This window comes from Parasaccharibacter sp. TMW2.1882 (genome assembly GCF_023337635.1).
GTDB classification, from domain to species: domain Bacteria; phylum Pseudomonadota; class Alphaproteobacteria; order Acetobacterales; family Acetobacteraceae; genus Bombella; species Bombella apis.
In genome coordinates, this window is the sequence record NZ_NWUT01000001.1 from 513,546 (window position 1) to 571,216 (window position 57,671).

Here is a 57,671-nt window from a genome sequence, read left to right on the forward strand (position 1 = left end):
GTGTCGTCCTTTTCTGTTTTCTGACCCTGCGTACTGGCATACACCCGATTTTGGCCTCACTTGCCAAGATCGGCCTCAGCGGGTTCATCCTGCTGATCCTCAGCCAGCTGGCCGTCAACATTCTCCTCGGCGTCGCCTGGAAAAGCAGCATCGCCAGCATCAGCTTCCTCCGCCTGACCTTTTCCCGGTTTGTCCGGGATGCTGCAGCAGCGTGCCTGCCTTTTTCCCAGCTTGGCGGAATGCTCATCGGCATACGGGCCACCACGGCGGGCCACCCCCGCCACACGACGGATGGACAGCCCATCAGCTGGACAGAGGGAGTTGCCGCCAACATTGTTGACATCACAACGGAAGTTCTGGGGCAGCTCGCTTTCATCATCATCGCCCTGCTCTGCCTTGTCGGCCAGGCCGATGCCGGGCGATTTGTCTGGCCGCTGGCCATTGGCATCGTTCTGCTGAGCATCGGCATGGCGGGTTTCATCTGGACACAGCAGCGCAGCGGCAATGCCCTCCAGACGCTGGCCCGTTTTCTTTCCAAGCACATCTCTGCCGACTGGCATGATGCGCTGGCTGAAAACAGCGAAAATTTCCAGAGCTATATTGAAAGCCTCTGGGACCAACCGGTCCGCATCGGCCTGGGGGCAGCGCTGCATCTGCTCTGCTGGATTGGTAGCGCCCTGCTGACATGGCTGTCCCTTATCCTGCTGGGCGCACACTGTTCTTTTCTCAATGCACTGGCCATTGAAGGGGCCGTCTGTGGTATCATGTCCGCCGGTTTTCTGGTGCCCGGTGCCTTGGGGGTGCAGGAAGCAGGTTATGTGGCTCTGGGGCATCTGTTCGGCATCAGTGCCGACATTTCCATCAGCATCTCCCTGCTGCGACGGGGACGGGACATCGTCATCGGCGTGCCTGTCCTGTTGCTCTGGCAGCTCTATGAGTTCCGCCAGCTGCGCCGGTCCTGAACAACACACTGGCCCACATGCGCTTTACAGGATGAAACGGATATCTCCATGGCTGATGCCCCCCTCTTTGACACCCTGACCATCATCGGCCCGGGGCTGATCGGCTCTTCCATCCTCCGCCGTGCCCGACAGACAGGCACCCTTGCCCGCCGCCTCATCACAGCCGACAGCGCCCCGGCTGTTCTCCAGCGGGCAAGAGAGCTGGACCTGGCGGATGAAGTCACAGCCTCCCTGACAGAGGCAGCCGCAAAATCCGATGCTGTCATCCTCTGCATTCCCACGGGGGCCATCCGGCCGGTCGCTGCAGCCATCCTTCCCCACATGAGGCCCGGGAGCATCCTCAGTGACGTCGCCTCCGTCCGCAGCACATTGGGGCCGGACATCAGCGCTCTGCTGCCAGAAGATGTCAGCTATGTTCCGGCTCACCCCATGGCTGGTACGGAATATTCCGGCCCAGATGCCGGGTTCGCCACCCTGTTCGAGAATCGCTGGACCCTGCTCGTCCCCCCTGCGGGAACACCCTCTGAAGCCATCACCACAATGGAAACTTTCTGGCAGCGCTGTGGGGCCCGCACCCGACAGATTACCGACCAGTATCATGACCAGATATGCGCCATGGTCAGCCATCTCCCGCATCTTCTGGCCTTCACCATATGCGATACTGCGGACCGTCTTTCCGCCGACCTCCGGGCCGATGTGCTGGAATATGCCGCTTCGGGCTTTCGGGACTTCACCCGCATTGCTGCGTCCGACCCGACCATGTGGCGGGACATCTTCCTGACGAACAGGGACGTCCTGCTCGCCACGTTCGAGCGTTTCGAGAAGGATGCCCACCTCATGGTCGAGGCCATACGTAATGGCGATTCCGAGGCCATCACGGAGCGCATCAGGCGTGGACGCCGTATCCGGCGGGGGTTGATCGAGAACAAGCAGGCCTGACCGTTTCTTCTTCAACCCCATGCAAAAAAAGCCCGGCAGGTGATCAGTCTGCCGGGCTTCTTCTTTTCTCCCTGCGTCCCTGAAGACCGAAGCCTCCAGGGATGCAGACAACGCATCAGCGAAGGATCAGACCTTGACGATGCGCAGGTTCTTGGAGCTGTCGAGCAGGACGACATGCTCACCACCCTTGGCGAACTCGCCAACGGCCTTCACATCATCCTTGCTGGAAACAACCTTCGGGAACACGCCCCAGACCACGCACAGGCGGCGGGAGGTCGTCTCGTTCGTCAGGGCCACGACCGGCTCATGCGGACGCTCCCGGGAAACCAGCACGGCACTGCGGCCATTCTCCGTATGCACGGCCAGAGCGGCTGCACGGGCGTTGCGGGCCACATCGAAGGCTGACTTGGCCTGTGCACCCTGGATCGTGTGCTCGGAGGCCGGGCGCATGCGGTCCATGCGGGCACGCCATTCCGGGTCCTGTTCCACACGGGCGGTGACACGGGCCATCGTGGCCACGGCTTCCGGCCCGAAGGAACCGGCAGCACTCTCAGCGGAGAGCATGACAGCATCAGCACCGTCGTAAACAGCATTGGCCACGTCGGAAACTTCCGCACGGGTCGCCACCGGGCTGCTGATCATGCTTTCCATCATCTGCGTTGCCACGATGACCGGACGTCCCTGACGACGGGCCTCGGTGATGGCACGCTTCTGGATGACCGGAACATCCTCGGCCGGCAGCTCGACACCCAGGTCGCCACGGGCCACCATCAGCGCATCGGAGAGACGGATGATCTCATCGAGGCACTCAACAGCCTGCGGCTTCTCCAGCTTGGTGACGATCCATGCACGGCCCTTGACGATGTCACGGGCTTCCTGAATGTCTTCCGGACGCTGGACGAAGGACAGGGCGATCAGATCCACACCAATGGAGAGGGCGAACTGGAGATCCTTGTGGTCCTTCTCTGTCAGGGCCGGGATCGGCAGGGCAACGTCAGGAACGTTCACACCTTTGCGCTCGGAGAGCTTGCCCCCCACGAGAACTTCCGTCTCCAGCGCTTCCTTGTGCTTCTTCGTGACGCGCAGAGCCAGCTTGCCGTCATCCAGCAGGAGGCGGTGGCCGACATCAACAGCGGCGATGATCTCCGGGTGCGGCAGGTTGACACGGTTGGCATCGCCGGGGGTCTTGTCCAGATCCAGCGTGAATTTCTGGCCGACCTTCAGCTGGACCGGGCCATCCTTGAACACGCCAACACGCAGCTTCGGCCCCTGGAAGTCGGCCAGGACGGCCAGAGGGCGGCCCAGCTTGGCTTCGGCCTCACGCACGGCCTTGTGACGGGCGGCGTGCTCATCATGGGCACCGTGGGAGAAGTTCAGGCGGAAAACATTCACACCGGTCTTGGCAAGATGGAGAATCTGCTCAGCGGTTTCTGATGCCGGCCCGAGGGTCGCAACAATCCGAGTGCGGCGATGATGGATGTTGGCTGTCATAACATTCCTCGACTTTTCATTTGTTCAGTCAGGCTGAATGATTTCACCGGGTTGCACCCCCCATAACAGGCGGCGTTCGATCCACCCGTCATAGCCCCTGACTGTGACATGACACCATGATGAGCCCTGTGGACAGGCCTTGATCTTTCCGATCGCCCCCGGCTCCAGCAGGGCGACGACGGTCCGGTCCGGCTTGTCCGAACTCATCAGAGGGACGTCATGATTCTGGCCCCGTGCCACCTCCCCCGCCGGCACGTATGCCACAATGCGGGAATCAGCATGACCCGTGGTCGAAACTTTAGACGCATCCCCATCATAGGACACGGAACCGGGTATGATAAAGGAACGGCTGCCATGCAGCGTCACCTGATGTACCCAGCCCTTCTGGCCATCCTGATCCTCCACAAGACGCCAGACCCCGAATTCCCGCTCGATCAACACCGGATATCCACGGCGATGATAGACCCAGTCGATCGGATACCGCTCACCGGGGCCACGCCGCATATAAACACGGTCCGCCCGCATGGCGGCATAGCGGGGCAGTGGCAGCTTTGTCTCCGTACCGACATTATCGGGAACAGGAGGCGGAGCTGGCTGCGTCGTCGGAGCCGCAGGAGCGACCTTGTGAGGGGTGGTGCGCCCATGGTGGACACGCCCATGCGCTTTTGCCGCATGGGCTGGCTCATGCACGGCGGCGTGGTGCTTTTCATGCCGCTTACCATGATGATGGGAAGCATGAGACATAGCCTGCTCTCCCTCCGCCCCACGGGCGGGACAAGCTGCAAACAGGGCCATCACCATAATCGGTAACGCCCCCTGCACGGGCAGCCTACAGGAAAATGAAACAGGTACTCTCATCCCTTTATCCCTGCCAAGGGACAGCCATTTGGGCAAGCCGTATTCCCCCTCTCATGTCCAAAAAATCCGCTCATGTACAGCAACCCTGCCCTGCCAGAAAAGCGTGGCATGGTCACGCCACGCTTCTGTCCGCCCATGCGAACCAGAACACACTCATACCACAAATCAGGACCAACAATGAGGCATCAGGGAGTCCTGATCATGCCCCAGACCACCAGAGGCCGCCTCATGATCCTGTTTCTGGGGCAGCTGCTTTTCACGGCTTCATTCTCAGTCGATCTGACCCTGACAGGGATTGTCGGCTATCAGCTGACGCCTGACAAGACGCTGGCCACTCTCCCTTACTCCCTCATCACGCTCGTGGCCTGCCTGACAACTTTTGGAGCTTCGATCCTCATGGGCAGACTAGGGCGAAGAATCGGCTTCATGCTGGGAGCAATGGCTGGAACATCCTCTTTGTTTCCGGTTCAACTCTGCTTGTGAAAGCCATCCCTTACCCGGACTGAACACCACTCCTCCCAGGAAAGGAGGGAAATGCAATAAAATCCAACCGCCTGGCAGTCTCTATTCACTCATCTTTTCCCTCATAGGACATGCTTTCATATCTCATGACCTTTCTGTACAGACTGACATCTTCCTGACCATCATCAGGGCACAAAAAAGGCCTGCATTCCTGCAGGCCTTCCCCATCATTCCCCATAATGTTCTGCAGTCTCTCCCACTCAATTATTAATTGATAAGATTTTCCATTATAAATCAGTAACTTAAAAATTGCCAATGCGTGGATACCATGGAAAATACCATTTTATCTACGATGCACCTCTTGAAACTCAATTTTGAGCGTCCGGACTCATAGGGCCTCTCCCTACGGCGTGTCGTCAGTTAAGCAGGGTTATAACTGATGCGAATTGAACGGCTGTAAGGAAGGTGGTTTCAGTTTGTCGTAGCGGGCGGCTCTGTTGCACCTGTCCCTACGCTGGAGCTGTCACATTACTAAGGTGTAATACGTAGCGTTAACGTGACAGCGCCTGTGGCGGCTTCCCCCTTCGCTCCCCAGTTCTAGGAGGCCGCCCGTTTGGGCCGGGTAATAGCCCGAGGAGACTTGTATTTCAAAAATCAACGGGATAGTCTCCCGACTTTAATCATTTAGTAGGACCTTAGCCAGATGGTGTGGACACCACATAAAATTTTGCTGACCACGGCGCTGTTGGAAGCAGCTCAGGTTAGGGCCGACGCCCTACCCATTTTTCAAAACTCGCATCGGAAAAAGCAGGCAAATATCGTTGGATGCATCGGTGAAATTGCATTCGAATCCTTCCTCTTGCAGAACAACATTCCTTTCGAAGACTGTCGAGATACCACAACACACGATTATTTAATTGGAGAAAAGAGATTTTCTCTGGACCTCAAAACGAAGGATCGAACTGTAAAACCAGAGCCGTTTCACGACAACTCTGTCCCACTCTACAACCATGAACACCAAAGGCCGAGCTATTATTTTTTCGTATCTCTTTATCGGGACCGGAAAAGTGCCATCGAAGATATCCGACGCTTCGAAGCGGCCTATCTAGTCGGAGGAATTGACATCGATACCTTGGACCGTGAGGGAAGGCGTTGGAATGCGGGAGATGTTGATCCTGACAACAGGACTAAGTTCTGGACAGCATGCCTTAACGTGAACATGGAGAAGCTGCTCACCTGTGAACAAATGCTAAAAATTTTCCGCGGAGATGCTGTCACGTAAGCTTTTTCGCCGATGACCACTGCCCCCTGTAGTGAGCACCTGGACCTCTGGCACAAGATATGCTAATGGTTTCGATAGGCAGCATCTAGGCGGATAAAAACAATATGAGTGAAGTGGTTAAAGAGAATTTCCACCAGGAATCTGCAAGCGGAGATCGCCCTCGGAATCTGGATGGTTCCGGCTTATATACCATGGTTGACCTCTTTGCTGGATGTGGCGGTCTGTCCATGGGGTTCGAAAACGCCAAGTTCACACCGCTGTTTGTCAGTGAGTTGAACACAGATGCGCTGCAAACCTACCTCAAGAACCGCCACCACAAGCTCGGGGGCGAGATGTTCTCTAAAAACCCTGCGTTGCGCTGCCATGATGCGCATGAGCTTCAGGGGAAGCGCCTTGAGCAAATGGTTTCGGACCTCAGCACTATGCCCGAAGCCGACTTTCGCTTTGACACGGGCAGTCCAGAAAGTGGTAGCGGCAGTTCCCTAGACGTCTTGGCTGGAGGCCCCCCCTGCCAAGGGTATTCTGGCATCGGCATCCGTCGGTCCTATGCTGTTGACCGCAAGGAAATCCCGTCGAATGTGCTGTACGGTCGTATGGCAAAAATCATTTACCGCCTGCGTCCGAGAATTTTCTTGTTTGAGAACGTTCGCGGGCTGTTGAACGCAAAGTGGACACGGGAAGGTGAAGAGCCGATCTGGCCTGACGTCAAGGCTGCATTTCGGCAGATCCCTGGGTATGAAGTCCGCTGGTCTCTGGTATTTGCCAAGGATTATGGTGTCCCCCAGAACCGTCCACGAGTTCTACTCGTCGGGATCCGTAAAGACATCTTGGGGGCCTGCCCTTCACTCAAGCCTGAGGCTGATGAAGAAGATGCGGTCAAATGCGGGTTCCTTCCTGCCGGTGAACCAGGGTCGTTCCCAGACCTGCAAGACTTGCTTGGTGATCTAGTAGACGAAAGCGTTACGGAGACGCTGCGGTCTGGTCAGTTCGCGTCTGGCGCCTTCGAGACAACAAGCTATCCGCGTCCGGCACGCACACCTATCCAGAAGCACCTGCGGACGCCTCCCCTGTGGGAGCCGAATGGTCGGGTGCGGCTTACCGAGCAAGAGTACTCTAAGCACAAGTCGGCAGTAGTTGATAAGTTCGAACATATGCTTGCAAATAATGGTGAGATTCCAGTCCATTACCGGACCCGAAAGTTCTCGCAGAGGGTTCTGCCACCGGTCTGGGGAAATAAAGAGCCGAATATGACCGCGACTTCCCTGCCTGACGACTACGTGCATTACTGCCAACCTCGCATTCTAACCGTGCGTGAATGGGCCAGACTGCAATTATTCCCTGACTGGTACCGTTTTGCAGGTAAGCGCACAACCGGCGGTATCCGTCGCGCAGGAAATCCGCTCGAAGGAATTTTCGACCGGGAGGTGCCCAAGTATACTCAAATTGGAAACGCCGTTCCTGTGGGATTAGCGCAAAAAGTGGGCGAACACTTCAGAGGAATTCTGGATCAGGCGTTGGGCGCGAGATAGGCCATGCCCCTTCGTCAGCTCACCGCGATCGAGCGGCAACGGATGAAGCGTCTTACGGCCGAGTCCGTTGATATTACCTTGTTACAGCCCACATGGACCGCCTTGGATAAGGGCTACATGGACGCCACGGCTCCCGTTCGAAACTACCTCAAGGAGAACGGGTTGCACGACTTCGGACTCCAAGGTCGCGGCGCACGTGAGAACGGGGTGAAGATCGAGGCCCTTCTTGTCAGCGAACAGGAGCAAATCAATGCTCCAGCATCCCTCTATAAACCGAAGGCTAAGCCGGGCAAGGACGGCGATCCGCGCATCTGGTTTTCTAAGCTGCATCATCATGCCAATCCGGATGACATACTTGCCATCACGGAGCACAACGATCAGCTCGTAGTTATCAACCTCTCTCAGGTTGATGTCGCCCATGTGCTGGATGTCCAAAGAAGCGGTCCCTTATGGGATATTCTTCAGGATATCAGTGCCGAGGCGACTAGCATCGCGGACGAGCTCTTGGGTAAGCTCCGTATCATTGCAGCAGGCGGCTATATTCCTTCAATCATGGTCGAACGAGCGGATACAGCCATCGGGCGCACCCTTGAGGCCGCGCTTGGTATTGCCATGAACGCGCGACGTGAGCCCGATTACAAGGGTATTGAGCTGAAGTCGTACCGACAAAAGCCCAAGTCCCGGGAGAACCGAAAGCAACTGTTCACCAAGGTTCCCAACTGGGAAATCAGCAAATTCAACAGCATGACGGAGGTGCTCGACACCTTCGGATATTTCCGAAATGGCCGCGACCGTCTAAACTGTACGGTCAGCGCAGTTAACGTCAACTCGCAGGGACTCACGTTCAAGATCGATGATAAAAACGGCATATTGAACGAGGTTTCAACCACCGCGGAACATGGCGCATTCGCGTCGTGGTATTTGTCAGAGCTGCGTGCCGACCTTGAGAAAAAACACGCCGAAACATTCTGGATTGGGGCAAAGGTCCATTGCATTGATGGCCACGAGCACTTTGAATTCATAGACGTGATACACACTCGGAAACCGATAGGCTCGCAGTTCGACATTCTTGTCGAGCAGGGTGTAATCACGATGGACCATATGATGAAACGGCTGGATTCAGGGCGTGCCCATGAACGCGGGCCATCGTTCAAAATCGAGGCCGGTTCGCTCGACTTATTGTTCCCGCCAAGTAAGACCTATGCCCTCGCATGACGAGGGAAGAGGCATCCGCCTGCGTGGCAAAAAACAAAAAAAATCGGGCGAACGATGCCATATTTCCCCGTCTTTTCATAGGCTCAGGACCCATTGATTTTTGTGGGGAATTTTGATTCAGGCTCTGTGAGGAGACTGAAGATGAGCGACCTGTTTTGGCTGACGGACGAACAAATGGGGCGTCTTCGGCCGTTCTTTCCCAAGAGCCACGGCAAACCTCGCGTTGATGACCGCCGAGTGTTGAGCGGGATCATTTTTGTGAACCGCAATGGGATGCGCTGGCGTGATGCGCCCCGGGAATACGGCCCCCACAAGACGCTCTACAACCGTTGGAAGCGTTGGAGCGACATGGGGATCTTTTCCCGGATGATGGACGGTCTGGCTGCCGGAAGGACAGAGCCCCAGACGATTATGATTGATGCGACCTATCTCAAGGCGCACCGCACGGCTTCGAGCCTGCGGCTAAAAAAGGGGATCCAGGCCGCCTGATCGGTCGCACCAAAGGCGGTATGAATACCAAGCTCCATGCGGTCACCGATCAGAACGGACGACCGCTGAGCTTTTTCATGACGGCAGGGCAGATCAGCGATTATACCGGTGCCGCTGCCCTGCTGGACAGTCTGCCTGCAGCACAATGGATGCTGGGAGATCGAGGTTATGATGCTGACTGGTTCAGAGACGCCCTGGAAGAGAAAGGGATAAAGCCCTGCATTCCAGGACGGAAATCTCGCGGAAAACCAGTCAAATACGACAAGCGAAAATACAAAAGACGCAACCGCATCGAGATCATGTTCGGAAGGCTCAAGGACTGGCGGCGGATCGCAACACGCTATGACAGGTCTCCGACAGTCTTTTTCTCAGCCGTCTGCCTCGCCGCAACCATCATGTTCTGGTTATGAGTCCTGAACCTAAAAACCATCAAAATAACCGGATAAAATCCTTATTATTCATATGGTTATTAAATATCGATACCATGACACCCATAGAATTCCTGACATGGTATCAACAAAAATCATGGCATCAGACTCAGTCAGTGCCACGCACTATGCCATAAAAAATAACTGCTTGGCGATACCGTCAGACGCCAGACAATGCCGGACCAAAAAACAAAAAAGCCCGCATTTCTGCGGGCTTTAAGGCACTTCCATGCCGGGTGGTGCCATCCTATGCCAGACGCGGGATCATTCCCACTCGATCGTGCCCGGTGGCTTGGAGGTGATGTCGTAGGTGACACGGTTGATGCCACGCACCTCGTTCACGATGCGGCCGGCAACACGGTTGAGGAACTCGAAAGTGAAGGGATAGACCTCGGCGGTCATGCCGTCCGTGCTGGTGACGGCACGCAGGGCGCAGGCCTGATCGTAGGTACGGTCATCACCCATCACGCCCACTGTGCGGACAGGCAGGAGAACCGCAAAAGCCTGCCAGATTTCATCATACAGGCCAGCCTTGCGGATTTCCTCCAGATAGATGCTGTCCACCTTCCGCAGGAGGTCCAGCTTCTCCCGTGTGATGTCACCGGGAATACGGATGGCCAGCCCCGGCCCCGGGAATGGATGCCGCCCGACAATATGCTCCGGCACGCCAATCTCACGACCCAGCGCACGGACCTCATCCTTGAAGAGCTCACGCAGCGGCTCGACCAGCTCCATGTTCATCCGTTCTGGCAGACCGCCCACATTGTGATGGGACTTGATGGTCACGGACGGCCCGCCATTGAAGCTGACACTCTCGATCACATCCGGATACAGCGTGCCCTGCGCCAGGAACTGCGCCCCGCCCAGCTTGGCGGCTTCCTGTTCAAAGACTTCAATGAAGAGACGACCAATGGTCTTGCGCTTCACCTCCGGGTCCGTCACTCCGGCCAGCTCGCCAAGGAACAGGTCGGAGGCATCACGATGGACCAGACGGATGTTGAAACGGTCACGGAAGGTCTTCACCACCTCATCAGCCTCACCGGCACGCAGGATGCCCGGATCGACAAAGATGCAGGTCAGCTGGTCCCCGATGGCATCATGGATCAGCTTGGCTGCCACGGAGCTGTCCACACCACCGGAGAGACCGCAGATCACCTTGCCATCACCCACCTGCTTGCGGATACGGGCAATTTCCAGATCACGGAAACCGGCCATCGTCCACGTGCCGGAGCAGCCTGCCACACCATGCGTGAAGTTGCGGATCAGCTCCGCCCCATGTGGCGTATGCACCACCTCCGGGTGGAACTGCACGCCATAGATGCGGCGTTCTTCATTGGCGATGATGGCAAACGGTGCCCCCTCGGAATAGGCCACGGCCCTGAAGCCCGGCGGCAGGGCCGCCACACGGTCACCGTGGCTCATCCAGACCTGCTCACGCCCACCCTGTGCCCAGAGACCGTGGAACAGCGCACATTCCTCGGCGACATCAATATAGGCACGGCCAAATTCACGGTGGTCATGGGTTTCCACACGCCCGCCCAGCGTATGGCAGAGAACCTGCTGGCCGTAGCAGATACCCAGAATGGGGCGCTTCAGCTCCAGCAGCCCTTCCGGCAGGGTCGGCGCATTGTCGTCATGCACGCTGGCCGGGCTGCCGGACAGGATGATGCCCCGCGGGTTGAACTCACGGATTTTCTCCAGCGGGGAAGTGAACGGCCAGATCTCGCAATACACCCCGCTTTCTCGCACACGGCGGGCGATCAGCTGGGTCACCTGGCTGCCGAAATCCAGAATCAGGATACGGTCTTCATGGAGGGTTTCATCAAGCTGCTGAAGGGTGTCTGCGTTTTTCTGCGTCAAGTTCCGGGCCTCGCCTGCTGGATATGGCACAATGCTCAATTCGTGCTAGTCTCTATAGGACGATCGACCGCCAACGTCATCCTTATTCTCCACCGGTTTTTACCTTCCGGCAAAGATTTCCGCGGCGGCTCACATTACTCGAACATGCTTTTCAGGAACTGCGCAATGCGTCCCGCTTTTCTCACCTGTCTGGTCAGCCTCTGCACTCTGGGGGCCTGCTCCTCCCTTCCCGACCCGGCTTCCGACCCCTATGGCCTGTGGACAGGCAAGCTCGTTACCGAACAGGGAATCTGCCCGACCGGGGACATATCCTCCCTTCGCATCCGTGGGCATGAGGTCGTTTTCAACCCCGGCATGAATACATCCACCCTCCGGGGCACCTATGAAAAAGGCCAGCAGCACTACCTGGCCGAACTGACCGACAAGGGAATGAACGATACCCCCTACAGGCAGACATTCAACGGCTATCCGGTTGGTACGGCCATCGGTGGGACCTACACGTCACCACGCTGCCGTGCCCATGTTTCGCTGATTCGCCGCTGAAAAACGCCGGGAACATCCCACTGGAAAATATTTAAAAAAACTTCTCCAGTGGGGTTGCACCACTGCCCCAGACCGGATAGAAGCCTCCTCAACACGGCGCACCCGTAGCTCAATTGGATAGAGCACCAGACTACGAATCTGGGGGTTAGAGGTTCGAGTCCTCTCGGGTGCACCATGTCATCATATACTCGGGTCTTCCGAGGTCTGCACCCGTAGCTCAATTGGATAGAGCACCAGACTACGAATCTGGGGGTTAGAGGTTCGAGTCCTCTCGGGTGCACCACATATCTCCTCATCCAGAATACATGATTGAAGCGCTTCCATAGCTGCTTGGGAAGAGCGTCAGGGTGTTCCGTACTGTCTGCGGCTGCGCCCCTGTTTCCTGCGGGTTACACCTTCCCATTTTGGCTGCTGGTCTGTAATCATGCGGTCATGACTTCGACACATCCCGACCCGACATTCCAGACCCTCCTGAACAACCACCCCAACCTGTCCTACGAAGGTAGACAGGGGCTGGTCATGGATGGCACCTCTCTCACGGATATTGCCAGAGAGCACGGAACACCCTGCTGGGTCATCAGCGCTGATACGCTACGCCAGCGTGCTCATGCCCTTCAGGATGCATTCAGGGCCCGCAATCTGCCCATCCATTGCCACTTTGCCGTCAAGGCACAGGATCATCAGGCCTGCCTGACCGTTCTGGCACATTGTGGCTTCGGGGCTGATGTCGTCAGCGGTGGAGAACTGCGTCGGGCTCTTGCGGCGGGCATCAGGGCCCGTGACATCGTCTTCTCAGGAATCGGCAAGACGGATGACGAGCTGGAGCTGGCGATTCATCATCAGATCGGTCAGATCAATGTCGAAAGTGTGGAAGAACTGCACCGGATCAACGCTCTGACACAAAACATGCAGCAGCGGGCCCGCATCGCCTTCCGGGTCAATCCCGATATTGACGCCCAGACACACAGCAAGATCACGACAGGGCGTGCCGAAGACAAATTCGGCATTGACCATGACGCCATCCCGGCCCTCTACCGGAAGGCACAGACAGACATGCACGGTGTGGAGCTGGTCGGTCTTGCCGTTCATCTCGGCAGCCAGATGGTGACGGCAGCTCCCTTCCGCAAAGGCTATGAGCGAATTGCCGCACTCGTCCGCACCCTGCGGGAAGATGGGCTGCATGTCAGCGACATTGACTGCGGCGGCGGCCTTGGTATCGCCTACCGGAACGAGCAGGCACCTCCCCCCGCCATGCTGGCTGATGTCATTGCCGAGACGCTGGGAGACCTGGATGTGCAGCTGCATGTCGAGCCCGGCCGCTGGCTGGCGGCACCCGCCGGGGTTCTTCTGGCCCGTGTGATCGACGTGAAGGACGCTGCCCGCCGTTTCGTCATCATTGATGCTGGCATGAATGACCTCGTCCGCCCAGCCATGTATGATTCCTGGCATGGCATCCTCCCCCTGAGCGAACCGGACACCACCACCGAAGAGTGCGTAGATGTGGTCGGTCCCATCTGTGAGAGCAGCGACATCTTTGCCCGCCAGCGTTCCCTGCCCCCTTTGAAGAAAGGAGATCTGGTTGCTCTGCTGGATGCCGGAGCCTATGGCACAGTCATGAGCTCCACCTACAATTCACGCCCCCTTGCTGCGCAGGTCATGATTGAAGGCGGCCGGAAAGCCATCATCCGCAGACGCCAGACACTTGAAGAGCTGCTGGCACAGGAAGCCGTCCCCGACTGGCTGGCCCGCCCCTGACCCCCGTGAAGCCCACACCCCTCCCTCCCCGGTTTGCCCACATCCAGCGGCAGGCCTACCGCCGGCTCCGGCTGGAACAGTGCTGGCATCATGCCCGCTGGCCCCTGCTGCTTGCTGGCCTGTGGGGCTGTGCGGCCCTGCTTCATCTCCCACAATCCCTGCCTGACAGCCTGCACCTCCTGCTGGAAGTCTCCTCCTTCGGAAGTGTGCTGTTCTTGGCAGCCCGGCGCCTCCACCGCCTGCCCCGTCCCTCCGCTGCACAGGTGGATCAGCGTATCGCCAGCGATTCCGGGCTTGCCTTTCCGCCCTTGGCAGCCCTGACAGACCGCCCCGCTCTGCCTGAAGGCCTCTCCGAGGAAGACATACGCCGGGAAGGGCAGCTCTGGACCATCCACCGGCAACGGCTTCTGGAGTCGTTCGACTCTCTCCGCCTGCGTCTTCCACGGCTCTTTCCACACTGGGCAGGCAGGCTGACAACCGCTCTTGTCATGCTCTGCCTGTTCGTCCTTGGGGGGCTGGCGGGACCACAGGCCGGGCTGAGACTGAAGGCTGGCTTCATCCCCGGCATGGATGATGACGCCGCACCGCTCCCTGCCATGCAGGCATGGATCGACCAGCCCGCCTATTCACCCGGCCCACCCATCTTCCTGACGGCACACAGTCCCGCCCTCTCACTACCGGAAGGAGCACGGCTCCACGCCGTGCTGGACGCCACATCAGGACGCCCCGCCCTGCATGGTACTGTCGAGCACAGCCAGACATCCCGGGAGAAAGGAAGCTGGCAGATTGAAGGAACCCTGCGAAAGAGCGGCACCATAAGTCTTTCTGTCCGGGGCCGCAGGCTGGGGCGCTGGCAGCTTCATGTCAGTGCCGACACACCGCCAGACATTCAATGGACCGCCAAAGCCGGTGCCATATCGCAGGACTGGTATACCAGCTTTCCATGGTCAGTCAGCCAGCCCCATGGCGTCGCTTCCCTGGAGGCCAGACTGCACCCCATCATTCCACCAGCGCACACGCCGGACCCTGCTCATGGTCTGACCATTCCCCTGCCGCTGGAAAAACAGCCGACCAAAGCCACGGGCACCACCCGGCTCGACCTCTCCGACAGCCCCTTCGCCGGGCTGGAAGTTGCCGGGCAGCTCTGCGCCCGCAGCAGCTCTGGCAAAGAACGCTGCTCCAAACTCCAGACCTTCCGCCTGGGGCACCGTTCCTTTCACGATCCACTGAGCCGCGCACTGCTGGACCTGCGATTGGCTCTTGTTCTCGAGCGCACAACAGAAGCACAGGCAGCCCACCTGCTGGCCCTTCTGACAGACCTGCCTCTTCCGGCTGATCTCAGCCTGCCACTCGCCCTGCTACAGCGGCAGGCAACGACAGGCCTGCCCCTCCAGACCCTGACTGAACAGCTCTGGTTCACAGCCCTTTATGCGGAAGACCGTTCACAATCCGGGCAGGCCATTGCGGCCTCCATGCTTCATGTACGGACCTTGCAGAACGGGATACGCCTGCATCTTCTCGCTCTCGGGCAGCATCCCGCTCCCCCGCCTCCAGCTGAACAGCAGGCGCTGCATGACGAACTGGAAAGCCTGAAAACTGCTCTGGACGGCCACATGGCCTTCATTTTCCAGAAGGCCAGCCAAAGCGGCCTCGTCATGCCCATGCCCGGTGGCCGGGGAATGCCCTGGATCCGCCTTGCCGGGCAGGTCCAGTCTGATGCGTTGGCCGGACGGACAGAACAGGCTCTGGAGCACCTGCGCAATATGGTGGAACCTGCCGAACAGCTCCGGCAGGCGACCCTGCCAGACATGCAGTCGCTGGCCGCCTCCATGCAGGCGCAGGCTGAAGCCCGTACCCAGCGCCTCGCCCTGCGGGATCTGATACGGCAGGAAACCGACCTTCTGAACCACGCCCAGAAACGTCTTGCCTCAGAGCGCCCCAAAACGGATGATCAGGACACCCGGCACAAGGATGTCTCCCAGATGTCCACAGCCGAACTGCTCAGCCAGCTTGGCATGGTTTCCGCCTCAACAGACAGTTCTTCCACAACATCACAGTTGGATCAGGAGGCCGTTCTCCTCCATGCTGATGAACGGCAAAAGGACCATGCAACCCAATATGCCCTGCGCCTTCTGGCCGGCACGCTCAACCATCGTGGGGAAACCCTGACAAAGAAAAAAATGTCCAATCTGCTAAAAGCGGAAAAAGATATGGGAGCTGTCCTGAAGAGCCTCGCCAACCGTCAGGACGAAGAAAGCGTGAAGAACATCCAGACCGTCCTGAATGATCTGTCACAGTCCCGTCATGAGATGAGCCGGAACCAGTCTGCATCCAGTCAGGAAAGCAAGGGGCATCTTGGCTTCATTCCTCCTCCTTCTGCCTCCTCATCGCCAGATGAGCAGAACGGCACCCCCTCTGCCTCCCCCAATGACGACCCGAACAGCGGGCAGGATGAGGACACACATGATGATGAGGAAAAACAGCCGGAGAATCAGGACCCGCTGGGCCGGAAACTGGATGACAGTCCGGACTCTGATGCCCACATCCCGGACCATGAGCGCAACCGTGCCCATGACATCGAGCGTGAACTGCAACGTCGTGCCTCTGACCGCACCCGCCCCCAGAGTGAGCTGGATTATCTCAACCGGCTTCTTGCCCCCCTCCGTCAGTCGCACTGACCCTGTCAGATGGCGGGAGCCAGCCGGCAGAAACCCGTCATATCGGGTGGAATGGAGAAAAAGCTGAACCGTCTGACATGCCCCCTGAAGGACGACAAAACGTCTGGGAATAGGACCAGGCCCGCAAGATCATGTCAGATTAAAAAAAGAGCCAGCCATCCTATCGGGGATGCTGGCTCTTTGTACAGAAAACAGCCGCCTGTCAGCGCAGGGACGGTTTCATCCCCAGTGCCTCGGCCAGGCGTTCCAGCTGACGGGAAATGGCGCTGCCACCAGAACGCAGTCGACTGCCATGCAGGCTGAGCACCAGCTTGTCATCCTTCATGGCCAGGTGTGTTCTTTCCAGAAGAACCTCTGTCCCAGCACATAATGTATAGACCAGACGCAGCACCAGCCCGAGCTGCACGGCCGCCTCGTAGCGTCCCTTGCTCAGCAGACGGCGGGACGGCTCCAGAACGGGATCATCCCTGTTGATCTCGTACCGCACGGCCAGCACGAGGGCCAGAAAGGCCCGCGATTCATGGGAAAAACCAACACCATGACAGTACAGGACCCGTCGATAGGTCTGCTCTGCCCGATATTGCGGATGGTCATATGACCCGATATCGGAGATGGTACAGGCCAGCCGGAGCTGTGCTGCCAGAAAAGAATCTTCTACCCAGTCCAGTCCGGTCAGGAAGACAGGAGACACCCATGTGATAAGAGGCTCGGCCAAGGAGGCATTACGGCCAAGCCGCCCTGCCATCTCCCGAGCCAGAGCCTCCATAGGGTCTTCCTCAGCGACAGAGGAGGCAACCTCACGCATGTACCAGCCTTCCCGCAGACCCTCCGCACTGAAAACGACCTCCTGCGCATCCGTCTGGGCCAGCAGGGCGAGCAGAACCTGGGCTGCAAATGGCGCATCCACCATCCGCTTGCGTGGGACATTGCCGATCTTTTCCATCTGCTTGCGGCTGGCCCCGATGACCCAGCCTGCCATTTCCTCTGCCTCTGACCGGCTGAGCCGGAAGAGATGGACCATGTTCAGAGGATACTCCATACGGGCCACATGCAGGCGGGCCAGCGCTCGGAAGGCCCCACCCACCAGATAAAGCGGCTTGCCGGCCGCCGTTTCCAGCCATGAGACATCTGCCAGCGTCTTTCTGGCAATCTTGCTGGCCTCTCCCAGGTCCTCCTGCGAACGCTCCCGCAACCGGATCACTCCAAGCGGTGTCGTCCCAGCCTCGAAATAGGCCCCGTTCCTGACACGGATCAGCTCCAGCGAGCCCCCTCCAATATCGGCCACCACACCATCAGCATCCGGCAGGGCACACAGCACCCCTGCGGCGGAATAATCCGCTTCTTCCTCTCCATTCAGCACACGGAAGCGGGCTTCCGGCATGCGGGCTTTGGCCGCTTTCACAAAGTCAGCCCCATTATGGGCATCCCTCACGGCAGCCGTGGCGAGAACATCGAACGGTTCCACCTTCATGGCCTGACCAATGGCCTGATAACGGGCAAGGACCTCCAACGCGCGGTTGATGCCTTCCTCGCTCAGCATCCCTGTGGCCTCCAGCCCTGCGCCAAGACGCAGAGTGGCCTTTTCGTTGAAGATGGGAACGGGATTGCGGGCAACCCCCTCATAGACCACCATCCGCACGGAGTTGGAGCCCAGGTCCACGATTGCAGCCCGGCGGGACTCCCGTCCCCCCCACTGCGCTGCCGTATACACCATTCTTACGCCTCCTTCGCAGGCCCTTCCCCATCCTCGGAGTCCAGCCGGGGATTCGCTGGAGTGTCTGCTTCTTTAGCCGACGCAGAGGCTTTTTCCATAAAATACTCATGCGCGGAAAGGGGAGATTCGCCGGGTTCGACACGTTTCCAGCGGCCATCAGGCAGCATCACCCAGCTCTGCAACGTATCATGAACATTCACCACCATGATCTCGCCCAGGATGCGGTCATGAGACTCCGTATCCGTAATGGGCACCATGGCCTCAATGCGGCGGTCCATGTTCCGTTTCATCCAGTCAGCCGATGCAATGTACAGCTTTGCCTGGCGGGAAGGCAGCTCACACCCGTTGCCAAAGGCAAAGACACGGGCATGCTCCAGATACCGCCCCACGATGGACCGTACCTCAATCCCTTCAGAAAGGCCCGGCACACCCGGCCGCAGGCTGCACATCCCCCTCACCACAATGGTGATCTTCACACCGGCCTGTGATGCCTCGTAGAGAAGCTCGATCAGCTTCCTGTCCACAAGGCTGTTCATCTTCAGCCATATCTGCCCGGGCCGTCCGGCGCTGACATGCTCCATCTCTTCCCGCACCAACTTTTCCAGCGTCGGGCGAATGGTAAGAGGCGAAAAAGCCACCGCATGAAGCTCCGGCACCGCAGCGCCGGTAATACAGTTGAAGAGCCGGGCACAGTCATCAACCAGGACGGGATTACAGGTAAAATAGGAAATGTCCGTATAGATCTTAGCTGTATTGGGATGATAGTTGCCCGTCCCGTAATGGGCATAGGACTGGAGGTGGTCGCCTTCACGCCGTACCACTAGGATCATCTTGGCATGGGTCTTGTAAGCCGCCAGACCATACACGACCTGCACGCCTCTGGTCTCCAGTGCCCGGGCAAGACGGATATTGGCTTCTTCGTCAAACCTGGCCCGCAGCTCCACCTCTACCGTAACGGATTTACCCGCCTCAACAGCCTCGATCAGCGCATCCACGATCGGGCTGTCATGCGATGTCCGGTAGATGGACTGCTTGATGGACAGGACATCCGGATCCCGTGCTGCCTGCTGGAGGAAATGAACAACCGTATCAAAACTCTCATACGGATGATGGACGACAAGGTCAGCCTCCCGGATCGTGGCAAAATAATCGCCGTCATGCTTCAGGACACGCTGCGGAATACTGGGATGATACGGTCTGAAAAGAAGCTCCGGCCGGTCGGACACGATGAGCTGCTTGACATCGCCCACACCGACCATGGTCGGCAGATGGACAACATCATCCTTGGCCACGCCCAGCTTGCGGATAAGATGCCCGGGCAGGCGACCATCCACCTCCAGATGGATGCAGGCCCCACGCCGCCGTTCCTTCACAGCCTTCTCGAAGCTGTTCAGCAGGTCTTCAGCATCTTCTTCCAGCTCCACATCCAGGTCACGCACAAGGCGCAACATGCCTGAACGGCTGGCATGAAGCCCCGGATACAGACGTTTGGCAAAGCGGAAGATCACATCCTCCAGCAATACGAAGCGGATCGTGTCATCCTGGTCCGGCAGACGGATGAAACGAGGCAGCTGCTCTGGCAGGACAACCATGCCATCCATCATGTGATGATCCGTCTTCGGGTCCTTGAGACAGAGCACCAGCGCCTGCCCGCCACTGAAGATGAACGGCAGGGGATGGGTGGGATTCAGGGTCAGCGGCGTCAGTACAGGAAAAAGCTGGCTGTCAAAATATTTGGAAAGCCACTCCTGATCGTGATGATGGAGCTTCTCAACATTCCTGATGAGAATATTCTCGTCCCGCAGCTCCTTCAGCATGTCACCCCAGATGCGCTGCTGCTCTCCCTGGAGATGCCATGCCTGGTGCCGTACCGTTTCAAGCTGCTGGGCCGAGGTCAGCCCGTCGGGGCTTTTCTTGCCGGAACCATCCTTCAGCTGGTGCACCAGCCCAGCGACACGGACGGCGTAGAATTCATCCATGTTGCCCGCACTGATGGAGAGAAAGCGCAGCCGCTCCAGCAGGGGCGCTGCCGGATTTTCAGCTTCATCCAGAACACGCTGGTTGAAATCCAGCCAGCCAAGCTCACGATTGATGAAACGGGTCTGATGTTTCTTTGTCATGGCTTCACTCGCCATGTTTGTCTCAACAAACGCCATATTCCCTATGTTGGACATGACAGTCTCCTCACCTGGCTGGTCAGCAGGCACAATCCCGCTTCTTTATTGCTTCAATAAGACAGAGGTTCCGTCAATATGACAATTATTAAGATAGTATTTCAGCCTTGCAGGTAACAAATGCAATTGGGGCTGGACAGTTCCTGATCTGGCAGAAAACCGTCTCTTATTTCTTCCCCTGGACCATGCAAGGCTCCATCAGTCTTCTTCTTTGAGAAGATCGGCCAGCACCTCCATGGCCAGAGCACGGCTGATGGCGCTGCCCCGTTTCATGGCAGCATCATCCAGTCTGTTCACCGCCCGGACCAGTGCCTCCCCTGTCCGGGGCAGCTGACGCCAGAGCCAGTCCGTGACGGACTGTGGCACGACAAGCTGCCGCTCAGCCATGAGAGACAGCAGCAGGGTTGCCCGCAACTCATCCTCTGGCTCTTCCAGCCCCGCTGTCATGGTCGCCCTGAGCCGACTCGCAAGGTCTGGCAGATGGAAAAAACGGCGTGCCGGTGGGTGCCGGGATGCCATGAGCACCCGCCTGCCCGCCGCATGAGCACGGTTGAGCAGATGCAGCAGCGCCACTTCCTGTTTCTGCTCCAGCCCTTCCAGATGGTCGATCACGAACGGGGTCACGCCCGGCTCCAGCTTCTGCCCCGCCACCAGCAGGGCCCCATCTGCATCACAGGACAGTGCCGCAGCCTCGAACTGCACAGCCCCATTCTGCTGCGCCCAGACATGCAGCAGATGGCTTTTGCCTGTACCCGCAGGCCCCCACAGCCAGAGCCTCCCTTCCGGCCAGCGGGCCCGTGCCAGCCATGCACGCGCCGACGCATTGGACGAACCAGCAATGAACCGTTCCGCCGAGAAAGGACGGTCCTGCTGAAGATCCAACACCAGCTGTACCCGTGCGTCTGTCATCCCCGCTTCATCCGCCCCCTTGCCTCAGCCTGCCTGCCCCTGTCATCGGGGAGCAGAAGGTTTCCCATTCTTTCACAAAACCGAAATGATTTGACAGTCCTGCACATTCCGTCTTCACGCAGGATGCTCTATAAAGGCACCAGCATCAACCAGCAGGGACATCATACCCCCATGACCAAGACATCCTCCTCCCCCAGTGCCAGTTACGCCGCAGCCGGTGTGGACATCGAAGCCGGAGATGCCTTGGTCGATGCCATCAAGCCGGCGGCCAAGGCCACGACACGCCCCGGTGTCATGGGCGGGCTTGGAGGGTTCGGTGCCCTGTTCGACCCCAAGGCAGCGGGCCTGAAAGACCCCGTGCTCGTCAGCTGCACGGATGGTGTAGGCACGAAGCTCCTGCTCGCCATCGAAAGCGGCCTGCATGATGAGATCGGCATCGACCTCGTGGCCATGTGCGTCAATGACCTGATCGTGCAGGGTGCCCAGCCGCTCTTCTTCCTCGACTACATGGCAACGGGCAGCCTTTCCGTCGCCGTGGCGGAACGGATCATCAAGGGCATTGCCAACGCCTGCAAGGAAAGCGGCTGCGCCCTGGTGGGGGGTGAAACGGCTGAAATGCCGGGACTCTATGGCAAGGGCCATTACGACCTTGCAGGCTTCAGCGTTGGTGCCGTGGAACGTGATGCCATGCTGCCCGCCACCATCCATGAAGGCGACAGCCTGATCGCCCTGCCATCCTCCGGTGTCCATTCCAACGGCTTCTCCCTCGTCCGCCACATCGTGGGAGCCTCCGGCCTGAGCTGGAACGACCCTGCCCCCTTCTCCCCGAAGCAGACGCTGGCCGAAGCCTTTCTGACGCCCACACGCCTCTATGTCAGCACCGTTCTTGCCCTGCATGAGAAGAAGCTGATCAATGGCTGCGCCCATATCACCGGTGGCGGCCTGCCCGGGAACCTGCCCCGTGTCCTGCCTGAAGGGCTGGGTGTGGAAGTGGACGGGCAGAGCTGGCCGATCCCCGGCATCTTCTCATGGCTTGCCGAACAGGGACCTGTCAGCGAGGATGAAATGCTGAAGGTCTTCAACTGCGGCATCGGCATGGTGCTGGTCACCAGCGAGCCGGAGAAGGTCATGGCAGAGCTGGAACAGCGTGATGAAGAAGCCATGCTGATTGGCCGTGTCGTCCGCAGCAGCACGCCGTTCCGCCTCACCTCCCCGCTGAATCTGGGCTGAGGAACCAATGGTGAAGAAGACCCCCATCGCCGTTTTCATCAGCGGTCGTGGCAGCAACATGGTCGCCCTGATGGAAGCCTGTGCCCGGCCAGACTTTCCTGCCGAGATCGTTCTTGTCCTCAGCAACCGGGCCGATGCGGCCGGGCTGGAAACGGCCAGCAGGGCTGGAATAAAAACACTCTGCATTCCCCACAAGGAATACGGCAAGGATCGTGAAGCTCATGAGCGGGCACTGGACGAGGCCGTCCGGGCCTCTGGTGCGAAGCTGATCTGCCTTGCAGGCTACATGCGGGTGCTGACCCCCTGGCTTGTCCAGCAGTGGCAGGGCCGCATGATCAACATCCATCCCAGCCTGCTGCCCGCCTTCCCCGGCCTACATACGCATGAGGCCGCCCTTAAGGCAGGAGCCAAGGAGCATGGCTGCACCATCCATCTCGTAACAGATGGTGTGGATGAAGGCCCCATTCTGGCCCAGGCCCATGTCCCCGTCCTGCCCGGCGATGATGCTGACACTCTGGCAGCCCGTGTTCTGGAGCAGGAACACCGCCTCTACCCGGAAACACTGCGCCGGTTCATCGAGGGACGGCAGATTTCCTGAACAGGATCCACCAACTGGATACAGAAAAGGGAGCCGTCTCCGGCTCCCTTTCTTATAGGGGCCGATGCCCCATGCCGCTCTCCATTCAGAGAGGGATCAGGGCAGGATTTCCGTCTCGGCAAAGAAGAAAGAAATCTCACGCTTTGCATTCTCGAGGCTGTCAGAGCCATGAACGGAATTCTCGCCAATGCTCTGGGCATAAAGCTTGCGGACGGTTCCCTCTGCGGCTTCGGCCGGGTTGGTGGCACCCATCACGTCACGATGGTGGGCAACAGCATTCTCGCCCTCCAGAACCTGCACGACCACCGGAGCGGAGCACATGAAGGACACCAGCTCACCAAAGAAGGGGCGGTCCTTGTGGACTTCGTAGAAAGCACCAGCCTGCTTCTCTGTCAGCTGGATGCGCTTCTGGGCCACGATGCGCAGGCCTGCATTCTCGAATACAGTATTCACCTTGCCGGTCAGGTTGCGACGTGTGGCATCAGGCTTGATGATGGACAGTGTACGTTCCAGAGCCATAAGACCCTCCTCAGTAATAGACGTCTATAGTCAGCCTCCCCTAGAGGAAAAAACCTGTTTCTGGTAGTGTTCGGGGCATCTTTTTTCATATTTTCATCGTCCGAGGGCCTGCGTGAGTCTGCTTTCCATTACCGATCTTACCTTGCGCATCGCAGGCCGTACCCTGCTCGATCAGGCCTCCCTCACCATCGAACCCGGGCGGCGCATCGGGCTGATCGGTCATAACGGGGCAGGAAAATCCACCCTTCTGGCCGCCATTGCCGGGGACATCTCTCCCGATGGCGGCAGCATCACCCTTTCCGGCCGTGCCACGATGGGCCGGGTGAAGCAGGAAACACCCTCCGGCCACCTCTCTCTTCTGGACACGGTCCTGAACAGCCATGAGGAACGCACCCGCCTTCTGGCAGAGGCCGACAGCACGACAGACCCGACCCGTCTGGCGGACGTGCATGAACGCCTGCTCGCCATCGATGCCCACAGTGCGCCAGCCCGGGCCAGCACCATTCTTGCGGGTCTGGGGTTCGATCAGGCGGCACAGCAGCGTCCCGTCAATGATTTCTCGGGCGGATGGCGGATGCGTGTGGCCCTGGCCAGTGCGCTCTTTCTGGCCCCCGACCTCCTGCTGCTGGACGAGCCGACGAACCATCTGGACATCGAGGCCACGCTCTGGCTGGAGAACTGGCTGGCCCGCTTCCCCGGTGCGGCCCTGATCGTCAGCCATGACCGTGCGCTGCTGGACAACAGCGTGCAGGCCATTGCCCATCTGGACCAGAAAAAACTCTCTCTCACCCCCGGCGGCTATGAACGCTTCGTGCAGATACGCACGGAACAGAGGCTCCAGCAGAACCGGCAGGCCGAAAAGCTGGCGGACCAGCGGGCGAAGATGGAGGCCTTCGTGGCCCGCTTCCGGGCCAAGGCCACGAAAGCCAAGCAGGCCCAGTCCCGCCTGAAGGCTCTGGCCCGCCTCCCGCAGATTGATGCGGTGGTGGAAGACACCCCCACCCATTTCTCCTTCCCGGCCCCCGGTGCCCTGCCCCCCCCCATGCTGAAACTGGATGACGTGTCCGTCGGCTATGGTGAGACGGCCATCCTGCGCCGCCTCTCCCTCCGGCTGGACAGTGAGGACAGGATAGCCCTGCTGGGGCGCAACGGGCACGGCAAATCCACCTTCGCCAAACTTCTGGCAGGGCAGCTGTCTCCCATGTCCGGCGAGGTGCAGGCCTCCTCCCGCCTGCGGGTCGGCTATTTTGCCCAGCATCAGACGGATGAGCTGGTTCTGGATGAAACCCCCGTCCAGCACATGGCCCGTACGCTGAAGGAGGCCACCCCGCCACAGGTCCGTGCCCAGCTGGCCCGTTTCGGGCTGGATGCAGAACGGGCGGAAACCCCTGTCAGCAGCCTCTCCGGTGGCGAGAAGGCTCGCCTGCTTCTGGCTCTGGCCACCCGCCACGCTCCCCATCTGCTGCTGCTGGACGAACCGACCAACCATCTGGACCTTGATGCCCGCGATGCGCTCATCCGTGCCCTCGGTGAGTTTGAAGGGGCCGTCATTCTCATCAGCCATGACAGCCATCTGGTGGAATCCGTCGCTGACCAGCTCTGGATTGCCGAAAACGGAACGATCACGCCTTTTGACGGCGACATGGACGATTACCGCACATGGCTGGACGAACGGGCCAGACAGGCCACGCAGGAAAACCAGCGTCAGGCAGCCCGGTCCCGGAAAGACACGGATGACGACATCCCGCAGCCGGACAGGAACCAGCAGCGTGCCCAGCGCAAGGAGCAGACCCGCCAGCTCGCTCCACTCCGCCGCAAGATCCGTGATCTGGAAACACGGCTGGAACGTCTGGAAAAAGCCAAAGCCCAGCTGGAAGCCAAACTGGCCGACCCAGACCTTTATCAGTCCAGCCGTGCAGAAGATATTGCCACGCTGAACAGCGATCTCGCCCTCGTCAGCCAGAAACAGGACGAAACAGAAATGCACTGGCTGGAAGCGCAGGATGAACTTGAAAAAGCCACAAATTGACCTGCCGTGAAATAAGCCACATTATCTCTTTCGTCATCTTCGCCGCCCCTCACAGGAACTGCCCCGCCCGATGTCTTTTTTCTTCAACCGCCCTCCCATTCCTGCGGCACAGCAGACTCCCGCCAATGCGCTGGACCGTATCTACGGCATCATTCGCCTGACGTTATGGCTTTCCCTCATCATGCTGGCCATCTGGCTCATGGGCGAGGTACTGGCGGTCCTGTTTGCTGCCACACTGATGGCCATTGTTCTGCACGGGCTGGCCCGCATCCTGCGGCGACACATGAAATTCATTCCCTATCCGGTTGCTGTCAGCCTTGTCGCCCTCGCTGTCATTGGCATCATGACGGCGCTGGTCTGGAGCAACGGCCCGGCCATCGGGGAACAGTTCATTGCCCTCAAGAACGCCCTGGTTGCACAGTCCGGTGACATGCACCAGCATCTCTCCCAGACAACCATCGGGCAGATGGTGCTGGACCACCTGCCCGTCTCGCTGGGCGGCAATGATGCAACAACCCCCCTCAGCAGCTTTGGCTTTGGTCTTGCCGGGTCCGTCACCGGCCTGCTGGGCAGCGCTTTCGGTCTGGTTGGTACGCTCTTTGTCGTGCTGATTTCAGCCTTCTATTTTGCCGTCTCCCCGTCCCTCTACATCAACGGCTTTCTTCGGCTCGTACCGCCCGACCAGCGGGAAACCGCCCGCAACCTCCTCTACAGTGCAGGCAACACTCTCTGGGCATGGACCGCCGGACAGGCTCTGGACATGCTGGCTGTCGGTCTTTTCTCCGGCCTCGGCCTGTATCTGATCGGCATTCCGCTGGCCCTTGCTCTGGGTGTCGTGGCCGGGCTCTGCAACTTCATACCCTATATCGGGGCCATCCTGGGGGCTGTGCCCGCCCTGCTCATCAGCCTGTCCCTCGGCACACGAGAGGCTTTCTTCGTGGCCATTCTCTACAGCATCATCCAGTTCTGCGAAGGGAACATCTTGGCCCCCCTCATCCAGCGGCGGGCCGTTCACATGCCGCCTGCTCTGGCCATCCTGTCACAGAGTGTTTTCGGCTCCATCCTTGGTGTGCCAGGGCTTGTGCTGGCGTCCCCCATCACGGCCGCCCTGCTGGCCGTGTTTGACAAGGCGACTCCACCACTGGCGGATGCTACAAAAACCCAGCTGGAAACCAGTGAGCTGACCCAGCTGGAAATGGCCAGAAACAGGCAGGAACAATCTGACAGCACAAAAAAGGAGACGGATGGCTCAACCTCTCCGCCCAAGAAATGAGCGACTTTCCCCTCAGGGAAGATCAGGCAGATGGAGTGTCCCACGTTCGAAAGAACGCATCCGGTACGCCCCACCTGCCTTTGTCTGGATACCCACCACATCGGCACCATGCCGGAAGTGCCAGGCTGACAGAATGACGGCCTGACCATCGGCACTGGAAAGCTGATAAACAGCCTCCGCCGGTGTATCCTTGGGGGGGACCTCGCCAGAAATTCCCCAGCCTGTCTGGTGCTGGTGCAGCCACTGGTTCATGGCCGTGATCTCATCGGCCATGAGGTTCCGCTCTTCTCCAGCTTCCTGCACTGTCCCACGGGCAATGTCCGGCAGGGACCAGGGGCGCAGAATGGGCCACGCCACCGTCCAGATCAGCACGACCGGCACGATCACCGCCACCGCAAAAACCAGAAGAAACTTATTGTTGCGGCTCATCCTGCTCCTCCGCCCATGTTCCAGTCACAGCCAGCACATGCGCAACCGCCTCATCAGAAAGATCAGGATGGATCGGCAGGGCCAGCACATGCTCTCCTATCCTCTCTGCCACAGGCAGGGCAACGCCATCATGCACCGCCCGGTACGCTGGCTGCTGATGCAACGGCATGGGATAATAGATGGCCGTGGCGATTTCAGCCTCGGCAAGGCGGGCCCGCAGACTGTCCCGCAGGGCACGGGATGGCAGGGTCACGCAATAGACAGCCCAAGCGCTCTGGCTTTCCGGCACCCGTGCTGGCGGACGGACCAGCGACGGCAGACCAGCATCATAAGCACAGGCCACAGCCTCACGCCTCTTCAGCTCCTCATCAAAAACATCCATCTTGGCCAACAGAACAGCTGCCTGAAGACTGTCCAGCCGGGCATTCAGCCCGATGCGCTGCACGTCATAACGCTGCGGCCCTTCCCCATGGCTTCTCAGAGAGCGATAAAGTGCGGCCCTGTCGTCATCGTCCGTCAGGACGGCCCCGCCATCGCCATAACATCCCAACGGTTTGGAAGGGAAAAAGGACAAAGTCGTGGCTCTGGCCTCATGCCCCAGCCGGCGCCCCCTATAAGAAGCGCCAAAGGACTGGGCGCAGTCCGCAACAAGAAAAAGCCCTTCCCGGGTGGCAAGGTCGTTCAGCTCATCCCATGGGGCTGGCTGCCCGAACAGATCCACCCCCATGATGGCTACAGGTTTCAGACGACCATCCTGCCGGACATCCGCCAGACGCTGCTCCAGAGATGGCAGGCTGATCTGGAAGGTATGCGGGTCCACATCCACAAAAACTGGCACCGCCCCCAGCAGAAGCACCACCTCCGCAGTGGCCGTGTAGGTAAAGGCTGGCAGAAAAACCGCCATGCCGGGGCCAATGCCCTCCGCCATCAGAACCATCAGCAGAGCATCCGTCCCGGAGGACACGCCGACAGCATGTCTGGCACCGCCATGACGGGCCAGACGCTCCTCCAGCTCCGCCACTTCCGGCCCCATTACGAAACGGCAATGAGCCAGAACCCGATCCAGCCGCTCCCGCAGGGCCGCCCCAAGACGCCTCTGCTGGGCGGGCAGGTCGAGAAAAGAGACAGGCCCGGACAAGAAATCAGCCAGCCCGACGGGTCTGGAGAGACGCCACGGATGAAAGAACAGGCGCACGGACAACCACATCATCAGCGCAGGCTTCTTCCATCACGCCACGCAGGTCCCGCAAATAGGCCGAGCCTTTCAGGGTTCGCTGAACAAGAATGGAACGACGGTCCAGCGGGTCCACCTTGCGGCGGGCCAGATCAAGCTCGCTCAATCGGTCCAGCGCACGGGTAATAGCTGGTTTGGACACATTGAGAGACTGGGCAAGGCCCCGCACCGTGTGGGCGCCATCTTCCAGATAGCAGCTCAGAAACACAGCCAGCTGACGGGCAGAAAGATCCGGCCCCTCACCACGTACTGTGGAAACGATCGTATCACGCAGCAACTGAAGCATGCGATTATCAGCATTCCGACTCATAACAAAAGCCCCATCGTTTCCCGGTTTCACACACCCTATCATCCTGCCGGCCCAGCAAGCCTTCCGGCTGTGGTATCAGACGCACCTGTATAGGGATTTCATTCTACCATCCATTCTGTGACGTTTTCACATCGAAATGACAAGCACTCTCAGCGCAAGGCAGCCATTCCAAAACCCGTTTCCCTTGCAAAAGGCAAGAAAAAACAGGTTGCTGCACACAAGATTACAAATTGTTTCTTTTCAGAAACTTTCCGAGAACGCACGGAAAAGTGCCCTCAGGGCCAGCACCTCCCCGCCTGCGGGACGACCGGGCCGGGCCGTGTCATTCCACGCATAGGTATCCACATGCGCCCATCTCTGCCCTTCCGGAACGAAACGCTGGAGGAACAGGGCCGCCGTGATCGCCCCGGCCATCGGGCGGGATGACAGGTTGTTGCAGTCCGCAATGGAGCTGTCCATCCAGCCGTCATAATCTGCCCAGAGCGGCAGCTGCCAGAGCGGGTCGTGAGCTTCCCTGCCGGAGGCCAGGATATGGTCCGCCAGCTCCTCGTCATTGCTGAAAAGGGCAGGCAGGTCAGGCCCCAGAGCCACACGGGCGGCCCCCGTCAGCGTCGCCGCATCCAACAGGACGTCAGGCTGGCTCTCGGCAGCCTCTGCCAGAAGGTCTGCCAGAACGAGACGCCCCTCCGCATCCGTGTTGCCCACCTCGACACGCAGCCCCCTTCGGGTTGTCAGCACGTCCCCCGGGCGCATGGCATGGCCGGAGACGCTGTTCTCCACACAGCCGAGGCGGATTTCCAGCGCAATGTCAGTTCCGGCATCCAGCAGGGCACAGGCCAGTGCCAGCATCAGGGCAGCCCCGCCCATGTCCTTCTTCATCTTCGCCATGGAGGAGCCGGGCTTGATGTCATACCCGCCCGTATCGAAGCAGACGCCCTTCCCCACGAGGGACAGGCGGGGAGCATCCTTGCTCCGGCCATCCCGGCGGCCGATCACGACCACGGCTGGTCTGTCCGACCCGGCACCCACCGCCGCCAGACAGGGATAGGCTTTCTCCAGAGCCTCACCTTCCACCAGCTCAACCGCAACCTTCCGCTCCTCCAGCATCCTGCGGGCAGCAGTAGCCAGCTCCGCCGGTCCCATGAGATTGGCGGGCGTGTTGATAAGGTCCCGCCCCAGCCAGGCAGCCCGGGCCAGAATCCGGGCCTCTCTCCCAAGGCTGGCCGGAATGCAGAGTTTTGGCCCCGTCTTCTGGTCTTTGCCTCCCTCATGCTTCAGCGAATAATCATACGCCCCAAGGCAGAACCCCAGAACCAGCTCCTCCAGCATGGCGTCGTGAGCGGCGTCCTCCTGCCCTTCAGGCTGCGGCTGCCAGCATCCTTCCTTCAGATGGGCAGGCAGGGCACCATAAGGCATGGGGCCTCGCCCCTCCTCCACGCAGAACACGGCCCCGGCCACACCGGAACCACCCGGCAGGAAGGTGAACTGCCCCGCACACCCCTCGAAGCCCTGCTGCCGCAGGAAGGCCTCATGCTCCCCCAGCAGGTGGGCAAGGGTCGCCTCATCACCCGCCTTGACCAGATGGAGGGGGAGAGCCACCCCACCATCGCCAGAGGTACAGAGGGGCAAAAACGGAGCGTCAGACATATGGATACCGTCCCATCATCCAGAGCGTGACTCTGGCCTTCCTGAAAAACTGCATGGAATGTCTTGCTTTTATCCGATTCAGGCAAGATCATTCCAGCCATGACGGGACCACATCCAGCCTTTGCCCCAGCCACTTCCCGGCAATCGGGGGTGATCCATGCCGTACTTGGCCCCACCAACACCGGCAAGACCCATTACGCCCTGACCCGCATGATGGCGCACCAGAGCGGCATCATCGGCTTTCCCCTCCGCCTGCTGGCCCGGGAGAATTACGAGCGCCTCGTGAAGCTGAAAGGCGAGCGCCATGTCGCCCTGCTGACAGGGGAAGAAAAAATCATTCCACCGGGGGCCCGCTGGTTCTCCTGCACGGTGGAGGCCATGCCGCTGGACCGGAAGGTGGATTTTGTCGGCATTGACGAGATCCAGCTCGCCGCAGACCCGGACCGTGGCCACATCTTCACCGACCGGCTCCTCCATGCCCGTGGCAAGGGAGAAACGCTCTTTCTGGGGGCTGAGACCATCCGGGGGCTGCTCCGGCAGCTGGTTCCCGGCATCACGATCGAGACCCGGGAACGCCTCTCCCGGCTGACGAACATCGGGCCGGTCAACCTCACCCGTCTGCCACCACGCTCGGCCATCGTGGCCTTCTCCGCCACGGAGGTATATGCCATTGCCGAGGCCATCCGGCAGAAACGGGGTGGCTGTGCCATCATCATGGGCCGTCTCAGCCCCCGTACCCGCAATGCACAGGTCGCCCTCTACCAGAACCGGGATGTGGACTATCTCGTGGCTACCGACGCCATCGGAATGGGGCTGAACATGGATGTGGACCATGTCGCCCTCGCCGCCCTGCACAAGTTTGACGGCCAGAACTCCCGTGCCCTCACGCCGCAGGAAGTCGCCCAGATCACCGGTCGGGCTGGCCGGGGCATGAGGGATGGTACCTTCGGCACGACGGCCTCCTGCCCGCCCATGAGCCAGCAGCTCGTCAAGGCAGTGGAAGACCATGAGTTCGAGGCCATCAAGGCCGTCTACTGGCGGCAGACGGCTCTGGATTACACCTCGCCCGAGACGCTTCTCAACAGCCTGATGCGCAAGCCTCCCCGCCCCGGCCTGATCACCGGGCGTACGGCCTCCGATCTGGATGTCCTGACCGGCCTCATGCAGATGGACGACATCCGGGAGGTGGCCCGTGGCCACAGGGCAACGGAACTGCTCTGGGATGTCTGCCAGATTCCGGACTTCCGCAAGCTGGGCGATGGCAGCCATACACGCCTCTGTGCCCGCCTGTTCCTTGACCTCCTGAAACATCGCCGCATCCCTCCAGCGTGGATGGAAGGCCAGCTGAGAGGGCTGGACAGGCTAGATGGCGACATGGACACACTGATGCACCGGCTCTCCGGCGTACGGGTCTGCGCCTATGTGGCTGCCCGGACGGGCTGGATGCACCAGAGCCGCCAGTGGCAGGAACGCTGCCGTGCCGTGGAGGACCGCCTCTCCGACACGCTGCATGAACGGCTGAAGGAACGCTTCGTCAACAGGCGGGCCACCGCCCTGCTCCGCCGTCCTGAACCCGGGGCGGCCTCCGAGGCTCTCCATGCCGTCACCCCCCAGAACCGCATCATCGTGGAAGGGCACGAGGTCGGGCAGATTGTGGGCTTCACCATGCAGATCGACACGCCCGCCGACAGCCGGGAGGGTGACCTGCTGCGCCGGGCAGGCAGGCGTGCCCTGCGGCAGGCCATGCCCGCCCGGATACGCCATTTCCTCACACAGGACATCAGCCGGTTCACCCTGACCGATGACAGGCAGATTCACTGGGAAGGTGCCCCCATTGCCACCCTCGTGCGGGGCGATGACCTGTTTCACCCCCTCATCCAGCTTCTGCCCGGTGAGTTTCAGGACAACCACCAGAGCCGACAGGTACAGACCCATCTTCAGGCCCTGATGACGGAGCGGATCAGCACCGTTCTGGAATTCTTTTTCCGTCTGGAAGACAAGCTGCAGGACAGTCCCACCCTGCGTGGCCTCTATTACCGCCTGCGGGAGGATGGCGGCACCACCCCTACCCTGCCCGAAGACCGCACCCTTACCCCTGCCGAGAGAAAACGCCTGCACCGCAGCGGGGTTCGCATCGGCTGGCGGCAGGTCTACTGCCCGCAGCTGTTCCGCCCGGCCTGCCTGCCGATGATGGTCCTGCTGCACAACATCTGGCATGACCGCCAGCAGGCCACACCCGATGCCGCCCGAATCTGTCTCACAAGCGATGGCCATCCCATCCCCCCGCCGGGCTGGGAAAAGGCCGGCCCCGTGCATGTCCGTCTGGACAGGCTGGATGCCCTGCTCTCCATCCTTCGTCCCCACGGCAGGCAGCCCAGCCGCAATATCGTGGCTCCCGACACACTGGCTTCATCCCTCGGGATAAAGGCGACCCTGCTACCCGCCCTGCTCAAGAGCCTGAACATTCCCCATCATGCGCCGCAGCCGCTTTCGGCCGGGCAGTATGGCGTCGCCTCGCCCCTCATCATTCTGGGTCGGACGGGCCACAGGGACACACGGCCTTCCGGCCGCCAGAAAGGCACCGAACGGCGCAGGAACCGGCAACAGAAACCGTCTGCTGGCCGCAGGGAACAGAAAGCCGCCCAGAAGCAGGCCGACTCACCATTCGCAACCCTCCGGAACTGGTCATCTGGCAGATCATCATGATGGACGGACAGCGGCTTGATCTCTGGCTCTATTACACCCGCCTGGCCAAAACCCGTGGTCTCTGCGCCGCCTTCATCCGCAAGGGACGGGTTCGCATCAACGGGCAGCGGACCCACAAGACCCATGCCCGCCTCCGGTTGGGAGACATCGTCAGCTTCGCCTCTCCCCACCGTCAGGGGGAGGTCTGCGTATGGCGTGTCATGCAGCTGGGAGAGCGACGTGGTCCTGCCAGAGAGGCCGCCCTCCTTTATGAACAGATCGAGGAAAAGACGGCCAATTTCTGACAATAGGCTTGCAAAAGGCCCTCCGCTTTCGGCATATCAGTGCTGGAATCTTTGAAATGGGCCGTTTGGCTGGCCTGCAACACCAAACCGGAGACGGCAATAATGGCCTATGTGGTCACAGAAAACTGTGTTCGCTGCAAGTTCATGGACTGTGTGGAAGTCTGCCCCGTTGACTGCTTCTACGCTGGTGAGAACTTCCTCGTCATCAATCCTGATGAATGCATTGACTGCGGCGTGTGCGAGCCTGAGTGCCCGGCAGAAGCCATCTTCCCCGACAGTGATGCCCGTGCCGCTGACTGGATGGAGATCAATGCCAAATATTCAGCCATCTGGCCGAACATGAGCCAGAAGGGCACGCCCCCGGCCGACCGTGAGGAATGGAACGGCAAGGAAGGCAAGCGTGAGATGCTCTCCGAAGAGCCACACAAGGACTGACGCCAGCCTTCTTCCTGCTGGAACGGAGCAGAACCTCCGGGGGGAATTGTCCTTCCGGGGGTTTTTCTTTGCATGGCTGCCACGGCTGCATCACACATAAAAAAAACCGGTGGAGGTTTCCCCCCACCGGTTTCTTCATGTCGCTGACATGATGGGCCGGTCTATCAACCAGCCATCATGTTCGCCTGAGCGTCCCAGAGAACGAACAGATACCCGGCAACCACGATCAGGACCATCAGGGCCGTCACGATGAAAGCTGCCAGATTCTGCCGCTGGGAGAGGCTCTTCGTACCCATGTGCAGGAAGAAGATCAGATGGACGACCATCTGGACCGCAGCCAGCACACCGAGAATGGCAATCGTCTGCCAGAAGGAGAAGGCCTTGCTGAGAACAGTGGCAAAGGATGCCACTGTCAGGACCACGGCAAGGATGAACCCTACAATGTAGGAGCCATAGGAGCCGTGATTTTCACCTTCGTGCGATGTCGTATGATTCCCGCTCATTAGACAACACTCCCCAGGTAAACGAAGGAAAAGACGCAGATCCAGACGATGTCAAGGAAATGCCAGAACAGGCTCAGGCACGTCAGTTTCGTCTGCATCCGGGTGCTAAGCCCCTGTTTGCCCATGATCTGGAAGAACAGGACCAGCATCCAGATCAGACCGATCGTGACATGCAGCCCATGTGTCCCTACCAGCGTGAAGAAAGAAGACAGGAAGGCGGACTTGTCCGGCCCTGCGCCGTGAGCCACGAGCTCGTGGAACTCGTTGATCTCCAGAACGACGAAGGACACGCCGAGCACGAAGGTCAGCAGCAGCCAACCCAGCACGGCACCCTTGTTCTTCTTGTGGGCGTTGATGGAAGCAAAGCCGTAGGTGATGGAGGAGAAAAGCAGGATGGCTGTTTCGATCTCAACATTCTTGATATCGAACAGGTCCTTCCCCGTCGGCCCACCAGCAAAGTGATGGCAGAGTGTAGCAAAGACGGCAAACAGCGTGCCGAAAATGATACAGTCTGTCATCAGGTAGATCCAGAAACCAAAGATCGTGGTTTCCTGCTGATGATGCTCATGCTCATCGTGATGAGCAGAGGGCGCGTGCATTACGTCATAAGACATGGTTTTCATCGCCTCCCTTTACTCTGCTGCCTTGGCAGCGGCAAGCCGCCGGGCAAAAGCTTCTTCATCAGCACGGATCTCTTCCACGGTGACGTAGAAATCAACATCCAGGTTCGCACTGCGGTGAACGATGGTGAAGAAGGCTACGACCAGCCCTACGATCACAGCCCACCAGATGTGCCAGACCAGCGCAAAGCCGATCAGCAGCCCGCAGGCACCCAGCATCGGGCCAACCGCCGAATATTTCGGCATGTGGATCGGCTCCAGCTCGGAGACCGGTGCCGGGCGACCCAGCTCCTTCTCGATATGGAACGTATCCAGGCCACGGATGACCGGCAGACGTGCGAAGTTGTAGTGCGGAACCGGAGACGGAAGGGACCATTCCAGCGTACGGCCAGAACCCCAGTTGTCACCCGTCAGATCCAGAGCATCCGGCTTCTTGTTGACGGCGTCAAACGCAGCCAGCACGAACTGGATGACCTGGCAGGCCAGACCGGCAGCCAGAACGAACACGCCAACACAGGCCACGAGCAGCCAGGGGTGCCAGTTCGGGTTGTCGTAATGGTTCATACGACGGGTCATGCCCTCCAGACCAACAGCATAGAGCGGGATGAAGGAGAGGTAGAAACCGACGAACCAGAAACGGAACGCCCATTTACCCCAGACATCGCGCATCTTGTAGCCGAAAGCCTTCGGGAACCAGTAGCTCAGACCAGCCACGTAACCGAAGAACACACCACCAATAATCACGTTATGGAAGTGCGCCACCAGGAACAGGGAGTTGTGGATCACCCAGTCTGCTGCCGGCATGGCCATCATGACACCGGTCATACCACCGATGGAGAAGGTGATCATGAAGCCGACGATCCAGTGCATCGGACCTTCGAAGCGGACACGCCCCTTGTACATGGTGAAGAGCCAGTTGAATATCTTCACACCCGTCGGCACGGCGATGAACATCGTCATGATACCGAAGAAGGTGTTCACATCAGCACCAGCACCCATCGTGAAGAAGTGGTGAACCCACACGATGCTGCCCAGGAAGGTGATGATACCCGTTGCGATGACCATCGTGGCATAGCCGAAGAGCGGCTTGCCGGAGAAGGTCGCTGCAATTTCGGAGAACACACCGAAGGCAGGCAGGATGAGGATGTAAACTTCCGGATGACCCCAGGACCAGATCAGGTTCAGGTAGAGCATGACGCTACCGCCACCATCATTGGTAAAGAAGTGCATGCCGAGGTAACGATCCAGAGCCAGCAGAGCCATGGAAACCGTCAGAACCGGGAAGGTCGTCAGGATCATGATGCAGGCAAAGAAAGCCGTCCATGTGAAGACAGGAATGTGCATCCACTTCATGCCGGGGGCACGCAGCTTGATGATCGTCGTCAGGAAGTTCATCCCTGTCAGCAGAGTACCGATACCGGAGATCTGCACCGACCAGATGTAGTAATCCACACCGACGCCGGGATTGAACTGCAGTTCGGAGATCGGCGGGTAGCCGAGCCAGCCAACATTGGAGAACTCACCAATGAAGAGGGAGATGTTGATGAGAATGGCACTGACGAGCGTCATGTAGAAGCTGATCGAGTTGATCAGCGGGAACGCAACGTCGCGCGCACCAATCTGCAATGGCACCACGAAGTTGAACAGGGCCTGCATCATCACCATGGCCATGAAGAAGATCATGATCGTACCATGGGCCGAGAAGACCTGGTCATAATGGTGCGGAGGCAGATAACCGGGGTTACCTGCGTAGGCAAGGGCAAGCTGTGTACGCATCATCAGCGCATCGGCAAAGCCACGCACAAGCATGACGAGACCGAGAACAACATACATGATGGCGAGCTTCTTGTGGTCGACCGTGGTCAGCCACTCGCGCCACAGATAACCCCATTTTTTGAAATAGGTGACCGCCGCAAGAACGGCAATCCCGATTACAGCCACACCGATGAATGTACCGACAAGAATCGGCACATCATACGGTATGGACGAAAGGGTAAGTTTTCCGAGCATCTTTAGATCAGTCCTCACATGCCGGTATTGGAAGGTGCAGCCGTATGAGACTCAGCAGGCATGTCCATGGACTTGTCGCCCATGCTCGTGCCGTGGTTCTCATGGGTCATGCCGACATTGTATTTCGCAACAATGCTCTCAAACAGCCCAGACTGTACGTTGGAGAAATACACGACCGGAGCCGGCTTGGGTGCCTCATCATGCGGGGCAGCCGGTGCGGCGTGATATTTCAGGTACGTCTGTGCATCCAGGGCTTCCTTGGCTGCAAGCGGATTGTCGCCACTGCGTACATTCTGTACCCAGGCGTCAAACTGCTCCTGCGGCATGGCAATCGTGCGGAAGCGCATGTCGGAGAAGCCCGGCCCCGTGTACTGGGCGGCCTCACCCTGGAAGTTGCCCGGGCGGCTTGCCATCAGGTGGAGCTGTGTTTCCATCCCGGCCATGCTGTAGATCTGTGACCCCAGCTGCGGAATGAAGAACGATGTCATCACACTGTCAGACGTAATCCGGAAATCCAGAGGTGTCTTTGTGGGGACATCCAGCTCGTTGATGGTTGCAATCCCAAGGTCTGGGTAAATGAACAGCCACTTCCAGTCCAGGGAAACAACTTCCACATGGAGCGGCTTTGCATCAGGCGCACCAACTTTTACCTGCATCTCTTTGGAGATGGGCTTGTACGGGTCGTAATAATGCGTGCTCCAGTAATTGAAGACACTCAGAACAAGAATGATCAGAATGGGGACACCCCAGATGAACACTTCAATCTTGTTTGAATGTGACCAGTTCCGCAGATATTCCGCCTTCGTATTGGAAGCCCGGTATTTCCAGGCAAATACGAGTGTCGCAATAATCACCGGAACCACAACGCACATCATGACGGCCCATTCAAGCACCATCATGTCGCGATTACCTTCCCCGATCGGGCCGGCTGGCTGAAGAAGATCAACCGTACAGCCCGACAGCATCAATGCAGGCAACGCCGGGAAAAATCGCCAGAGTCTTTTCATGGATCCTGCCTCTATCTGTTGTTCCGCCATAAAAAGGCCGGAACACTTTCTGACACAGTCAGGACAGCGCGATCGCCACCGAACGTTGTCATCTTATATGTGCCTTTCCCGTTCGTATCCTGACAACAGAAGGGAACTCCCTCCGTACTCAATATGAAATATGGAGCCCTGAGACCCCAGTGCCGCCCACTTTATTCTTCCCGAATAACGGAGATTACAAGGGGGCAAGCCTCATAAAAAAAAGGAACCCCGTCGGTCTTTTTAAAAAAAGACCGGTTATCTGCCATTTCTGAGAAAACATCATATTTTCATCAAAAACAAGAAGATGATCGCTTAATTTTCCATTTTCCTTTCAACCGCAAAAAATCGCAACAAAAAAGGAGCCCGGAGGCTCCTCTTCCTGTCAGGACACTGACCCGACTCATCAGTGGATCAATCGCGCCCACCAGATCTTGTCCCTGTAAACTGCAGCAGGAACTGAAAGAGATTTACAAAATTCAGATACATCGTCAGGGCATCATAGATCCCCATCTTCCCCGTCTCTTCAGCCGGGAGGACAGACGCATACTGCTGATAGGAAAGCTTGATGCGCTGGGTGTCATAAGCTGTCAGCCCCGTGAACAGCAGCACCCCGATGAAAGATATGGCCACTGTCAGCCCATGGGCCGGGATGAACATGTTGACCAGAGAAGCGATCACCAGACCTATCAGCCCCATCGTCAGGAACGACCCCATCCCCATGAGGGACCGGTTCGTCACATACCCCCAGAGAGACATGACGCCATACAGGGAGGCGGCAATAAAGAATGTCCGGACAACAGAAGACCCTGTGTAGGCCAGAAGCAGCGATGCCATGCTGACGCCCATGGCCACGCTGAACAGCACAAACAGAAGCTGCACTGTCGAACGGGAGAGACGGTTCACACCAAAGGACAGCACCATGACAAAGGCCAGAGGGGCGAAAACACTCACCATCCCCAGTCCGGTCGGAGCCAGCGCAAAAGCATCCCCTCTCTGCACGACATGAAAGAACAGCGCCCGGAGCGACGTATGGACCACGGCATAGGCCGTCACCCCCGTTATCCCCAGAGCAAGAGCCATCCAGTTGTAGACACGCAGCATGTAAGCCCGCAGACCCGCATCAAAAGCGGCAGCCGCCTGTCCTCGTGTTGTCTCGTAATCGGAATGGAAAGCCATGATATCCACTTGCTGCGATAAGTCTTCAGGGGGGACTCACTGGGCCCGCCCCTATCGTTCCCGTAGAATGTGGGGTAGTTTCTTCCCAAGTCAAGAATTCAGGACAAGACCCTGACTTTCTTTTTGTTAATCTCCCTGATTTGCGGGAGGCCCCATGAATCTTTCCCTCGCCCTCACGCTGTCCCCCACCATACAGGCAGAACTTGGCCTGCTGCGTGGCAGTCTGGATGATGTCCGCTGGTCACCGGCAGAACAGTGTCTGATCCCCCTCCAGCCCCTTGGCCACCTAAACAGCCGCCACGAGATGGAGGAGCTGGACATGACCCTGTCCCACCTGCGATGGGAACCTTTCTCTCTGGCCCTCCATCAGGTCGGCCATCAGATGGGAGAGATGGAACACCGGCTGACAGTCAGCCTCACTCCGCAGGCCCCGCTGCTTGCCTTGCAGAAGCGGCTTGCCAGCACCCTCCGCCGCGCAGGCCTCTCCCTGCCCCGCCGTGCCGTCGTCCCGGAAGTGACCATTGCCTGGCTGGAACCGGCCTCCCCGACCGATCTCATCCCATGGATACAGCGGCACAACCTCTTTCACAGCTCTGAAATGACAGTAGACCACATCAGTCTGGTAGAGCATCTGCCTTCTGGCACCGGCCCCCATCTCCAGATTCTGGAAGCCTACCCGGCCCAGCCGGGGCTTGCCCTGCCGCACGTCAGCCCTCTTCTGACTGATGAGGAAAACGGGTTTTTCTAAAGGCCCAGCAGCAGCTTCAGGGCGTGATAATCTTCCGGCCGGCAGACAAGAAACCATCCCTCGTCGCCTTCAAGAGAAAAAAGACCAAGGCCGAAAGAGGCGTAGATGTCCGCCTGCCGTGCTCCCTGCTGAAGGACGGCCAGCTGGCACCCCTCCTGCACGGCGTAATCCCGCAGCCGCCAGACAGCACCACCCCGCTGTCCCCGTGCCCCCACGGCTCCGCCCAGACACAGGAGCACTGGCTCCGACAGCAGGAAAGGCTTCAGCCGGACCACCGCGCAGGCAGCCTTCCCTGTTGCATCCGACAACATGCCATCAGGCACGAAAAGGCGCTCACACGGCAGGGAAAGAGCCTCTGCTGAATCCTGAAGGCAGGCGTACTGCACCCGGGCATCCATGTTCCATGGGAGAAGATGCAGCCGTGCTTTCCTCAGGGCAAACCACAGCCCCAGCAGACAGCACACGGCCGCACCACCGAGAAACCAGCGCCCGACCGCCGTATGGGCATCATGAACCATAGAACGCCACCAGACATGCCCGAGATGCCGCTGACGGGCGATCCAGCTGACACCGGCCAACCCACACAGCCAGAGCGAGAATGGCGCCAGAACAAAAGGAGAAAACGGCTCTACCCGCCAGTAAGCCTGCCTGTAATAGGTCTTGCGGAATGGCAGCAAAACGAACAGCACGGCCAGCACGACAAGAAAAGCCACCCAATGGGCCTGCCTTACGGTCAGGATCAACAGCGTGATGGACAGAGCCCCGACAGAAAGCCGCCAGGCCAACGCCACCCGCTGGGACAGCCCCAGAGACAGGCCGACGAGCATCACCCCGATGAGGGTCAGCAGAAAAGCGGCGCCCTGAAGAAGGACCGCACTCCAGAAAGAATGGAACGGAGGCAATGGTGCCAGAAGGGCATAAACCACGATGACGATGCCCAGCACGGCCTGACTGCCCGTGGCAACGATCGTGGCGAAATCCGCTTCAGATGAACGCAGACTCTGGCTGTGCTCCACGGTCCTGCCAAACCGGGCCAGCAGAGGTGCCCCTTTTATGAACAGCTCATGCCCGGCAAACATGGCACCCGCCAGAAGCAGGGGAATGATGTAATAGAACAGGCGAAAAACCAGAATCCCTGCCATGATGTGCGGCACGGAAAACCACGGGGACAGCGCCAGCAGCATGGTGCTGTCGAACACTCCCAGCCCACCCGGAACATTGGCCAGCAGACCGGCCGTGTAAGCCCCGATATAGATGGCCAGAAACCCGCCAAATGTCAGGCCGCTCCCATTGGGCAGCGTATCCAGCACACACCAGGCGATCAGGGCGGTAGCAGACATGTCCGCCATGCTGGACAGGATCTGCCCCAGCCCGATCCGCCAGTCTGGAAACCGCAATGTCCACCTGCCAATATGCACTTCCTGCTTCCAGCAGGGCAGAAGCACATAGGCCAGCAGGACAGAGAAACAGGCTGCTCCCCCAAGATCAGTTACCCAGGGCGGCAGATGACGGACATAAGGAATAATGCCCGGCTGGGCCAGCAGGATGAACCCCACAAGCCCCAGCATCCCCAGCCAGTAGGTGACGGAACAGAACGCCACGATGGCCGCAATCTTGATCCCCGGCACACCCCAGTTACGATAGAGCCTGTAGCGCACAGCCGTGCCCGAAATGGCTGCGCACCCAAGATTATGGGACAGGACATAGGAACAGAACGCCACAAAGGCTGACCGCCGCCACGAAATGCCCGCCTGCACATGATGACAGGCCAGACCATCGTAGAAAGACAGGATGGCATAAGAAAGAATGGTTGCCCCGGCCCCCTTCCACAAGGCGGCGGCAGGAATGGCATGAAGCCCCGCCATCACCTGCTGGAGGGACAGATGCTGAAGCTCCCGCCAGATCACCAGCCCCGCAAAAATGAGCAGGACCAGCCCCACCATGGCCGGCAGACGCGTCAGAAAACGCCGCAGCCGTCCGTCAGCAAGTGACGGAGAGGCATCCGCACCATCTGGCATACCGGAGGGAGCCGTCATGCCTCAGCCTCTGGTTTCCTCCGTTGCCCCGGCAGGCTCAACAGGACGTGCCAGAGCCTCATCAATGAGGGCAACAGTCTCCTTCAGGCCAAACAAAGCCGCAAAAATGCCGAAGCGGGGGCCCTCTTTCTGCCCCAGCAGCACCTCATACAGGCACCCGAACCAGGACCGCAGCTCCGGCTTGGCAAAGTAACGCTTGCCGACCTCAAATACGACATTCTGCACATCATCCGGGGTCGCATTGTCCGGCACCGTCTTCAGCGTTGCTGCGAGGTCTTCCAGACCTTTGCGCTCTGTCTCCGTCGGAGCACGGAACACCTTGGTCGGACGGACACGCTCATTGAAGTAATCCAGAGCGTGCTGCACCAGCCGTGCCACATAAGGATGTGTCTCTGGCGACAGGCTGGAATCATAACGCCGCAGGAACTTCCAGAGTGTCTCCACTTCCCTGGCATTGGCCACACTGGCCAGATTCAGCAGGGCTGTGAAGGAAACCGGGCTGGTATCCTGCGGGCGCAGTTTCCCTTCATGGATGAACCATACCGGGTTGGAAAGGAACTCCTCTGCGCTCTGCTGCTCACCCTTCTGCACGAGGGCCAGATATTCATCCGTGGCTCTGGGGATCATGTCCGTATAGAGCCTTTTGGCACGGGTCGGCTGCTGGAACATGTAATGAGCCAGACTCTCCGACGGGCCGTACCGCAGCCATTCCTCCACGGAGAGGCCATTTCCCTTGGACTTGCTGATCTTCTGCCCATTGGCATCGAGGAACAGCTCATAGGTCAGGTTCAGCGGTGGCTCACTGCCAAGAATGCGGCATATCCTGGAGGAAAGCTTCACGCTGTCGATGAGGTCCTTGCCGGACATCTCATAATCGACACCCAGAGCATACCAGCGCATGGCCCAGTCGGCCTTCCACTGCATCTTGGCCTGTCCGCCATAGACGGATGTCTCAAAGCTCTTCCCGTCCTCGTCCTTCCAGACGACTGTCCCGGCTTCCGGGTTCACGCTGATGATGGGCACCTGCATGACACGGCCCGTCTCGGGATGGATCGGCAGCACGGGGGAATAGGTCGCCCGCCGTTCCTTGCCCAGCGTGGGAGCGATCACCTCGATGATGCGGTCATGCTCTTCCAGAACACGCTTCAGCGCCGCATCGAAGATGCCGGACGTGTAGTAATCGGTTGCAGAAGCAAATTCATAATCGAACCCGAACGCATCAAGGAACTGGCGCAGGCGGGCATTGTTGTGCGCCGCAAAACTCTCATGCGTGCCAAACGGATCGGGAATACGGGAGAGCGGCAGGCCAAGATGCTCAGCCAGCATCTCCTGCTGGGGGACATTGCCCGGCACCTTGCGCAGGGCATCCATGTCATCAGAAAAGGCCAGAAGACGGGTCTGGCGACCTGTCAGCTTCTCAAAAGCCTGCCGAACCCATGTCGTCCGGGCCACTTCGCCAAACGTACCGATATGCGGCAGGCCGGAAGGCCCGTAGCCTGTCTCCATCAGAACCGGTTTGCTGGGGTCCCTGTCTGCCACACGGGCGGCCAGTTTACGGGCTTCCTCAAACGGCCAGAGCTTGGGGAAAGACGAATCATTCTGGGGAGAAGGCGTTTTGTTCTGCATAAGACTACGTTAATTATGAACCCTCCCCCCTCTGGTCAAGTATGCAGGCGGGGCGTGCACTGCTTTCCCCTCGCAGAAGGGGGACTTCCTGTGTATGAGTTGGAGCATGCCCAGCCTGTTCCGCTCCTACCTTGATGCGCCAGCCCTGATCGCACGACATGGCCTCTCCTCCCTCATCACGCCTGATGGTGAGGTGCTGGACATCCCCCTTGCCGAAGTCCGGGACATGCTCCGCCAGCTGCCGCCGCCGCTGCTCATCCACGGGCCTGCCACGCTCCGTCTGCTGGCACTGCCCCCGGAACCTCTTCCCGCTCCCTGGCTGGACCTGCTGGAACTCTTCCTTCTCGTCCATCCGGCCCGGAGCGTGACCCCGACAGCCCGTGGCCTCGCCCTGGAGCTGGGCCTTGCAGAACCGACGGATACAGCTCCCCTACAGGCCGACAGTCTCTACCGTATTGCCCAGCACCTTCTGGATGAGCTGTCAGGACAGCCTTCCCAGAAAATCGCCACGCTCCACCTTCTGCTGCCCACTCTGGACCAGGCCGGATGGAGCTGGCACGACATCGTGAAAGAGGCCCTGCCTCCTCCCTCTGCATCTTCGGGACGATCCAGAGAAATTGATGCCCTGAAAATATGGCGGCGCCTGCCCCAGTGGGAGGAGCGTGCGCCCCGTCCCCCTGCTGGCAGCCAGCCAGTCAGCCAGCAGGAAGCCCGCAGGCGTCTTTCCGCCCTGCTGGGCAGGCATGCAGAACCCCGCCCCGGTCAGGCCGATTTTGCCTCGGCCACCAGCTACGCCTTCACCCCCCGGGATGTCGCCAATGCCCCCAACATCATGCTGGCTGAGGCGGGTACCGGCACGGGCAAGACAATGGGCTACATCGCCCCGGCCAGCCTCTGGGCCGAAAAGAATGACGGAGCTGTCTGGGTCAGTACCTATACCCGCCATCTGCAACGGCAGATCGAACAGGAACTGACCCGTCTTTACCCCGATCCGACAGAACGGCATGAGCTTGCCGTCATCCGCAAGGGGCGGGAAAACTATCTCTGCCTCCTGAACCTGGAAGATATCACCACCGCCCTTCTCAACCGCCAGCCACAGGCGCAGCCTGGCCTCATCCCGCTGGTCTTTCTCGCTCTCTGGGCCGAGACCACGGAAGATGGCGACCTGATGGGGGGCGACCTTCCCGGCTGGTTCGGGGACCTGTTCCAGCCCGGGCTGCTGAACATGATTGCCGACCGGCGGGGCGAGTGCATCCATTCCGCCTGCCCGCATTATCAGAGCTGCTTCATCGAGCATGGCATACGCCGTGCACAACATGCCCGGTTCGTCATCGCCAACCATGCGCTCGTCCTGTCCCAGGCAGCGTGGAACGCCATGCTGCCGCAGGACATGGCACCCGGCAATCTGGCAGACGAAAATGGCGTCCCCACCCGTTATGTCTTTGATGAAGGCCATCACATCCCTGATGCAGCAGACAGTGCCTTCTCTCTGGTCTTCTCCGGGCTGGAAGCAGCCGACCTGCGCCGCTGGATACTCGGGGCTGAGGGGAGCCGCTCCCGTGCCCGTGGCCTGATGCGCCGCATGGAAGACCTGATGGAGCGCCTGCCAGCCCTCAAGGATGCCCTTCAGGAGCTTGTCCTTGCCACACAGAAAGGCCTGCCACGCCCCGGCTGGAGCGGACGCCTGCACGAGGCCCGGCAGGCCCGCATGGCCCCGCCGCCACCAGACGTCCCCCCGCTGGAAGACAGGCCTGCCACCCCGCCTGATGACGATGAGGAAGACCCTTTCCCCCTCGCCATGGTCGAGGAAGCGTCCCTCCCCCAACCGGCCGAGGCGTTCCTCCAGATGCTGGACATGCATCTGGATGCCCGCATAGCGGAAATACAGATGCAGACCCGCGGCCAGCAGGGCCATTATCCTCGCCAGGAATGCGACCTGCACCCCATACCCGCCCCGCTGCGTGAGCACGCCGAAACCCTGCTCACGGCCCTTCAGGACATCGTCACCCCGCTGGACCGGATCATCCGGCACCTTCAGGAAGCTCTGGAAGCGCAGGAGGAAGACCCCGATACAGCCTTCCAGCAACGGCTGGAGGGAACCATACGCAGCCTGCATCGCCGTGCCCTCTCCCGCCTTCAAGGGTGGATCAGCATGGTACGGGCCATCATGGAGCAACCCGTTGCCCAGACAAGCCTGCCGACCTATGTGGACTTCATCCACCGGGAGCCTTTACCCCCCACACGGCTCCTCCAGGGAGGACACGACATTGCCCTGAACCGCCACTGGCTGGACCCGACCATTCCCTTCGCCAGCACCCTGCAAAGCACCACGCACGGGCTGCTCATCACCTCCGCCACCCTGCGGGACCGCAGCCCGGATGAAGACGGGGAAGCCGGATGGGAAAAGGCTGAGCGACGACTGGGCACGGCGCATTTCCTCAAGCCCCCCATGCGGGCTGCCCTGATGAGTCCCTTCGACTATGCCCACCAGACACGGGCCTACATCATCACGGATGTCTCACGGGACCCGGCAGCACAGGCGCAGGCCTTTCAGGCTCTTTTTGAAACCGCCAATGGAGGAGCTCTGGGGCTTTTCACAGCCATTCAACGGCTGAAAGAGGTCCACCGCCGCATCCATGAGCCGCTGGGGATGAAGAACATCCCCCTCTACGCCCAGCATGTGGACGCCATGAACAACCCCACGCTGGTGGATGTCTTCCGTACCGAGACGAACAGCTGCCTGCTGGGCACGGATGCCATGCGTGATGGCGTGGATGTCCCTGGAGAGGCCCTCCGCATGGTGGTGATGGAACGTACCCCCTGGCCCCGGCCCGACATTCTTCACCGGGAACGCCGCCGCCATCTTTCCGGCGGCAGGCCGGGCGATTATGACGACCTCATCACCCGGATGCGCCTGCGTCAGGCCTTCGGGCGCCTCATCCGCCGGGCTGATGACCGGGGCGTGTTCATCATTCTGGACAGCCGGATGCCGTCCCGCCTTCTCTCCGCCTTCCCTGATGGCGTACCTGTCCAGCGTCTACCGCTGAGCGAAGCACTGACAGACATTGACGGCTTCCTGAACAGGTAAAACACAAAAAAGCCCCGCTCCCGAAAGAGCGAGGCTTTTCTTTCTGCCTGTACGGGACAGGAGGCCATCCCGGCCAGAGTGACCGGGATGGGGAAGGATGAGCGATCAGAAGCCGCCCATACCACCCATGCCACCCATTCCGCCCATGCCACCCATACCGGCACCAGCAGCATCGTCGGACTTCTTCTCCGGACGCTCGGCAACCATGGCTTCGGTGGTGATCAGCAGGCCAGCCACGGAGGCTGCATCCTGAAGGGCCGTGCGGACGACCTTGGTCGGGTCAATGATACCGGCAGCCACGAGGTCCTTGTACTCACCCTTCTGGGCGTCAAAGCCTTCGTTATAGTTGCTCAGTTCCAGCACCTTGCCAGCAATCACGGCACCATCTTCACCAGCATTGTGGGCAATCTGGCGCAGCGGAGCCTGAAGAGCCTTGCGAACGATCTGGGCACCAGCACGCTGGTCGTCATTCTCGAAGGTCAGGTCATCGAACAGCAGGCTTGCACGGGCCAGAGCCGTACCACCACCCGGGACGATACCTTCCTCAACAGCCGCACGGGTTGCGTGCAGGGCATCATCAACGCGGTCCTTGCGCTCCTTCACCTCGACCTCGGTGCTACCACCGACGCGGATGACGGCAACGCCACCAGCCAGCTTGGCCAGACGCTCCTGGAGCTTCTCACGGTCATAGTCGGATGTCGTGGCTTCGATCTGGGAGCGGATCTGGGCGCAACGGCCCTTGATGCCCTCGGCAGCACCGGCACCCTCGACGATGGTGGTGTTCTCCTTGTCGATATGCACCTTCTTGGCCGTGCCAAGCATGTCCAGCGTGACGGATTCCAGCTTGATGCCGATATCCTCGGAGACGACCTGACCACCGGTCACGATGGCGATGTCTTCCAGCATGGCCTTGCGACGGTCACCGAAGCCCGGAGCCTTCACGGCAGCGATCTTCAGGCCACCACGCAGCTTGTTGACGACCAGCGTGGCCAGAGCCTCACCATCGACTTCCTCGGCGATGATCAGCAGCGGGCGGCCAGACTGCACGACGCTTTCCAGCAGCGGCAACATTGGCTGGAGAGAAGAGATCTTCTTCTCATGGATCAGGATGTAGGGGTTTTCCAGATCAGCCGTCATCTTCTCCGTGTTCGTCACGAAGTACGGGGAGATGTAGCCACGGTCAAACTGCATGCCTTCCACGACATCCAGCTCGGTGTGCAGGCCCTTGGCCTCTTCCACCGTGATGACACCCTCGTGACCGACCTTCTCCATGGCTTCGGAGATCATCTTGCCGACTTCGGACTCGCCGTTGGCAGAGATCGTGCCAACTTGGGAAATCTCATCCTGGGAGGAGATCTTCTTGGTGCGGGTCTTCAGCTCTTCCACAACACGCAGCACGGCCTTGTCGATGCCACGCTTCAGGTCCATCGGGTTCATGCCGGCGGCGACAGCCTTGGCACCCTCACGGATGATGGCCTGGGCCAGAACGGTAGCGGTCGTGGTGCCGTCACCAGCCACATCGTTGGTCTTGGAGGACACTTCACGCACCATCTGTGCGCCCATGTTCTCGAACTTGTCGGCCAGCTCGATCTCCTTGGCGACGGAAACGCCGTCCTTGGTGATGCGGGGGGCACCGTAGCTCTTGTCCAGAACGACATTGCGGCCCTTCGGACCGAGCGTCACCTTCACGGCATTGGCAAGAATATCAACACCACGGAGCATGCGCTCACGGGCATCAGCACCAAATTTCACGTCTTTAGCAGCCATAACACCTAATTCCTTCAAAGATGGTCAGAGAGAAAAATGTCCGGGAATGTGGCCTCAGCCGACGATGCCCAGAATGTCGCTCTCTTTCATGATCAGCAGGTCTTCACCGCCGATCTTCACCTCGGTACCGGACCACTTGCCAAACAGGACACGGTCGCCAGCCTTGACATCCAGCGGCACGACCTGACCCTGCTCATTGCGGGCACCGGACCCAACGGCCAGGACCTCGCCTTCCATCGGCTTTTCCTTGGCTGTTTCAGGAATGATGATGCCACCGGCGGTTTTTTCTTCACCGTCCAGACGGCGGACCACTACACGGTCGTGAAGGGGACGAAACTTCGTCATGGATCACTCCATTTTAGGCTGGCCCTTCCATAAAGCAGCGCAGCCGGGTTATTGCGCTCATCCTAGCAGCGCACCAGTAAACTCCCCGATCAAACGGGGCGAATGAGAGATAGTGACGCCCCCCTGTAGCGTCAAGAACTCCCCTCCGAGGCACCGGAGATTTTTTAATCGTTCTTACTTTCAAACAAACATTCATGGACAGGCGCATCCTGTCATGAGCCACACCGTTTCATTCCCTCTTGCTCCTGACCACGAAGAGGTGAAAACTTCTCTTTTCCATTCCCTGAAAAGGGGCGTCTTTACAGGATCAGGAGAGGCCATCATGGACCTGCATCTGCAAGAACGAACAGCCATCATCATGGGAGGAAGCCGGGGGCTGGGACTGGGCATTGCCCGATCCCTGGCACGGGAAGGCGTCCGCCCCTGTCTGCTGGCCCGTGATGAAAACAGACTGCGGCAGGCCGCTCATGATCTGGCAGCCGATACCGGCATCACCCCGCACTGGCATGCCGTGGATTTCTCGTCACCAGACAGCGTACAGACCTGCCTGACAGCCCTCCAGAATATCATGCCGGAGACGGACATCATCATCGGCAATGGCGGCGGACCGCCCCTGGAGCCTGCCACGGCCTGCGATCCGGCACTTTGGCAGAAAGAAACCGCCACGATGCTTCTGCCTGTCATGCAGCTTGTCGGCCAGTATCTGCCGGGCATGAGGCAACGACAGTTCGGCCGGATCATCATGGTGTCCTCCACCAGTATCGTGGAGCCCATTCCCAACCTCGTTCTCTCCAGCGCACTCCGCTCCGCACTGGCCAGCTGGGGCAAAACCCTCGCCCGGGAGGTCGCCCATGATGGCGTGACGGTCAATACGCTGCTGCCCGGCCGCTTCGAGACGGACCGCGTCGCCACCCTGAACAGAATACGGGCTGAAAAGGCTGGTATTCCGCTCGAAGAGTTCCGCAGGCAGAAAGAAAACGGCGTGCCCGCAGGCCGCTACGGCCAACCCGAAGAGCTGGGGCACATGGCCGCCTTTCTGGCCAGCCCTCTGGCGGCCTACATTACCGGGACCCGCATCCCGGTTGACGGGGGCCTGCTTCACGGTTTCTGAAGGCCCTGCATGCAGAAAGACCTCCCCGCCATCCGGCAGGGAGGCCCTCCCTTCACAAAGCCATCAGGCTGGCGCTCAGCTGAACAGCACACGCCCCGCAACAGCGTCCAGACGGGCCAGAACGGAGAAGTCTCTGGCTTCCGGCGGCGTGATGATGGCATTGTCCAGCGCACGCTCGGCTGCACCGGTACCGGTGCAGATGGGGCGGGCCTTGCCAAGGGCCGGAATGGCCCGGCGAACAAGCTCCCGGGCATGTTTGGAGTTGCTCTTCATGGTACGGACGACAGCATCCACCGTGACGTGCTCATGCTCTTCGTGCCAGCAGTCATAATCGGTCACCATGGCAACGGTGGCATAGTTCATTTCTGCCTCACGGGCCAGACGGGCCTCCGGCATGTTCGTCATGCCGATGACCGACGCCCCCCAGGAACGATAAAGCTCGCTCTCGGCCCGGGTGGAAAACTGCGGCCCCTCGATCACGACATAGCTGCCGCCCCGTGTAACCGTGATACCCAGCTTTTCGGCCTCATCAGCCAGCGTGGTGGCCATGCGGGCGGAAACCGGCTCACCCATGCTGACATGGGCCACACAGCCTTCCTCAAAAAAGGTCCGGGGGCGCCCCTGTGTCAGGTCAATGAACTGATCCACCAGCACAAAATGGCCCGGAGCCAGCTCTTCCTTCAGAGACCCCACGGCAGAGAGAGAGATGATGTCCGTCACACCGGCCCGCTTGAGGGCATCAATGTTCGCACGGTAATTCAGACGTGAGGGCGGAATGGGATGCCCACGGCCATGACGGGGCAGAAACACGCAGCGCACCCCCTCCAGCGTGCCAAAGAGGAGCTCATCGGAAGGAGCGCCCCAAGGGGATTCACAACGCCGCCACTCCCGGTTTTCCAGCCCGTCAATCTCATAAAGGCCTGAGCCCCCGATGACACCAATGACAGGTTCGATCATCTTGTCTGCAACCATAAATCCTCACTCCATCCTGCCTCGACCCGGTCGCCGCTCGCAGGGCACACAGTCCCGCACAACCCTTCCGGCAGTCCTCTCATCAGATAGCGGACAGTCTTTCAGAAGACCAACCCAAAAATCAATAGGCAGGGTTGCCTGCCCTTTTTACAACATCAGGAAAAGCCAGTAAGCCAGAATGAGCCTTTTGGCCTATGAACAGCATGACAACCCAGAGTGACAAACCATCCATTTCTGCCCCACACAGATCAGGAGATGCCCATGCCATCCTCAACGCCTTTTGCCCTGCCCGACCTGCCCCATGCCGGCCTGACGGACGAGGCCCGCCGCTGGTTCGAAAGCCTGCGTGACAGGATATGCGCCGCCTATGAGGCTCTGGAAGACGAGGCAGCAGCCGGGGACGCTCCCGTTCTGGCCGGGCATGAGCTGCCGGGGCGTTTCCAGCGTACGGCCTGGGAGAGGCCTGAAGGTGGCGGTGGTGTCATGTCTGTCATGAAGGGGCGTGTCTTTGAGAAGGTTGGCGTGAATGTCTCAACCGTCTGGGGGGAATTTTCACCAGAATTCCGCAAGACCATTCCCGGTGCGGCGGAGGACCCACGCTTCTTTGCCACAGGCATCTCTCTGGTGGCCCATCCCTGCAACCCCCATGTCAGTGCGGCGCATTTCAACACCCGCATGATCATCACCTCAAAGGGATGGTTCGGTGGGGGTGGCGACATCACGCCCATGTTCCCTGAAAGCCCGGAAGCCCTCGAAGATGCGGCCACGTTCCACCGGGCCTTTCAGGAGGCCTGCGACAGACACGACCCGGACTACTATCCCCGCTTCAAGAAATGGTGTGATGAGTATTTCTTCCTGAAACACCGCAACGAACCCCGTGGGCTGGGCGGCATCTTCTATGACTGGCTGGACAGCCAGAACCTCGCCAATGACTTCACCTTCACCCGGGATGTGGGAGAAGCCTTCCTGAACAGCTATGCCGGCATCGTCCGGGGGCGGATGTTCACTCCCTGGACGGATGGAGACCGTCAGGCCCAGCTCAGGCGACGGGGCCGTTATGTGGAGTTCAACCTCCTTTATGACCGGGGGACGCTCTTCGGCCTGAAAACAGGCGGCAATACCGAGGCCATCCTGATGTCCATGCCACCAGAAGTCATCTGGCCCTGAAGCATTCATGTCCAGCTCCATACGGAGCTGAAGAATGATCAGTCAGCATAGCCCTGCGGATGAGCCTGCCGCCAGCGCAGGGCTGTTTCAACAATCATGTCAAGCCCTGCAAATCTGGGCGTCCAGCCTGTATCGGCGTGCAGTCGTGCCGGGTCTGCCACCAGTCTGACAGGGTCTCCTTCCCGCCTTGGAGCAGGCTCCCAAGGTACCGACCGGCCGCTTACCCTTTCAACACTGGCAATAACCTCCAGATTGGAATAACCGCACCCGGTCCCGATATTGTAGCATATGCTGCCCTGCTCCATCTGCTCCAGCGCCCTGAGATGGGCTTCGGCAATATCGGCGACATGCACATAGTCACGAATACAGGACCCGTCCATCGTTGGATAATCCAGGCCAAACAGCTTCAGCGTTGGCCGCATTCCCAACGCAGCCTCGATCGTCAAAGGAATCAGGTGCGTTTCAGGCCGATGATCTTCACCTGCCCTTCCAGCGGGATCGGCCCCAGCAGCATTAAAATAACGCAGGCAGGCGCTTCTCATGCCGTATATCCTGTCAGCCCAATGCAGGACACGTTCGATCATGAATTTGCTTTCCCCATAGGGGGAACCGGGATCAACAGATGCCGCTTCTGAAATGAGGCCAGTGCGCTCCGTTCCTCCAAACAGTGCCGCTGTGGAGGAAAAGACAAATTTCTTCACGCCATGGGCCACACAAGCTTCGATGAGATTGAGCGTGGTGAGATAATTCCGCCTCAGATAATGGAGGGGCCTTCTCACACTGTCACCAACACGGGACAGGGCAGCGAAATGCAGCACACCATCCCACGGCCCCTGGGCCATCACACCCGCTGTGGCCTCCTGACTGGCCAGATCGACCAGAAAGAAAGGGACGCCAGGTGGCACGGCTGCCCGATGCCCTGTGCTCAGATCATCAAGAACAGCAACTTCATGCCCTGCATCCAGCAGGGCAAGCACGACATGACTGCCAACAAAGCCGGCACCACCCGTCACGAGATAACGCATCGGGGCCTCCTGACCAGAAAGGCCCCGAAAGAACTCACGACATCTGAAAACAGTCCGTTACTGGGCAATGGCTCATCCTGTCCCTACCTGACAAACACGCCATGGTATCCGTGCGGGTCATCATGGGACTTTCCGGCAGCACAGTGCCTCAGCCATCACTCCCAATAATGCCATCCACCAGCACATGGGGCAGCCCACGGGGACAGACCTCCAGACGGGTCTGGACACCATAGACATCTCCCAGCACGGCAGGTGTTGTCACGGCCATGACAGCCCCCTGTGCCACAAGCCGACCATCCCGCATATAGACAACATCATGAGCACGTTGCAGAGCGATGTTCAGATCGTGAACAACCAGTAGCGTCACGATATCACGTTTCCGTGTCTCACGACGGACAACGTCCATGACGGCAAACTGATACCGCAGGTCCAGCGCACTCAAGGGTTCATCCAGCAGCAACATGGCCGGACGGCGCACCAAGGCCTGCGCCAGTCCCACCATCTGCCGCTGACCACCGGACAGTTCATCCATGTAGCGCAGGGCCAGCCTGCCGATACCCAGCTCCTCCAGAACGTCGGTGCTTTCCCGCAGGGCACACTCGGCAGACACGGCCTCCCCCGCCCGACGGGCCACCATCACCGCCTCGATCACCTGAAGATGAACGGCAGGCGGCAGGCTCTGTGGCAGATAGGCAGCCAGCCTGGCCCGCTCACCAACCCCCAGTTTTGAAAGATCCTGCCCGGCAAGGCGAACACATCCCTCCGCCCGGGTCAGGCCGGCAACCCCCCGCATGAAGGTGGACTTGCCCGAGCCATTCGGCCCCAGCAGGGCCGTTACACGCCCGGCCCGCATGGGGGCAAGCGTCATGTCATGCAGGACCTGCCGCCGCCCATAATGGACACTGAAATTTTCAACTTCCAGCTGATGTGTCTGACAGTTCCCCATTTCAGGCCCCCTTTCTCAGAACCACGGCAAGGAAGAAAGGAATTCCCACCAGTGAGGTAACAATCCCCACCGGAATCACGACCCCCGGCAGAATGTTCTTGGCCGCGATGGAGGCCAGCGACATGATGAGCCCACCGCACAGGGCAGCCCCGGGCAGATAAAAACGATGATCCTCCCCCAGCAGGCGGCGGGCAATGTGGGGCGCAACCAGCCCCACGAAACCGATCGTCCCGACAAAGGATACAGCCAGGGCAGACAGCACACTGATGCGCAGCAGAGACATCATCCGCAGGCGTTTCGTATCCACACCATAGCTTGCAGCCCGGTCCTCTCCCAGCCGCAGGGCTGTCAGGGCCGGAGCCGCCCGGAAGCAGAACGGCAGCACCAACAGGCAACCGAGGCTCATGACGGAAATCTTGCCCCAGTCAGCCCGGGTCAGGCTACCCATCGTCCAGAAAACAAGGTCCTGAAGAGCATCCTCATCAGCGATGAACTGCATCAAGGCCACGAAGGCATGAAAAGTGAATACCAGCGCAATACCGAACAGCACCACCATGGCCGTGGAATGGCCCCGTGCCCGGGCCACCAGCTCCAGCAGACCAGCCGAACCCACAGCAAACACGAACGCCTCCAGCGGGACCATCCAGTTTTCCGGCACATAAGGGATATGCCAATGCAGCACGATGGCCAGAGAGGCCCCAAATGCCGCCGCCGCCGACACACCCAGCGTGTAAGGGCTGGCCAGGGGGTTATCCAGCACCGTCTGCATCTCCCCACCGGATATTCCCAAAGCAACGCCCACCAGGGCCGCCATCAGGGCATAAGGCAGGCGGATATGCCATACGATGACGGCATTCGTCCCGGATGAGGGATGCATGAGCGCATGAAACAAGGCCGCCGGGCCAAGACCGGCCGGACCCAGGGAAAAATCAAGCAGTATGGAAAAAAGGATCAGCCCTGCCATCAGGCAGAGGACACCCACCCTGTGGCGGGTCAGCTTTACATAGGATGCCTGTATGCCTGTCAATCGTGCGGCAAGACGGGCCATTTCGTCTGATGGCCCGTCTGTTCTGGTCTCTGTCTCTTTAATGGGCATTCGCCTTGATCCAATATGTCCCGCTGTTCGGCATCACTGTAAAACGGCTCTGTACCAGGCTGCGGTCAGCATCCGGGTCCAGATCCCTGAAGCGTTCGGGATAAAACCATTTTGCCATGACCTCAATGGCGAGAATATTGAACGGACTGTCATAGAACGTGTGCCAGATACCATAGGCACGTCCATTGCGGACCGCCCCAAGCCCGGCGAGTTCAGGCGCTTTCAGCAGGGCCGCAAGAGAGGCCTGCGCCATCTCCGGCGTCACCTGTGATCCCATCTTCAGGCCCGGCCCGCTGTTGCCCGGCCCCCGGGTGCCATCCAGAATCAGCACGTCGGGATCTTTGGCGATGACCATCTCTGCCGAAACATCGCCGATATAACCCGGTAGAAGATCGGCTGCGATGTTGCGCCCCCCGGCAGCCTCGATAAAGGCTCCCATGTTGCCTCGCCCTGCCGTATGGCAGCAGCTCTGCCGCGCCCCGGCCAGCATGTTGATGAACACGCTGGGGCGTTGGGCCTCCGGGATTGTCTCCACGACAGACTGGATGGCCTTCAGGCGGCTTTCATAAAAATCCGTATAGGCTTTTGCTTCTGCCTCACGCCCGAGGGCCTGGCCGAGAATGACCATGCTGGGGACGGTCGTTTTTACCGGGTCCTGCCGGAAATCCACAAACAGGACAGGCACATGCGCTGCCCGCAACCTGGCCGTCACATCACCAGTCTGCCCGGGACCATGGCCGGTCGTGCTGAAAATGGCGAGATCAGGATGAAGGTCCAGCACCTTCTCCGGACTGATCGTATCAGCGGTTGTCCGTCCGATCACGGCGACCTTGTCAGCCTCCGGAAATGTCTTGAGCATCTGCTCATAATTCTGTCTGTCGGCCTCCCGGAATTCCCCCTGCCAGCCGACGATACGGTCAAACAGATGCTTTCCCTCCAGAGGCTCCAGGGCGTAGATCAGCCGCCCTTCTCCCAGAATGATGCGCTGGGGATGATCCGGAACGGACACGACCGCCCCCGTGATGTCCCGCACATCCTTCGCCTGAGCCTGATGGACTGGCCACATACCGCCAGCCAGGGCTGCCAGCATGACGCCGGCAGAGCCAAACAGGGCTTTCAATGAAACCATGATCTTGCGCCTTTCCCGGAAAGGTCATCCCGCAGGGACACCGTGCCCCCCCATGGATGAAACCTCCTGCTTTAATTGATAATCATTCTCGACATTAATGTTATAGAAAACCTCTTCCCCTTCTCCAAGATCGGAATGATCCTCCCTTTCCTCTTCTAGCGTTTTTTCCGCAAAAGAAGCCGCAAGGCACCCTGATTTCCCTGATGGCTGTGCACCACACCCAGCACCATGGGCGCTATGTCGGCACGATGCAGCCAATGAGGCAATTCCCGGCGGATGCTCCCTCCCCGGATGCCACTGCCCAGCCCGGTAACGACCTCGACGCAGCGCCACCCCATGACACGGCTGCGCTGCATGAAGCGGTGAAACTCCTCAAAAGCCTCCTGCACGACGTAGCCATGCAGGTCGAGCCGGGCATCCACACGCATCTGCCCACGGGACAGACGACGCCACTGCGTATCATCAAGGCCAGGAGCACGGACCCCCACATGCGGGGCAGGACGGGGACGGGGTGCCCTGGCCGGCTGGGCCATCACCAGCCTGACCGTCATCATCCCTGTATTCCGCCCCCCCTCCGACTGGCGGGCTACCGTACTCTCCGTCTTGCCAGTCTCCTCCCGGACAAACCTGCCCGCAGCCTCCCTTCGCCCCCGCAACGGGGCAACATCCCGGACGAAAGCTTTCCACAGCGCCGCTTCATCATCACCCAGAGTCCGTCTTGCCACCTTGTTATGCCCCGTCTTCCGTCACTGCGCCGGTATCACCCTGCATTATCATGGCACGCAGACGCTTGCGTGCAAACCGGACATAGGTCGTATCGGCCTCAATGCCGATGGAGCGGACCTTCAGCGACTCTGCGGCCACAAGGCTCGTCCCCGTTCCCATGAACGGGTCCAGCACCATCATCTCAGGATGCACCCCATGCAGGCGGATGCAACGCTCCGGCAGGGCAACGGGGAAGGTCCCCGGATGGCTGTAGCGGGCTGAACGACTCCGTACCGTTTCATAGGGGATGAACCATGTATCACCCCGACACCGCCGGTCCTCCCTGTGCTGGCGACGATGGATGTTGCTTTTGTCCGTGAAAGGAACACCCGCCCCGAGCCGGTCCAGCTCCACATCTCCCTGTTTGGTCAGGTGGAAAATATGCTCATGGTTCCGGTTGACGTAGCGAGGTGAATTGACCGGCTTGAAGTGCCCATGCGTCACCTCCCCTACCGAGACGGACTTGATCCATGAAATATGGTTCTGAAGGGTAAACAGCTTCCTCAACCGGACCATCAGCTCGAATGGCAA

General features: G+C 59.5%; 48 protein-coding genes and 2 tRNA genes (2 of these 50 cut by a window edge). 23 read left to right on the top strand and 27 right to left on the bottom strand.

Annotated elements, in window-relative coordinates; translation table 11 throughout:
* Both CO583_RS02480 and CO583_RS02485 read left to right on the top strand, forming a co-directional pair.
* Positions 1-962, top strand: partial view of a lysylphosphatidylglycerol synthase domain-containing protein gene (locus CO583_RS02480; protein WP_248630438.1) — the 3' portion only. The gene continues 49 nt to the left of window position 1, outside the view; only the last 962 of its 1,011 coding nucleotides appear in the window; its start codon lies beyond the left edge, outside the window; the stop codon is at positions 960-962.
* 48 nt (positions 963-1,010) lie between these two features.
* On the top strand, positions 1,011-1,901 hold the full coding sequence (locus tag CO583_RS02485) for a prephenate dehydrogenase/arogenate dehydrogenase family protein (RefSeq protein ID WP_248630437.1): 891 nt from the start codon (positions 1,011-1,013) through the stop codon (positions 1,899-1,901).
* Positions 1,902-2,027: 126 nt separating this feature from the next.
* Here CO583_RS02485 and pyk read toward each other — a convergent pair whose 3' ends face one another.
* Positions 2,028-3,392: a pyruvate kinase gene (gene pyk, locus CO583_RS02490; RefSeq protein ID WP_154981558.1), complete on the bottom strand. Its 1,365-nt coding sequence runs from the start codon at positions 3,390-3,392 to the stop codon at positions 2,028-2,030.
* 24 nt (positions 3,393-3,416) lie between these two features.
* Positions 3,417-4,136, bottom strand: a complete 720-nt coding sequence (locus tag CO583_RS02495) for an SH3 domain-containing protein (protein WP_227431355.1) — start codon at positions 4,134-4,136, stop codon at positions 3,417-3,419.
* Between the two features lie 315 nt (positions 4,137-4,451).
* On the opposite strand from CO583_RS02495, the gene CO583_RS02500 reads away from it, so the two are divergent.
* From CO583_RS02500 to CO583_RS02520, 5 genes are all read left to right on the top strand, one after another.
* Complete coding sequence (locus CO583_RS02500) at positions 4,452-4,733, top strand: hypothetical protein (protein WP_249079487.1); 282 nt, start codon at positions 4,452-4,454, stop codon at positions 4,731-4,733.
* 682 nt (positions 4,734-5,415) lie between these two features.
* Entirely contained in the window at positions 5,416-5,994 is a 579-nt protein-coding gene (locus CO583_RS02505) for a hypothetical protein (protein ID WP_249079485.1), read from the top strand.
* A 104-nt stretch (positions 5,995-6,098) separates the two neighbouring features.
* Positions 6,099-7,523 (top strand): DNA cytosine methyltransferase, encoded by a 1,425-nt coding sequence (locus CO583_RS02510; RefSeq protein WP_249079483.1) that lies wholly within the window; start codon positions 6,099-6,101, stop codon positions 7,521-7,523.
* 3 nt (positions 7,524-7,526) lie between these two features.
* The gene (locus tag CO583_RS02515; RefSeq protein ID WP_249079481.1) at positions 7,527-8,738 is read left to right on the top strand and encodes an MvaI/BcnI family restriction endonuclease; all 1,212 of its coding nucleotides are present in this window, start codon (positions 7,527-7,529) and stop codon (positions 8,736-8,738) included.
* A gap of 141 nt (positions 8,739-8,879) precedes the next feature.
* Positions 8,880-9,637, top strand: a protein-coding gene (locus CO583_RS02520) for an IS5 family transposase (protein WP_249079480.1) whose coding sequence is annotated in 2 segments (ribosomal slippage) — positions 8,880-9,201 and positions 9,201-9,637 — 759 coding nt in all. Because the reading frame shifts where the segments join, the coding sequence is not laid out codon by codon here.
* 282 nt (positions 9,638-9,919) lie between these two features.
* Here CO583_RS02520 and guaA read toward each other — a convergent pair.
* Positions 9,920-11,515, bottom strand: a complete 1,596-nt coding sequence (gene guaA / locus CO583_RS02525) for a glutamine-hydrolyzing GMP synthase (RefSeq protein ID WP_086441507.1) — start codon at positions 11,513-11,515, stop codon at positions 9,920-9,922.
* 165 nt (positions 11,516-11,680) lie between these two features.
* Here guaA and CO583_RS02530 point away from each other — a divergent pair, with 165 nt between their 5' ends.
* The 5 genes from CO583_RS02530 (at position 11,681) to CO583_RS02550 (ending at position 16,491) form a co-directional block, all read left to right on the top strand.
* Positions 11,681-12,058, top strand: coding sequence for a hypothetical protein (locus CO583_RS02530; RefSeq protein WP_086441186.1), 378 nt, complete (start codon positions 11,681-11,683; stop codon positions 12,056-12,058).
* 98 nt (positions 12,059-12,156) lie between these two features.
* Positions 12,157-12,233, top strand: a tRNA-Arg gene (locus tag CO583_RS02535).
* 31 nt (positions 12,234-12,264) lie between these two features.
* Positions 12,265-12,341 (top strand) — tRNA-Arg (locus CO583_RS02540).
* Positions 12,342-12,490: 149 nt separating this feature from the next.
* Positions 12,491-13,813 (top strand): diaminopimelate decarboxylase, encoded by a 1,323-nt coding sequence (lysA, locus tag CO583_RS02545; protein ID WP_248630434.1) that lies wholly within the window; start codon positions 12,491-12,493, stop codon positions 13,811-13,813.
* A 5-nt stretch (positions 13,814-13,818) separates the two neighbouring features.
* Positions 13,819-16,491: a DUF4175 family protein gene (locus CO583_RS02550; protein ID WP_248630433.1), complete on the top strand. Its 2,673-nt coding sequence runs from the start codon at positions 13,819-13,821 to the stop codon at positions 16,489-16,491.
* Between the two features lie 202 nt (positions 16,492-16,693).
* Here CO583_RS02550 and CO583_RS02555 read toward each other — a convergent pair whose 3' ends face one another.
* The 3 genes from CO583_RS02555 to CO583_RS02565 all read right to left on the bottom strand — a co-directional run bounded on the left by CO583_RS02555 (position 16,694) and on the right by CO583_RS02565 (position 21,288).
* On the bottom strand, positions 16,694-18,205 hold the full coding sequence (locus CO583_RS02555) for a Ppx/GppA family phosphatase (protein ID WP_081563057.1): 1,512 nt from the start codon (positions 18,203-18,205) through the stop codon (positions 16,694-16,696).
* Positions 18,206-18,207: 2 nt separating this feature from the next.
* Positions 18,208-20,340 carry an RNA degradosome polyphosphate kinase gene (locus tag CO583_RS02560; RefSeq protein ID WP_249103222.1) on the bottom strand — a complete coding sequence of 711 codons (2,133 nt, stop codon included), beginning with the start codon at positions 20,338-20,340 and terminating at the stop codon, positions 18,208-18,210.
* Between the two features lie 237 nt (positions 20,341-20,577).
* A complete protein-coding gene (locus CO583_RS02565) occupies positions 20,578-21,288 on the bottom strand; it encodes a DnaA ATPase domain-containing protein (protein ID WP_081563056.1) in 711 nt (236 codons plus the stop codon).
* A 171-nt stretch (positions 21,289-21,459) separates the two neighbouring features.
* On the opposite strand from CO583_RS02565, the gene purM reads away from it, so the two are divergent.
* Positions 21,460-22,518: a phosphoribosylformylglycinamidine cyclo-ligase gene (gene purM / locus CO583_RS02570; protein ID WP_043561347.1), complete on the top strand. Its 1,059-nt coding sequence runs from the start codon at positions 21,460-21,462 to the stop codon at positions 22,516-22,518.
* A gap of 7 nt (positions 22,519-22,525) precedes the next feature.
* On the top strand, positions 22,526-23,116 hold the full coding sequence (gene purN / locus CO583_RS02575) for a phosphoribosylglycinamide formyltransferase (protein WP_081563055.1): 591 nt from the start codon (positions 22,526-22,528) through the stop codon (positions 23,114-23,116).
* A gap of 96 nt (positions 23,117-23,212) precedes the next feature.
* On the opposite strand, the gene ndk is transcribed toward purN, so the two are convergent.
* Positions 23,213-23,635: a nucleoside-diphosphate kinase gene (gene ndk / locus CO583_RS02580; RefSeq protein WP_043560494.1), complete on the bottom strand. Its 423-nt coding sequence runs from the start codon at positions 23,633-23,635 to the stop codon at positions 23,213-23,215.
* 112 nt (positions 23,636-23,747) lie between these two features.
* Here ndk and CO583_RS02585 point away from each other — a divergent pair, with 112 nt between their 5' ends.
* Together CO583_RS02585 and CO583_RS02590 are read left to right on the top strand one after the other, a co-directional pair.
* Positions 23,748-25,664: an ABC-F family ATP-binding cassette domain-containing protein gene (locus CO583_RS02585; RefSeq protein ID WP_086431071.1), complete on the top strand. Its 1,917-nt coding sequence runs from the start codon at positions 23,748-23,750 to the stop codon at positions 25,662-25,664.
* Positions 25,665-25,734: 70 nt separating this feature from the next.
* Positions 25,735-26,937: an AI-2E family transporter gene (locus CO583_RS02590; RefSeq protein WP_086431072.1), complete on the top strand. Its 1,203-nt coding sequence runs from the start codon at positions 25,735-25,737 to the stop codon at positions 26,935-26,937.
* Positions 26,938-26,949: 12 nt separating this feature from the next.
* On the opposite strand, the gene CO583_RS02595 is transcribed toward CO583_RS02590, so the two are convergent.
* The 4 genes from CO583_RS02595 to CO583_RS02610 all read right to left on the bottom strand — a co-directional run bounded on the left by CO583_RS02595 (position 26,950) and on the right by CO583_RS02610 (position 30,557).
* Positions 26,950-27,366 (bottom strand): hypothetical protein, encoded by a 417-nt coding sequence (locus CO583_RS02595; protein WP_043560501.1) that lies wholly within the window; start codon positions 27,364-27,366, stop codon positions 26,950-26,952.
* On the bottom strand, positions 27,350-28,504 hold the full coding sequence (locus tag CO583_RS02600; protein WP_227656582.1) for a DegT/DnrJ/EryC1/StrS aminotransferase family protein: 1,155 nt from the start codon (positions 28,502-28,504) through the stop codon (positions 27,350-27,352). The genes CO583_RS02595 and CO583_RS02600 overlap by 17 nt, the downstream gene beginning before the upstream one ends.
* Positions 28,505-28,508: 4 nt before the next feature.
* Complete coding sequence (locus tag CO583_RS02605) at positions 28,509-28,910, bottom strand: MarR family transcriptional regulator (protein WP_043561353.1); 402 nt, start codon at positions 28,908-28,910, stop codon at positions 28,509-28,511.
* A 240-nt stretch (positions 28,911-29,150) separates the two neighbouring features.
* Positions 29,151-30,557 carry a M17 family metallopeptidase gene (locus CO583_RS02610; RefSeq protein WP_248630430.1) on the bottom strand — a complete coding sequence of 469 codons (1,407 nt, stop codon included), beginning with the start codon at positions 30,555-30,557 and terminating at the stop codon, positions 29,151-29,153.
* 99 nt (positions 30,558-30,656) lie between these two features.
* Here CO583_RS02610 and CO583_RS02615 point away from each other — a divergent pair, with 99 nt between their 5' ends.
* From CO583_RS02615 to fdxA, 3 genes are all read left to right on the top strand, one after another.
* On the top strand, positions 30,657-33,263 hold the full coding sequence (locus CO583_RS02615; RefSeq protein ID WP_249103116.1) for a helicase-related protein: 2,607 nt from the start codon (positions 30,657-30,659) through the stop codon (positions 33,261-33,263).
* The gene (locus CO583_RS02620) at positions 33,260-33,547 is read left to right on the top strand and encodes an RNA-binding S4 domain-containing protein (protein ID WP_282579629.1); all 288 of its coding nucleotides are present in this window, start codon (positions 33,260-33,262) and stop codon (positions 33,545-33,547) included. The genes CO583_RS02615 and CO583_RS02620 overlap by 4 nt, the downstream gene beginning before the upstream one ends.
* A 102-nt stretch (positions 33,548-33,649) precedes the next feature.
* Positions 33,650-33,982, top strand: coding sequence for a ferredoxin FdxA (gene fdxA, locus CO583_RS02625; RefSeq protein WP_043561359.1), 333 nt, complete (start codon positions 33,650-33,652; stop codon positions 33,980-33,982).
* A gap of 164 nt (positions 33,983-34,146) precedes the next feature.
* On the opposite strand, the gene cyoD is transcribed toward fdxA, so the two are convergent.
* The 5 genes from cyoD to CO583_RS02650 form a co-directional block, all read right to left on the bottom strand.
* Entirely contained in the window at positions 34,147-34,485 is a 339-nt protein-coding gene (gene cyoD, locus CO583_RS02630) for a cytochrome o ubiquinol oxidase subunit IV (protein WP_043560511.1), read from the bottom strand.
* Positions 34,485-35,099, bottom strand: a complete 615-nt coding sequence (gene cyoC, locus CO583_RS02635; protein ID WP_043561362.1) for a cytochrome o ubiquinol oxidase subunit III — start codon at positions 35,097-35,099, stop codon at positions 34,485-34,487. The genes cyoD and cyoC overlap by 1 nt, the downstream gene beginning before the upstream one ends.
* 18 nt (positions 35,100-35,117) lie before the next feature.
* Positions 35,118-37,115, bottom strand: coding sequence for a cbb3-type cytochrome c oxidase subunit I (locus tag CO583_RS02640; protein ID WP_043560513.1), 1,998 nt, complete (start codon positions 37,113-37,115; stop codon positions 35,118-35,120).
* 14 nt (positions 37,116-37,129) lie between these two features.
* Positions 37,130-38,122, bottom strand: a complete 993-nt coding sequence (gene cyoA, locus CO583_RS02645; RefSeq protein ID WP_249103118.1) for a ubiquinol oxidase subunit II — start codon at positions 38,120-38,122, stop codon at positions 37,130-37,132.
* Positions 38,123-38,554: 432 nt separating this feature from the next.
* On the bottom strand, positions 38,555-39,319 hold the full coding sequence (locus tag CO583_RS02650) for a Bax inhibitor-1/YccA family protein (protein WP_043560517.1): 765 nt from the start codon (positions 39,317-39,319) through the stop codon (positions 38,555-38,557).
* Positions 39,320-39,473: 154 nt separating this feature from the next.
* On the opposite strand from CO583_RS02650, the gene CO583_RS02655 reads away from it, so the two are divergent.
* A complete protein-coding gene (locus CO583_RS02655; protein WP_248630428.1) occupies positions 39,474-40,067 on the top strand; it encodes a 2'-5' RNA ligase family protein in 594 nt (197 codons plus the stop codon).
* On the opposite strand, the gene CO583_RS02660 is transcribed toward CO583_RS02655, so the two are convergent.
* Entirely contained in the window at positions 40,064-42,103 is a 2,040-nt protein-coding gene (locus CO583_RS02660) for a lysylphosphatidylglycerol synthase domain-containing protein (RefSeq protein WP_232317218.1), read from the bottom strand. The two genes, CO583_RS02655 and CO583_RS02660, sit on opposite strands and share 4 nt — an antisense overlap.
* 3 nt (positions 42,104-42,106) lie before the next feature.
* Positions 42,107-43,729, bottom strand: coding sequence for a lysine--tRNA ligase (locus CO583_RS02665; RefSeq protein ID WP_248630427.1), 1,623 nt, complete (start codon positions 43,727-43,729; stop codon positions 42,107-42,109).
* 106 nt (positions 43,730-43,835) lie between these two features.
* Here CO583_RS02665 and CO583_RS02670 point away from each other — a divergent pair, with 106 nt between their 5' ends.
* Positions 43,836-46,817, top strand: a complete 2,982-nt coding sequence (locus CO583_RS02670; protein WP_408902081.1) for an ATP-dependent DNA helicase — start codon at positions 43,836-43,838, stop codon at positions 46,815-46,817.
* A gap of 105 nt (positions 46,818-46,922) precedes the next feature.
* Here the strand turns inward: CO583_RS02670 and groL are convergent, their stop codons facing one another.
* Together groL and groES are read right to left on the bottom strand one after the other, a co-directional pair.
* A complete protein-coding gene (gene groL, locus CO583_RS02675) occupies positions 46,923-48,584 on the bottom strand; it encodes a chaperonin GroEL (protein ID WP_043560525.1) in 1,662 nt (553 codons plus the stop codon).
* Between the two features lie 54 nt (positions 48,585-48,638).
* A complete protein-coding gene (gene groES, locus CO583_RS02680; protein WP_043560528.1) occupies positions 48,639-48,929 on the bottom strand; it encodes a co-chaperone GroES in 291 nt (96 codons plus the stop codon).
* A gap of 322 nt (positions 48,930-49,251) precedes the next feature.
* Between groES and CO583_RS02685 the strand changes: the two genes are divergently transcribed.
* On the top strand, positions 49,252-50,040 hold the full coding sequence (locus tag CO583_RS02685) for an SDR family oxidoreductase (protein WP_249103119.1): 789 nt from the start codon (positions 49,252-49,254) through the stop codon (positions 50,038-50,040).
* Positions 50,041-50,115: 75 nt separating this feature from the next.
* Here the strand turns inward: CO583_RS02685 and CO583_RS02690 are convergent, their stop codons facing one another.
* Positions 50,116-51,012 carry an S-methyl-5'-thioadenosine phosphorylase gene (locus tag CO583_RS02690; protein WP_043560531.1) on the bottom strand — a complete coding sequence of 299 codons (897 nt, stop codon included), beginning with the start codon at positions 51,010-51,012 and terminating at the stop codon, positions 50,116-50,118.
* Between the two features lie 261 nt (positions 51,013-51,273).
* Between CO583_RS02690 and hemF the strand changes: the two genes are divergently transcribed.
* On the top strand, positions 51,274-52,179 hold the full coding sequence (hemF, locus tag CO583_RS02695; protein WP_248630425.1) for an oxygen-dependent coproporphyrinogen oxidase: 906 nt from the start codon (positions 51,274-51,276) through the stop codon (positions 52,177-52,179).
* Positions 52,180-52,217: 38 nt separating this feature from the next.
* Here the strand turns inward: hemF and galE are convergent, their stop codons facing one another.
* From galE to CO583_RS02725, 6 genes are all read right to left on the bottom strand, one after another.
* Positions 52,218-53,204 (bottom strand): UDP-glucose 4-epimerase GalE, encoded by a 987-nt coding sequence (galE, locus tag CO583_RS02700; RefSeq protein WP_043560537.1) that lies wholly within the window; start codon positions 53,202-53,204, stop codon positions 52,218-52,220.
* Positions 53,205-53,352: 148 nt separating this feature from the next.
* Entirely contained in the window at positions 53,353-54,150 is a 798-nt protein-coding gene (locus CO583_RS02705; RefSeq protein WP_043560539.1) for an ABC transporter ATP-binding protein, read from the bottom strand.
* Between the two features lies 1 nt (position 54,151).
* The gene (locus CO583_RS02710) at positions 54,152-55,198 is read right to left on the bottom strand and encodes an iron ABC transporter permease (protein WP_052349086.1); all 1,047 of its coding nucleotides are present in this window, start codon (positions 55,196-55,198) and stop codon (positions 54,152-54,154) included.
* A 37-nt stretch (positions 55,199-55,235) separates the two neighbouring features.
* Entirely contained in the window at positions 55,236-56,375 is a 1,140-nt protein-coding gene (locus CO583_RS02715; protein ID WP_043560542.1) for an ABC transporter substrate-binding protein, read from the bottom strand.
* A gap of 155 nt (positions 56,376-56,530) precedes the next feature.
* On the bottom strand, positions 56,531-57,100 hold the full coding sequence (locus CO583_RS02720) for a Smr/MutS family protein (protein ID WP_227431360.1): 570 nt from the start codon (positions 57,098-57,100) through the stop codon (positions 56,531-56,533).
* A 4-nt stretch (positions 57,101-57,104) separates the two neighbouring features.
* Positions 57,105-57,671: the 3' portion of a site-specific DNA-methyltransferase gene (locus CO583_RS02725; RefSeq protein ID WP_086431081.1), read on the bottom strand. It continues 273 nt past the right edge of the window; the window shows 567 of its 840 coding nt (coding positions 274-840); its start codon lies beyond the right edge, outside the window; its stop codon occupies positions 57,105-57,107.

Bases quoted from the DNA above. Each gene is read 5' to 3' on its own strand.
- CO583_RS02705 (WP_043560539.1), bottom strand. From the start codon at position 54,150: ATGGGGAACTGTCAGACACATCAGCTGGAAGTTGAAAATTTCAGTGTC.
- CO583_RS02565 (WP_081563056.1), bottom strand. From the start codon at position 21,288: ATGACAGACGCACGGGTACAGCTGGTGTTGGATCTTCAGCAGGACCGT.
- CO583_RS02655 (WP_248630428.1), top strand. From the start codon at position 39,474: ATGAATCTTTCCCTCGCCCTCACGCTGTCCCCCACCATACAGGCAGAA.
- CO583_RS02530 (WP_086441186.1), top strand. From the start codon at position 11,681: ATGCGTCCCGCTTTTCTCACCTGTCTGGTCAGCCTCTGCACTCTGGGG.
- CO583_RS02690 (WP_043560531.1), bottom strand. From the start codon at position 51,012: ATGGTTGCAGACAAGATGATCGAACCTGTCATTGGTGTCATCGGGGGC.
- CO583_RS02665 (WP_248630427.1), bottom strand. From the start codon at position 43,729: ATGCAGAACAAAACGCCTTCTCCCCAGAATGATTCGTCTTTCCCCAAG.
- CO583_RS02650 (WP_043560517.1), bottom strand. From the start codon at position 39,319: ATGGCTTTCCATTCCGATTACGAGACAACACGAGGACAGGCGGCTGCC.
- purM (WP_043561347.1), top strand. From the start codon at position 21,460: ATGACCAAGACATCCTCCTCCCCCAGTGCCAGTTACGCCGCAGCCGGT.
- CO583_RS02595 (WP_043560501.1), bottom strand. From the start codon at position 27,366: ATGAGCCGCAACAATAAGTTTCTTCTGGTTTTTGCGGTGGCGGTGATC.
- CO583_RS02510 (WP_249079483.1), top strand. From the start codon at position 6,099: ATGAGTGAAGTGGTTAAAGAGAATTTCCACCAGGAATCTGCAAGCGGA.
- CO583_RS02685 (WP_249103119.1), top strand. From the start codon at position 49,252: ATGGACCTGCATCTGCAAGAACGAACAGCCATCATCATGGGAGGAAGC.
- CO583_RS02670 (WP_408902081.1), top strand. From the start codon at position 43,836: ATGCCCAGCCTGTTCCGCTCCTACCTTGATGCGCCAGCCCTGATCGCA.
- cyoA (WP_249103118.1), bottom strand. From the start codon at position 38,122: ATGAAAAGACTCTGGCGATTTTTCCCGGCGTTGCCTGCATTGATGCTG.
- CO583_RS02660 (WP_232317218.1), bottom strand. From the start codon at position 42,103: ATGACGGCTCCCTCCGGTATGCCAGATGGTGCGGATGCCTCTCCGTCA.
- fdxA (WP_043561359.1), top strand. From the start codon at position 33,650: ATGGCCTATGTGGTCACAGAAAACTGTGTTCGCTGCAAGTTCATGGAC.
- groL (WP_043560525.1), bottom strand. From the start codon at position 48,584: ATGGCTGCTAAAGACGTGAAATTTGGTGCTGATGCCCGTGAGCGCATG.
- CO583_RS02605 (WP_043561353.1), bottom strand. From the start codon at position 28,910: ATGAGTCGGAATGCTGATAATCGCATGCTTCAGTTGCTGCGTGATACG.
- CO583_RS02610 (WP_248630430.1), bottom strand. From the start codon at position 30,557: ATGTCTGACGCTCCGTTTTTGCCCCTCTGTACCTCTGGCGATGGTGGG.
- CO583_RS02710 (WP_052349086.1), bottom strand. From the start codon at position 55,198: ATGGCCCGTCTTGCCGCACGATTGACAGGCATACAGGCATCCTATGTA.
- hemF (WP_248630425.1), top strand. From the start codon at position 51,274: ATGCCATCCTCAACGCCTTTTGCCCTGCCCGACCTGCCCCATGCCGGC.
- CO583_RS02620 (WP_282579629.1), top strand. From the start codon at position 33,260: ATGATGGACGGACAGCGGCTTGATCTCTGGCTCTATTACACCCGCCTG.
- CO583_RS02715 (WP_043560542.1), bottom strand. From the start codon at position 56,375: ATGGTTTCATTGAAAGCCCTGTTTGGCTCTGCCGGCGTCATGCTGGCA.
- purN (WP_081563055.1), top strand. From the start codon at position 22,526: ATGGTGAAGAAGACCCCCATCGCCGTTTTCATCAGCGGTCGTGGCAGC.
- CO583_RS02555 (WP_081563057.1), bottom strand. From the start codon at position 18,205: ATGGTGTATACGGCAGCGCAGTGGGGGGGACGGGAGTCCCGCCGGGCT.
- CO583_RS02500 (WP_249079487.1), top strand. From the start codon at position 4,452: ATGCCCCAGACCACCAGAGGCCGCCTCATGATCCTGTTTCTGGGGCAG.
- CO583_RS02505 (WP_249079485.1), top strand. From the start codon at position 5,416: ATGGTGTGGACACCACATAAAATTTTGCTGACCACGGCGCTGTTGGAA.
- CO583_RS02590 (WP_086431072.1), top strand. From the start codon at position 25,735: ATGTCTTTTTTCTTCAACCGCCCTCCCATTCCTGCGGCACAGCAGACT.
- lysA (WP_248630434.1), top strand. From the start codon at position 12,491: ATGACTTCGACACATCCCGACCCGACATTCCAGACCCTCCTGAACAAC.
- ndk (WP_043560494.1), bottom strand. From the start codon at position 23,635: ATGGCTCTGGAACGTACACTGTCCATCATCAAGCCTGATGCCACACGT.
- CO583_RS02615 (WP_249103116.1), top strand. From the start codon at position 30,657: ATGACGGGACCACATCCAGCCTTTGCCCCAGCCACTTCCCGGCAATCG.
- cyoC (WP_043561362.1), bottom strand. From the start codon at position 35,099: ATGTCTTATGACGTAATGCACGCGCCCTCTGCTCATCACGATGAGCAT.
- CO583_RS02515 (WP_249079481.1), top strand. From the start codon at position 7,527: ATGCCCCTTCGTCAGCTCACCGCGATCGAGCGGCAACGGATGAAGCGT.
- cyoD (WP_043560511.1), bottom strand. From the start codon at position 34,485: ATGAGCGGGAATCATACGACATCGCACGAAGGTGAAAATCACGGCTCC.
- CO583_RS02495 (WP_227431355.1), bottom strand. From the start codon at position 4,136: ATGTCTCATGCTTCCCATCATCATGGTAAGCGGCATGAAAAGCACCAC.
- groES (WP_043560528.1), bottom strand. From the start codon at position 48,929: ATGACGAAGTTTCGTCCCCTTCACGACCGTGTAGTGGTCCGCCGTCTG.
- pyk (WP_154981558.1), bottom strand. From the start codon at position 3,392: ATGACAGCCAACATCCATCATCGCCGCACTCGGATTGTTGCGACCCTC.
- galE (WP_043560537.1), bottom strand. From the start codon at position 53,204: ATGCGTTATCTCGTGACGGGTGGTGCCGGCTTTGTTGGCAGTCATGTC.
- CO583_RS02485 (WP_248630437.1), top strand. From the start codon at position 1,011: ATGGCTGATGCCCCCCTCTTTGACACCCTGACCATCATCGGCCCGGGG.
- CO583_RS02560 (WP_249103222.1), bottom strand. From the start codon at position 20,340: ATGGCGAGTGAAGCCATGACAAAGAAACATCAGACCCGTTTCATCAAT.
- CO583_RS02640 (WP_043560513.1), bottom strand. From the start codon at position 37,115: ATGCTCGGAAAACTTACCCTTTCGTCCATACCGTATGATGTGCCGATT.